Consider the following 57,671-nt stretch of genomic DNA (forward strand, 5'->3'; position numbering starts at 1 on the left):
TCACAACACCGAAAGAGGCAAGACGCTTACCACCCTTGGTATGAACAGAAAGTGCGGTAGCGAAAATATCATCAGTCAGATTGCCAACTACCAGGTTGTGCAAATCCAGTCCCAAACGTTTCAATATATTCTCTACATAAGCCTTCAATTCGTATACCGAACTGTTTTCATCCGGGTGTGCCCATGAGTTGGCAACTTTCTTTCCAGTCACCCACAAACCCAAGTGATAGTCTTCCGAATAGGTAGCCAGTACTTTTTCCGGGTTCTTCTTATCCGCATCGAAGTAATAGCAGTTACCGAATTCGAAGAATTTCAAATCGGCATTCTTGCGGTTTGCATTGTGAGCGATGCTTTCCAGTCCACCGAACAGCAATGTCTGACGCATACAGTTCAGATCGGCACTCAATGGATTCAGCAGCATCACCAGATGGTTGGATGGATAGTTCTCCAGACCGTCGTAGTAAGCGGCACGAGTCAGAGAATTATTCAGTATTTCATTGAAGCCACAGCCAACCAGCTGTTCAGCAACCAGATTCTGCAATTTATTTGATTTATCATGTTCTCCCTTAGTAGTCAGACTGGAGTTCAGCGTAGTCGGGATTTCTACATTATTATATCCGTAGATACGTAGAATATCTTCGATCACATCGCAATCACGCTGTACGTCTACACGATAAGGAGGAACGGCCAATGTCAGTCCGTCAACTGTCTCATTCATGATTTTCATTTCCAGACTGGTAACAATACTCTTGATCGTTTCCACGGGAATTACTTTACCAATCAGCGAATTTACTTTCTCATAAGAAAGTTCTACCATGAAGTCTTGTGGAGCTGCAACGCAAACATCCTTAATTTCGGATGAGATAGTGCCACCGGCCAGTTCTTTCACCATCAGAGCAGCCAGTTTCAGACAATAGATTACTCCGTTCGGATCGATGCCACGTTCGAAACGGAAAGAAGCATCCGTATTCAGACCGTGACGACGGGCAGTCTTACGCACCCATGTAGGATGGAAATAAGCGCTTTCGATAAATACATCTGTCGTAGCTTCCGTAGAACCGGAATCCAGTCCGCCGAATACACCGGCAATACACATCGCTTCTTCTTTGTTGCAGATCATCAGATCGCGTTCGTTCAACTTGCGTTCCACTTCATCCAATGTGACGAACGGAGTGCCTTCCGGCAATGTCTTGACAATTACTTCATTGCCTTTTATCTTTCCGGCATCGAAGCAATGCAATGGCTGACCGAAAGCATGAACGATATAATTAGTGATATCCACTACATTATTAATAGGACGTACACCGATCAGGCGCAATTTATTCTGCAACCATTCGGGGCTTTCCTTCACAGTAACGCCTTTCACCGTAACGCCGGCATAGTGAGGACAAGCTTCGCTGTTCTCAACCACTACTTCAATATCCAAATCATGATTTTCCACCTTAAATCCGTCTACAGAGGGACGTTGCAAAGTAGCCTGCTTGCCATTCTGAATCAGGTAAGCATACAAGTCGCGGGCTACACCATAGTGTGAGCAAGCGTCTGCACGGTTAGGAGTAATATCTACTTCGAGTACGTAGTCACTCTTGATATTATAATAGTCTTTGGCGAGAGTACCCGGAACAGCTTCAGCCGGCAACACGATGATTCCTGCATGATCGGTACCGATACCGATTTCGTCTTCTGCACAAATCATCCCTGTAGATTCTACACCACGGATTTTTGACTTCTTGATAGTAAAGCATTCATCGCCGTCATAAAGTTTGGTACCCAAAGTGGCAACCACTACTTTCTGTCCGGCAGCTACATTCGGAGCACCGCATACAATCTGTACAGGTTCGCCGTCTCCCAGATTGACGGTAGTGATATGCAAATGGTCGGAATTCGGATGTTCTTCGCAAGTCAGCACTTCACCGATTACGAGTCCTTCCAAACCACCCTTTATGGTTTGCACTTCTTCTACACCACCTGTTTCCAAGCCGATTGAGGTCAGCGCAGCAGCCGTTTCATCGGGGGTCAAATCAAAGTTGACATACTCTTTCAGCCAGTTATAAGAGATATTCATATAATTAAATTTTTATTGTTTCTCAAAAAGTTTCGCAAAGTTAATAAGATTTTTCGGTTGACATAGAACGATTTGAGAGAAAATTCATGGCTGGTGACAAAGTGGCAAAAAATAAAGGGGTATTCATACATATAATGGGAAAATAATTAATTCTAATTTAAAATTCCATTTTTATTTCATTAATTATTTATTTTCCTATTATATATTCTCAGATAGAGGTATTTTCTTGTCATTTTTGCCACCAGTTCTCATCAGAGTTCTCCTAAGTTATATTTAATAAAAATAATCGACCGCTCGATTAGAGTAAATCAAGCGGTCGTTTCTATCTATTCAACCGTATCTTTTATCAGAAAGAAGCGGTCGTTTGCATTCAATCAAGCGGTCATTTTCATCTGACCAAGCGGTCATTTCTATTCAACCCAAACGAACGTTTTTTAGAAAGGTAACGGCCCTTCCGTTGCACCGAACGGATTATTTCCCTGCGGAACAAAGTCTGGTTCCGGCGGAGGCGGAGGCATAGCACCGGCATTCAGTTTAGACCCCAGCATGGCACCTGTAGGTTCACCCGGCATCGGTATAACCATATCATCTTCCGGATTTGAGAATCGTGTAAACTCACCTTTGAATCGGAGCAAGACTTCACCTACCGCACCATTACGATGCTTGGCTATCACAATTTCCGCCATACCGCGAAGGTCGTTACCACGATCATCCTGATAAATCTTATAATATTCTGGACGGTGAATAAAACACACCATATCAGCATCCTGCTCGATGGCTCCGGATTCACGAAGGTCACTCAACTGAGGGCGTTTACCGTCAATACCTTCACGACTCTCCACACCACGATTCAACTGCGACAAGGCTATAATGGGAATGTTCAACTCCTTCGCCAATCCTTTCAACGAACGGGATATCGTACTAACCTCTTCCTGACGGCTACCGAATGCCATACCACTCGCATTCATCAACTGAAGGTAGTCAATAATAATGATTCTCACCCCATGTTCACGCACCAGACGACGTGCTTTGGTCCGGAGTTCAAACACAGACAAAGACGGAGTATCATCCACATAAAGCGGAGCATCCAGCAGATCTTTCAGTTTGTAGTCCAACTGTTGCCACTCATAGCTTGCCAATTGTCCACTCTTGATCTTCTCACTCGGAATCTCACAAACATTGGTGATAAGACGGTTGACCAACTGGACGTTACTCATTTCAAGAGAGAACAACGCTACCGGATTCCGATAATCAACGGCAATATTCTTAGCCATGGAAAGTACGAAAGCTGTCTTACCCATGGCAGGACGGGCAGCGATTATAATAAGGTCGGAGTTCTGCCAACCGGAGGTCATCTTGTCCAACTTCGTAAATCCACTTTCAAGACCACTCAGACCGTCCGTTCGTGCAGCCGCTTTCTGAATCAGCTTATACGCTTCGTCAATTACCGGATTAATCTGCGTATAGTCTTTCTTCATATTCTGCTGGGAAATCTCAAACAGCTTGCCTTCCGCCTCCTGCATCAAGTCGTCCACATCCAGTGTCTCATCAAAAGCCTTGCTTTGAATATTACTGGTAAACGTTATCAATTCGCGCGCCAACGATTTTTGTGCAATAATACGGGCGTGATATTCGATATGTGCGGAAGAAGCAACCTTACTGCTCAACTGAGTAATATAGAACGGTCCACCGACCTCTTCCAACTCACCTCTTTTGCTCAACTGCTCTTTGACCGTCAGAATGTCCACCGGCTTCTGATTAACGGCAAGATCAGTAATGGCAGCATAAATCAACTGATGACGATGCTCATAAAATGACTCCGGGCGAAGAATCTCACTCACCAGCGAATAAGCATCCTTCTCAATCATTAAAGCACCCAACACCGCCTCTTCCAGCTCCGGTGCCTGAGGTTGGATACGACCATAATCATTGACCGGTTGTACTTTAGTTGATTTTGTGTTACGGGAATTTCTTCTTTGTTCAGCCATCTGCTTATATACAATTTTATGATTTACAATTTATGATCCCCGGCTTTTATACATAGTAAAAGCCGAAAGGGATGACAAAGATAGAATATAATAATGAAGAAAAGATAAGGAAAAATGAAGATTTTAGTAACTTTGTCACCAATAGCATAAATTCGCAACCCATAATTTAAAATTCAAAAATAATAATTCAGAACGAATATGATCACTTTCCCAAACGCAAAAATAAACCTGGGACTCTCTATTACCGAGAAGCGTCCGGACGGATATCACAACCTCGAAACCGTATTCTACCCCGTCGCTCTCGAAGATGCGCTGGAAATCCGGACCAGCCCCGAAGCGGACAAAAAGTTCTCCCTGCATCAGTACGGAATGGAGATATTCGGTAATCCGGAAGACAATTTAGTGGTGAAAGCATATCTGCTATTAGATAAAGAGTTTCACCTCTCTCCTATCGAGATCCATCTGTACAAACACATTCCTTCCGGTGCCGGACTGGGAGGAGGCTCATCAGACGCGGCTTTCATGCTGAAATTACTCAACGAACACTTTCAGCTGAATTTATCCGAAGATCAGCTGGAAATATATGCCGCAACTTTGGGAGCAGACTGCGCTTTCTTTATCAGAAACGCCCCGACCTTTGCCGAAGGAATCGGTAACATATTCTCCCCCATTCCACTATCCTTAAAAGGATATCAGATTCTGATCATCAAACCGGATGTATTCGTATCAACGCGGGAAGCTTTCGCCAATATTCATCCTCATCATCCCGAATACTCGATCAAAGAAGCGATCAAACGCCCGGTAAATGAATGGAAAGAGATATTAATCAATGATTTTGAAGACAGCGTATTCCCCCAGCATCCGGTGATCGGAGAAATTAAAGCCGAGCTATACAGGCAAGGGGCTGTTTATGCCTCTATGAGCGGTTCCGGTTCTTCCGTATATGGATTGTTCGAGCCGGAAGGGACTTTACCTGAAACCGATTGGGGAACTAACGTATTCTGTTTTAAAGGCAGGCTGTAAAGGAGTAGCAAAAAACGGTACCACGACTCCCGTCGTAGTACCGTCACAACACAAACACAAAATAAAACACGACAAAACTACTATGCAATCATACCTGTCTATGCCGGAGAGGCATAAGTACCATTTACTCATATTCACATACTCACAAACAGATCAAGCTGATTAGCATCTAATAAACAAATCGCATGAACGATTTGTTTAAACTTTTATGTTAATTAAAACAAATATCTTTTTACTGAATGCCTCTTTCACGGAGTTTCAGCTGCCAATTCCATGCAGAGCGTAAAGTATCTTCTAATGTTTCTACCGCTTTCCAACCCAGTTCCTGGTTTGCATAATCGGGATTAGCCCATACCTTTTCAATATCACCTGCGCGACGGCCTACAATCTGATAATTCAATTTAACGCCGGTAGCTTTTTCAAAGCCATTAATCAGTTCCAATACTGAAACACCGCGTCCTGTACCGATATTGAATACTTCTACTTTTTCTTTCTGTTTTTGCTCCAAAATACGGCGGATTGCAATCACATGTGCTTTAGCCAAGTCAACAACGTTGATAAAGTCACGGATACAAGAACCGTCAGGAGTATCATAATCGTCACCGAATACACTTAGTTTTTCACGGATACCCATCGCTGTCTGAGTCAGATAAGGAATCAGGTTTTGAGGAACACCGTTCGGAAGTTCACCCAGCAATGCTGTAGGATGTGCGCCAATCGGATTGAAATAACGCAGCAAAATAGCATTGATCGGGGCACCGGAAGCTATTGTATCACGGATAATTTCTTCATTAATCTGTTTTGTATTTCCATAAGGAGATTCCGCTTTCTTGATCGGAGCCTTTTCCGTTACAGGCAACTCATCCGGTTGACCATATACTGTACAGGAAGAAGAGAACACAATGCCTTCTACTCCATGCTTAGGCATTAACTCCAGAAGGTTGATCAAAGAAACCAGGTTGTTACGGTAATAAAGCAACGGCTTCTCTACCGACTCTCCTACTGCTTTGCTTGCTGCGAAATGAATAATCGCTTTAATTCCTTTATATTTGGCAAATACGGCATCAAGGCCAGCAAAATCAAGACAATCCAGTTTCTCAAAAGCTGGGCGGATACCGGATACTTTCTCTATATTGTCAACAACGTCAGCACTCGAATTTGATAAATTATCGATAATGATTACTTCGTATCCACTGTTTTGTAGTTCTACAACGGTATGAGACCCAATATAGCCCGTTCCTCCCGTTACTAAAATTCTTTCTTTCATATAATTTTAAAATATGGTTAGTTTTTCGGTTTTCAGTTTGTTTGAGGTACAAATGTATGGAAATAAAATGGAAATGCAATAAACTATCGCAATTTTATTCATAGGAAGATACTTACGGGACGATTTGAAGGCGTTTTGGTATGATAAAAAACATATTCGGTATGAAGCAGGTATAAAGAAAAAGGCCGGAAACAAACTGCCTGTATGTTGCCATACGACAGAGTTTCCAGCCTCTTTATCTAATTATCAACTTAGTCTTTTACACGACGCCAGAGAAGCCCATGAATGCCATTGCCAGCAAACCTGCGGTAATCAAAGCAATCGGAGTCCCCTGCATTCCTTTCGGAATCTTCACCAGGGTCATCTGCTCACGCAATCCGGCAAACAATACCAGTGCCAGACCAAAGCCAAGAGCAGTAGAGAATGCGTATACAACACCTGTCAGCAGATCAAAGTCTTTCTGGATTACCAGGATTGCCACACCGAGAATACAGCAGTTCGTTGTAATCAACGGTAGGAACACACCCAGTGCCTGATACAAAGAAGGAGAAACTTTCTTCAAAATAATTTCTACCATCTGCACCAGTCCGGCAATAACCAGAATAAAAGTGATTGTCTGTAAGTACCCCAATCCGAAAGCATCCAACACAAACTTCTGAATCAGGAATGTGACGATGGTAGCGATAGTCAGCACGAAAGCAACTGCCGCACTCATACCCATCGCTGTTTCCACCTTCTTGGAAACACCCAGGAACGGACAGATTCCCAGGAACTGCGACAACACGATGTTGTTTACAAAGATTGCCGAGATAAATATCAATATATATTCCATATTCTTTTCTTATTTAATAGAGTTAGGCTTTCTTCAGACTATTAATAATGGCAATCAGATAACCTAAAGCGATAAAGGCACCCGGAGCCAGAACAAAGATCAGCATTCCGTATTCTTCCGGCAGAATGGTCAGATTAAATATCTTACCTGTTCCGAGGAATTCACGTACGGCACCCAACAGAGTCAGGGCGATGGTAAAACCAAATCCCATACCGATACCATCAAACATAGAAGCCAGCGGATTGTTCTTCGCTGCGAAAGCTTCCGCACGTCCCAGTACGATACAGTTTACTACGATCAGCGGAATGAAAAGACCGAGAGTAGCATACAGATCGGGCACGTATGCTTGCATTATCATCTGCAACAGTGTCACGAATGACGCGATCACCACGATAAATGAAGGGATGCGTACCATATCCGGAATCAGATTCTTAATAGATGAAATTACCACGTTCGAGCAAATCAGGACGAACATAGTGGCCAGTCCCATACCCATACCGTTGATTGCCGATGATGTCGTACCCAGTGTAGGACACATACCGAGCAGGAGCACAAAAATAGGATTCTCTTTGATAATCCCGTTCATCATTACTTTAAAATTATTCATAACTGTCTCCTCCTTTCTTAGTTATTAGTGTCATTAGCAGCTGCTTCACCTTCCGGTGCAACAGCCGGTTCATTTTTCTGGGAAGCTCCGGAATTCGTATCCACCTCACCGCCTTTATATGCCTGATAAGCAGCATTCACCGCATTCAGGAAAGCACGTGAAGTGATAGTAGAAGCCGTGATAGCATCTACCTGTCCATTCATATCTTTGGTCACAGCCAATGGAGTCTCTCCCGGATTCATGCCCAAAATAGACTTTGCACTTTCTTCGTGAGATACCGGTTTTTCGTTCTTTGCAGGATCATAAGCTCCAAACCATTTGTCCGCTTTCGAACCCAGTCCCGGAGTTTCAGCATGCGCCAATAAAGAGTAGTTATAAATCTTGCCTTCAGCATCAAAACCCACCAGCACTTTCAGTTCACCGCCAAATCCCATTGACTTGGCTTCAACGGCAGAACCTACCCACTTTTCGCCATTCTTGGCCGGATAGATAATGAAATCCACGATTTTCTTTCCGTCTTTCTCGCTGAAAACAGTATCGCTTTCGGCTACCGGATTATTGGTATATTCAGGAAGCACCTTTTTCAAGGCCTCGTTCAGCGTCTTTGCATTCGCTTCGGCAATAGGGCCTTTCGTCAGTTCGTTCACATAAGCCAGCAACGCTACGGAAACGGCTGTAACGCCCGTAAGTACCAGCAACATATTCTTTAAAGATGATTGTAACTTTTTCATTTCTTCTTCGCTACCTCCCCAAAGCGTTTAGGTTTACAATAGGTGTTAATCAGCGGAGTGAACGCATTCATAATCAGGATGGCGAATGACATACCTTCGGGATATGCACCGAACAGACGAATAACCACCGTCAGCAGACCGATACAAACACCGTAAATCAGCATACCTTTCTTGCTCATCGGAGAAGTCACATAGTCGGTTGCCATAAAGACAGCTCCCAGCATCAGACCTCCGGAGAGTAGTTGCAATACCGGAGAAACATACTTTTCGGGATCCACCATGTGCATAATGCCTGCAAATACAAATACAGTCACAATGATAGAAACCGGAATATGCCAGGTGATGATCTTTTTCCAGAGCATGTATACCAGTCCGAGCAACAGTGCCAGCGCACTTACTTCACCGATACATCCGCCGTTCTGTCCGATAAACAGAGTCAGCGCATCAGGTATCTGGCTCAAAGCACTTGCATCGCCGTGAATAGCCTGTTTCATCAATGCCAGCGGAGTAGCACCGGTGGTAGCGTCCATATAAGATGTCAGCTGACCTACTACCGGCCATGTTGTCATCTGCACCGGGAAAGAAAGCAACAGGAATACACGTCCCGCCAATGCCGGGTTGAATGGGTTGCAGCCCAGACCACCGAAAGACATCTTGCCTACACCGATTGCGAACAGTGCACCCAGAATGATAATCCAGATAGGCAGATTGGAAGGTAGATTGAATGCCAGCAACACACCTGTAATGACAGCAGAACCGTCACAAATGGTTGTAGCAGGTTTCTTCATTAAGAATTTAACGATCGCCCATTCGAAGAATAAACAGGCTGCTACCGAAGTAGCCGTGACAATCAGAGCCCCCAGGCCGAAGAAATAAAGCGACACCAGAAAAGCCGGAATCAGTGCGATCAGCACGCCATACATATTTTTCTGTACGCTGTCTCCGCCATGCACGTGGGGTGATAGTGATACGATTAATTTATTTTCCATACTTCGTTATTTTTTAGCTTGACGTGCACGAATCATAGCTCCTACTTTACCCTTACCCAAGCGGCAGTAATCAAGCAGCGGACGGTTGGCAGGACAAGTGAACTGACAGGAACCGCACTCGATACAATCCATGATTCTTTCTTTTTCCATTGTTTCAAAATCTCCGTTTTCGGACAAAGCTCCGAGCAAGTACGGCTCCAGTCCCATCGGACAAGCGCTCACACACTTTGCGCAACGGATACAGGTTTGTGCTTCACCACGTTTGGCTTCCTTCTGATTCATAATCAGGATGCCGGAACTGCCTTTTGCGGTAGGAACTTCGATATTCACCAGAGCCTTACCCATCATAGGACCGCCACCGATCACTTTTCCCGTATCCTCCGGCAGACCGCCACAAGCATCAATCAGCTGTTTCATTGGTGTACCGATACGAGCCAGGAAGTTGGAAGGTTTGGCCACAGACTTACCAGTTACGGTAATCACACGTTCAAACAACGGTTTATTTTTCTGAACAGCTTCATAAACAGCAAATGCCGTACCCACATTCTGCACAACTGCCCCAGTAGAGATAGGCAGCGCACCACTTGCCACCTGGCGTTTGGTAATCGCATCAATCAACTGTTTCTCACCACCCTGAGGATATTTCACTTTCAAAGGAACAACTTCGATGCCTGCATAACTGGAAGCAACTTTCGTCATCAGTTCAATAGCATCCGGCTTGTTATTCTCAATTCCGATAAATGCCTTATTTACCTTCACGGCTTTCATCAGAATGGAGACACCTACCATGACTTCTTCCGCGTGTTCCAGCATCAGCTGATGGTCGGCAGTCAGATACGGTTCACATTCCACCGCATTGATAATCACACATTCTGCCTTGAACGAAGGCGGCGGACAAAGTTTCACCTGTGTAGGGAAACAAGCACCACCCAAACCTACGATACCGGCATCGGCAATCTTCTTCACGATTTCTTCGGACGAAAGCTCACATTCTTTGACCAGTGTCTTGCTACGGTCAATGGTTTCTTCCCATTCGTCGCCTTCTACATCAATAAAGATAGCAGGTTTTGCATAACCGCTCGCATCGACTACTGTATCAATCTTCGCCACTTTTCCACTGACAGAAGAGTGAATTGCTGCCGAAACGAAGCCGGCAGGTTCGGCAATCTTCGTGCCTACCTTCACCATATCACCTTTCGCTACTATCGGTTTGGCAGGTGCGCCAATGTGCTGCCCCAACAGAATAACTGCCTTTGCAGGAACTTCCGCTGTGATGATAGGTTGATGTGCCGACAATTTATTTTCGTGTGGATGAACTCCACCAATTGAAAATGTCTTTAACATACAATTCTGTATTTTATTCTGTTATTATTCTGTTACCTTCGGAGCTTCTGCAGCAACTGTTTTCGGTGCTTCTTCCGCCTTCGGTTTACGTGGAGGGAAGTTCAGCTCGATAATTGTGTTCTGCGGACAAACTTCCACGCACTTACGACATGATTTACACTTGTTCGGATCGATGTAAGCCAAGTTGTTCTCCAGCGTAATGGCTTCGAACGGACAAGTCTTGACACACTTACCACAGCCGATACAGCTCACTGTACAAGCCTTACGTGCTACGGCTCCCTTGTCTTTGTTCACACAAGAGATGTACACACGACGTGATTTCTTGCCTTGCGGACGAATCTCGATGATCGCCTTCGGACAAGCCTTCACACAAGCGCCACAAGCTGTACATTTGGCTTCATCCACTTCCGGAAGTCCCGTTTCAGGATTCATGTGGATAGCATCGAACTGGCAGGCAGCCACACAGTCGCCACATCCGAGGCATCCGTAGCTACAACCTGTTTCTCCACCATACAATGAAGCGGCAATAGCACAACTCTTCGCACCATCGTATTGATTAATACGCGGACGATTGGCACAGCTTCCGTTACATCTTACTACTGCTACCATCGGTTCAGCTTCAGTAGCTGCCAGTCCGAGAATATCAGCAATTTGTGCCATGACAGGCTGACCGCCTACAGGGCAGAATTTACCATCCAGCGAACCGGCTTTGACGCAAGCATCGGCAAATCCGCTACAACCAGGATAGCCACATCCACCACAGTTTGCCTGGGGCAACACTTCCCCCACCTGGGCAATCCGCGGGTCTTCATACACGGCAAATTTCTTGGAAGCTACATAAAGAATAGCGGCCAGCACGAGCGCTATAGCTCCCAATGAAATCACTGCAATCAGAATCAAATTCATAATGTTTTAGTTATTTATTGGTTTTATAGTAAATGAAAAATGTTGTTTCATTCGCGTTTTATTGAGCCACAATACGAAATAATAAGGAATAAGAACTGCCAGAGAAAGAAGAGCCGCATACAGTTCATTCCCTATCAACGCCATCCATGCGAACAGGGAAACAATCAGAAGTACAAAAGGAATTATGAATGCAAGGGTTACAGCCATCATGCCCATCGACGTTTCGCCAATCACCATCACCCGCTCTCCTACCTGATAGGAAGCAGCTGTAACATCCGTTATATCTATGATTTTGTCTTTACTATCCGCCGAAGAACAGTGGCCTTTTGCGCTACAAGCCGCACAAGCCGACGTCTGAACGATTCTCACCGACAGATGAGAACCCTGTATGTTTTCCACAATACCTAGATGCTTTATAGTATTATTCGTCATTTTGCAAACTCAACATTACAAATCGCGGCAAATTTAATCATTATTTGTGAACTACGAAGCATTCCATCATTTTTTTCTACATAATAAAATGTTATTTTTTGTGTTTTCGTTATCGCACACGAAAAAGTAACGCCAACTATTTGATATTTTAGCATACAACAAAGCAGGCGGGAAGAACTTTCCCGCCTGCCTGTCTTATCTAACCAATTACTTTATTTACTGAATGCTGCTTACAATGATGCAGCCTGTACTCCCAGTACTCCGGCAATCGCACCGGCTACAGCAATGATTACTTTCAAAACTACACTCCAAGTTTTCTTCATAGATTTTTCCTCCTTTCTTTTTTAAGCTTTTCAGATTATACAGTCGGATCCGGGGCTTCCTCGTCTCCTCCTCCTTCATTTCCACCACCGCCATTTTCACCATCATCCGGATCATTCGGAGTCACAGAGGCGTTCAACTTCTTCAGATATTCATCCAGACTGATCAAATCCAGTTTTTCATCTGCACGGGTAGCCGTCTTCGTGATACGCAGTTCCTTATTCGCCTGAAAGAAGATGCGTACGCTATCCACACTTTTAGCATTGACGTCTTTCGCTGCATCCGCCCCTTTCGAGCAGGCAGTCAGCATAAATACACCCAAGCCTTCGATATTCACAGACTTACCTTCCAGAAGTTGTTCTTTCATTTTCTCCACAAAATTCTGAATCACACTCTTGATATCACCGATGGATAAAGAGGAATAGCCCTGCATTTTCTGCGCAATATATTTCAGATTGACAGACTGACCTAAAGTGATCAGATGCGGATAATATTTCTTGGGAGAATTGGGAACACGCGGGTCAGATGGTCGCGTAACAACCTTGTAAATTACACTCATAATACGTTTTTTCTAAAGATTCAAATTCAAGTTATTTTATTCACGTTTTGTTGATCAACAATGCAAAGGTGAGGCTTTTATTTCAGATAACAAAAAGAAAAGCCCCTTGCGGGGCTCTTTTTCTGAGAAAAGTTATAATTCATAGATATTCAGATATTTATCTTTTTGTATCTTGACCATATCCATAGCCGTAACCATAACGTTTGCCATAGCCGTAATGCTTACCATACTTGCCATAGCCGTAGTAATAACCATATTTTCTCTTCTTCAGGTCTACGCCGTTGATGACGGTACAAAGATTAGGCAGCTTCTTCTCAAAAGACAGTTCATTGATCAATGTATATTCTGCCTTATGAGTGTAGTCAGCACGGCATACGTAAACTGACAAGTCTGCTATACGGCCGATTAACAAGGTATCCGTTACCATGCCGATAGGAGCAGTATCAAGAATGACATAATCGAAGTTCTTCTTCAAGGTTTCAATCGCTTTATCCAGACCGTTACGAGCCAACAGTTCTGTTGGATTAGGAGGAACAGTACCACCCGGAAGAATAAACAGATTCTTATTTACATCAGAAGGCTGAACAAGTTCCATCAAATCCGTTTCAGGATTGGAAAGATACTGAGTAATACCTCTCTCCTTATTAGAGAGCTGGAATACTTTATTCAGTCCTGGCTTACGAATATCGAGCCCGACAATCACCACTTTCTTTCCCAAAAGAGAAAGACTGATTGCCAGGTTCGAGGAAACGAATGATTTACCTTCACCACTGACAGTCGAAGTCACAAGGATCACCTTTTGATCATTATCGAGCATAAACTGAAGATTGGTTCGAATATTACGGAAGGTTTCACTCATCAGATTATTCTTATTCTCAAAGACAGCGATAGAACCATTTTTATCATTCTTCTCATCCGTCAATGGAATATCACCAACAACAGGTACACTTGTCAGTTTCTCTACATCGGCACGGCCTTCGATCTTGAATTTAGTCAGATCAATCAAATAGATGATACCGACAGGAATTCCAATACCAAGTATCAATGCAATCAAATAGATCATAGAGCGTTTGGGGGATACCGGAATATCGTCAGCTATCGCTTCATCAATAATCTTGGCATTATTCGCAGTAGCAGCAAGAGCAATCGCATTCTCTTCACGTTTCTGTAACAGCATCAGATACAATCCAGCCTTGATCTCCTGCTGACGGGCGATGCTTACATAAGCACGTTCCTGACCCGGAGCGTTGCTGATACGACGGGAATAGCGACTTGCTTCACGGTCAAGGCTCTCTTTGGTGATCATCAACCCCTGCAAGGTTCCTTCAAGGGTAGCCTGTACATTGGCTTTCATGGCACGGATACTCGTATCTAGATTCACAATCGTAGGGTTATTCTCTGTTGATGTACGCAACAGGCGTTTACGCTCAATAAGCATTTCGTTATAACGTTCAATGGCTCCAATCAAGGCAGCATCCTGTAAACCGACATTACTCGGTAAGACTTCGTATTCATTGCCTCGCAAGTATTTACGCAAGTCATTCACTAGACTGATTTGAGTACGATTCTCCACACTCTTCTTTTCATACTCAGCATTACCGGCCAAGGCTATCTGAGCTTCACTCGTCAAGTCCGTGATACCGGCATCACGTTTGAAAGACTCCAAATTAGCTTCCGTACTTCCCAATTCTTTTGAGATAATCCCAATACGCTCATCAATAAATTCTGCTGTCTTCTGAGCGATTTCGTTTTTATCATTGTTCGTATTGCGATTATACATTTCAAGCAACTGGTTGATAAAGTCCTGCCCACGCTGCAAACTGGAGTTTTTCAGTGAAATCACGGCAACAGAAGTCGTTTTAGAAGTAGGTTCCACAGATAGACTCTTACAATAGCCTCTGGCCACTTTCATTGGTTTACTTATTGTCGCAGTTATATGACGTACGTCCTTCTCTATCCGAGGAATTCTTGTTCCATCCTGTAAAGTTACCGAATCAACTTCCTGAAAGAAAGCCAATGTACCTTTATCTGTTGGAAAAATGGCAGGTAATTTCTCAAAATGTTTCTGATAGCCCTTTTCACCTACAGTCACATTCACATCCATGCTACCTTTAGGCTGTAAGATCATCTCGACTACCATCGAAGTTTTCAGTTTTTCAGCCTCTTGAGGTGTCAAACTTACTTGTACCGGAGAAGTCTTATATAAACCTTTAGAAGGAAACTTATCCTCATCTTTATAAGTTATATATAACCCCAACTGATTCACAACCTCTTTTACAAGAGTTTTCGAACGTAGAACTTCCAGCTCATTATCAATGTTTTTAGAAGAAGTCATCAGACCACTTAACCCCATATCCTCCAATTCCGAAGAAAGTCCTGCACCTCCACCCTTCTTCTCGTCTTTTATCAGAACTGTAGCGGAAATATTATAAATGGGTGTAGCCCAGTGCAAATAAAACCATGCCCCAACAAAACATAACATCACCGCCCCTACAAACCAAGGCCAGTGAATGATGTATTTAAAAAGCAGTGCCCGGAAATCAATTTGCTCCTCAGTCATTTCAGATCCTTTCCCGTTTTTATTTTCTTCCTTCATAACTCTTTCTTTTTATTTCAAGATGTTAAACAATAAACTGGCAATAGAAACAAGGATCGAAGTAGCAGAGAACCACAAACTTGTACTAGTTCCGATATCCGAATTTCGCGCTTTTGCCTTATTAGGAGTTACGTAAATAATATCATTCTGCTGCAAATAATAATAAGGAGAAAGAATAGTCTCCGCCTTATTCAGATCCAAAGGAATAATTTCCTGCTTACCATTGGCGTTCTCCCGTATCAGCTTAACATCATCACGGAGACCATACACAGTCATATCACCTGCCATAGCCAGAGCTTCCAGGATGTTCACTTTTTCATTGGAAATAGTAAATGTACCGGGACGGGCAACTTCGCCAATCACAGAAATCTTATAATTCACCATACGTACCGTTACAATAGGAGTTTCTGTAATATAAGGTTTCAGTTTTTCCACAATCATTTGTTCGGTAGCCTTCTTAGTCAGGCCACCCACATGAAGTTCACCTAGTACAGGGAAGTTTATATTACCGTCGTTATCAACTAGGTATTGCTGCAGAACAGGTTGAGTAGTCGTATAACTCAAAGCAGCATTACTCTGCGTAGCTACTGTCAGATTAAAAGGCGCTGCCAGTTCAGGACTAGTACATGACACGACAATCGTCAGCAAGTCTTTGGGCATAATCTTCGCATCATACAGTTGTTCGTTCTGGGTACTGTACAGTACTACTTCCGCATCCTGTAAATAAGGTACTTTTTTGTAAGACTGGCAAGCTGTTAACAGAAAAGCAGCCAATACGTAATAACCTAGTTGTTTCATTCTCCTCATATATTTTTATTGTTTTTTATTCTATCTTTATTAAAACTCAATCACTCTTTATCTGTTGTATTTCCAGATTCATTATATGCCCCGTCTTTTGCTTCAAAAATAACAGAAGGCTCTATAACATTTATTGTATGCCACGCCCCTGCAGGTATTTGGATACCGAATTTACCTTCTGCAGGAGATAGTATTTGACGTGAAATTTCTTTAATTTTTCTTTGTCTTGTCACATCACCACAACAGGAAGTTGCTTCATAAATATATTCATTCACTTCTTCATAGATAATTTCTTCCAATTTACCTACAAGACATATCACAGTTTCCGTAGTATCTTCATGTCGATGGATAGGTACTTTTGTACCCGGTAACAATGCGTTGAGCATGCGCTGGCTGGTGTCAGCAGGTGAAGTACGCAGATCGAAATTCTGGCGCAAACGTGGGTTAGTTACAGCCTGCTCGAACAGCTTACCTAAAAAGTCTTTATCAAATTCCATAATTATTATTTTTTCAACGATGTGAGATAGTCTTCATGCAAATGATAGTACTTTTTCATAAACAATATGTAAGCAACAGCCACTACTGCTAATGTACCGATCAAATACAGCCAATGAGCAAATATTGTATTAGGACAGAAATAAATAAATCCAAGAGAAATCACAAACTGCATAACCATATACAGCGACGCCACTTTTACATGTCCGATTTTTAATTCATTAGCCATAATCTGATAAGCATGCTTACGATGTGCCTCTCCCAAGTCCTCGTGTAACATAATACGATGGGCAATGGTCAAACAGCCATCCACACCATATACTAACAAGAATATCAGCCAAGTAATATCTCCTGTCTTGATTATCACATTTCCTAACAAGAACAACATGATAAAGGCAATACTGATAGAACCGACATCTCCGGCAAAACATTTCGCCTTCCCTTTCGGTCGGAAATTGAATATACAGAATACCAATGAAGCGAGAATCGTTAATATAATCAGACTTTGTTCTACAAAGCCCATATCCCTATTCAATAATACCAACGGAATCAATACAGCTAAAGAGTATCCTGCCGTAATGCCATTAATTCCATCCATGAAATTTATTACATTTGTAGCACCAACATATACTATTAGTGCCAACAGTATAATCCACCACATTGACCAATGCAATATGCCAAGTTGATAAAATGCCATTGCAGCGGCAGCAAACTGTACTACCAATCTCACCGAATCCGGCAATGAATGGATGTCATCTATAAAGCTCACACCTGCCACTAATGTCAAGCCAGCTAAGAACCAAGGATATTGGAATCCGAAGAAGAGGCTCCAAATCCATGCGCCGATCAAGAAGATGATTCCGCCACCACGTAATACTATCGTAGAGTGTGATGAGCGTTCGTTGGGTTTATCGATGATGTTGCATTTGTCGGCAATACAGAAATAGAAAAGTTCTGCAATGAGAAGCAGAATGAAAATAGTAATATATGTTATCATATGAATTAATTTTGTCTGAATATATCCGATAAGACCTAAGCTTCGTTTCTACTTCTACTTTAAATTTTATAATTCGTTAGTACATCCAACGGCTCCCACCCAAGTTCTTTACGTGCCTTCTCATTACTAAAAGTGAGACTCTTGGTCATCTTTTCTAATTTATAGCTGTTGATAGGGGCTTTAGAGCCTAAAAAATTACCAATAAAAGCCATATATTTAGCCATCCACATCGGAATACTTATAGGCTTCCTCTTACCCAATTGATTTGCTATCGACTCACTAATCTGGCCAAATGTTGGTTGAAATGTATCACAGACATTATATACACCACCTTTCTTAACTAAAGCAGGTATAATGCGGGCAATGTCTTCCGCCATCAAAATGCTCTTCACAACCTTACCTCCGGCAATATTCATGTAGAACCCTTTCTTCACACCATTTACCATAGCACCCAGATTACCTGGAGCATCTTTACCAGCAAGAAGTGAAGGGCGAAGAATTCCAAGAACAACATTATGCATTTTACACCATTTAGTTAGGTATTCCTCGGCCAAAATTTTACTTTTAGCGTATGGAGTATCGCCTTCCAACGGATGCTCTTCAGTAATCAGTTCACCAAACTCACAACCATATACGGCCACAGTACTGATAAAAACAAGAGCCTTAGGTGCACCCACCTTTTCCAGAGCATTACACAAATGAACTGTACTGGTATAGTTTACATCAAAGAATGCCTGTTTCTCAGCCGCAGTCTTAGGCACCACATGAGCCTTACCACAAGCATGCAATACTACATCATAATGATGTTCCAGCCGAGGAGCTTCCTTTGCCAAATTCGTTTTAATCATATCACTAGAGGTGATACCACAAGTAGTCACCTTATACATCTTGTCCAATATCGGACGGATATTCTTGCCAAGAAACCCCGTACCACCGGTAAACAGTAATTTATCCATTATATAGCTTTCAAAAATTTATCCAGAATTACACGTTCAGAATAATCACTCACAGCCAGAGCTCTTGCTTTTCGGCCCATCTCAGTCAAAGTTGCCCTGTCCCATTTTTCAGGGCACCCACAATAGCCCACGCCTTCCTCACGAATTAGTAAATCTATCTCACTATCTTTAGGACCAAAAAATAAAATAGGACGACCTGATGCCAGAATATTGTAAGTCTTACTTGGAACACCAAGACCGTACATACCCTCCTGAAGAGTTACGAGAGCAATATCACAAGCAGCCAATACCTCATTTTGCTGAGAACGGAAATAAGAACCATGGAAGAAGACATTTTTCCGTTCACGAGCCTTAAGTTTTTCCTCCATTGCTCCTGTACCATAAAAATGTAGTTCTACATCCTCTGGTAACATATCCATTACCTTGTCCAATCCTTGCACACGCCCAATATTACCGGCATATTCAAGAATTATCTTACCCTCAGGAAACGGCTGTGGTTTGATATTGTCAATGTCAGCCCAATTTTCAATAATTGTAATCTTAGGATTTTCCCCTTTACCAACCTTCCGCCCTAATACATCAGCCATATCACGCCCAAGAACAATCAACTGATCGGCCTTCGTATAAGCCTTATCAAAAATACGCTTGAACAAGTTGTACATTGGCAATTTCAAGCCAGCAGGACGAGTATTCTCAGGAAATACATCGTGTACAAGAATATTCAGTTCAAACCCTATCTTCTTCTTAAGTCTCGCCATTAATGGAATCATGGGAGCAGGATTCGTCACCATCAGCACCTTATCTCCGGTACATACATACTTGCGTACCAAAGCTATCATTCTTCGGCTCATTAAGATAAAAGAAAGAGCCTTACCCTTAGTGGTATTCTTATCCAAATCAGCACCTAACGCACGATGTACCTCAATATTCTCATGAAGTTTAAACTTATTGTTTGTGTCAAGCTTCTTTCGCTTGTCATATATCTCAGGACCACAAATTACTCCCACATTATACTTCTGTACCATCGCATTGGCAATCTCGCCAAGAATGTAGCTCGTAGAAGTTTCATCCGGTGGAAAAAGTTCAGTTACGATCCAAAGTCGTTGAGTTATGTTACCCATTATTTATATCTTTTTTATTTTTTTTATTAACAAACAGAAATAAACACTCAATTCCATCCACCCTCCTATAAGTATTCAATTAATGGCATATCCTTTAGTTTGGGAACTTTAAAAAAGTGCCCAAATCGTTTTTTTATTAATTAATACGTGATTTCCAATACCATTAATCATGGTCAATATTAGTTTGCCCAAGCTATAATGCCTGTGTTCTTAAAGGAGTCGCTAAAAAAAAGACAAACTCACCCTTCAATATCACCAACAGTGCATATCGCTAACAATACTCTGAAGATTGAATGTAGAATATTCTATTTAGTCTTACTACCTACAGCTGAGTCTGTTAGCAGAATATATTTCTTCCCTTCAAACTCCACACCATGTCCTGCGAAATAGAACAAGCCAACATTGAATTTTCCAAATTAATTTCGAAAACGCCCAAATTCATTTACAAGACTCACTAAATCAATGTCGTATGATTCCATAACACAGAACCCCAATGTTTTCAATTCTGCTGCAATGAATTGTACACAAAACACATTATTAATCAATATATCTCCTGAATACACTTATTCACTCCGATAATAGACACCAAACCTCTATACTGGGCAGCATCTATTTTCTTTTTCATTTTACACATTCACTTACAACCTCTACCAAAATTCCTTAAGTGCATTGAAATGCTTGTTGTAGTCATCGTATTGTAAACCACCAAATACAGCGTGCTCAATAACCGACTATTTTTCCACAGCACTTCAGAACATCCTCTATACAAGGCGATTACACAAATGTCAAAAAAAATAAAACTCAGATATTTTTAATATTCATTTAGAGATAAAACAGGGTAAAAGTGCCACTTTGTCCATGTAACTGCATGGTTGGGGATGTAAGACGACCGACCAACTCCCTAATATACCATTTGGGAAACAGCTTATTCATGCCGCAACTTTCCATGATGGAAAACATGAAGGCGTAATCAAAAGCCGAGTCTTCATTTCTATATTCAGACAGTTCTTAAGATTCATCTTGATATGTTTCATCATCTGCTCTGCCAGATTATTCAACAGTTCCAGATTGCCATCCTACAATATCCTTTACATAGCAAGCCATTCCGTCTGGATATATTTCAGGGCTTCTCCGGTCAGGGTGCCCAACTCCTTGTATTTGGATTTGGCAAAACGCTCAAACTTGTCCTTGATTCAATCCATGACCAACTTGCTTCTCTTCACCCCTTCTGCACGCACTCGCACAACATCATAACCGGCCTTTTTGCAATTATGCTCTATCGCAAAAAGTTCTCCGATTTCAGCTATAAACCAAATAAAAACAGAGCGTTTTTCTTCCAGTGACTCAACGAACTTCCGGCGTATATGAGTCAGGCAAGCCGAACAGTGATGGTTCGGAGGGAGCTCTTCATTGTTATATACCTTATATACTATACAGCCGTCTTTGATAAAGAAGCCTATGAAGTTATCCAGAAACTGACGGATAGCCTTGAGAGCATGGGTACCGTACTCATATATGAACCATACAAGTTTCCAGACATTAACCTTGATACCCCAGAAATAACGTTTCAGGTATTTACGCATGCCATTCTCCTCTTCTACGCCGACCAGACCGGAGGTTTCACCCTGCATCCAGTTTGTGCTTTCTGGATGGTATTTTCCCAAGCGTCCTTCATTTCCTTGCGCACGGCTGTATATGGCTTGTTCTTCTGATAGTCTGTATGTCGTAAACGTCTGTCTTTTCCATTGCTATGACTTTTTGAATCTCGTAGCAAAGGTAAGTCAAAAGATATCAAGAACTGTGTGAAAAATAGACGGTTACAATTTTGACGTTTAAAATTCTGCAGCAAAAATATAAGCTTCATATTTAAGTCCTAATTTGAGTGCTTACTCTTTTCATTGCGATATCTTTTTGAATTCTTCTATTGAAACAAATTTATGACCTTCTTTTAGTAATCTTTCTTCCGACCATTCCCACCACTTAGACTGTTCAATCACTTCTATCTCTTCTGGCGTGAAACGATACCTAATCACCTTAGCCGGTGCACCTACAGCTATAGCGTATGGAGGAATATCGTGAGTTACTACTGAATGTGCACCTATTACGGCACCATTGCCAATGGACAAACCATCGTTGATAAACACATTTTCACCAATCCACACATCGTGACCTATATTCACATGTTTGTGCATCTCAGGAGTCACATATCCAAAGTTCTTACCAAAAATATTTTTCTCTCCTACAAAGACTGGAGAAGTAGAAACCATATTCAAATTATGGTCTCCACCACCGATGGCGCAATAACTTGCTATTGAACAAAACGAGCCTATAGTTGCATTGGTTACTGAGTTGTTTTTACCCATATAACTGTAACATCCCATCCTTACAGAGATACAGTTCGAACCTGTACAAATCCTTGCTGTCTTGTCTATCTTGCAGTTCCTCAACGCTGGACGGTTTAGCCAACGCAGGAACTTAGATATGAAGAAGCCGAAATTAACCTTCATGTGATTCTCGTTTCTGTTTGATTTCCTGTTCCATTATCTTAGCATCCACAAGGAAGCGAAACCAATATGCCTGCAAGTAAGCATGTACATAACCAGCCTTACCATCGAGGAATCCAAGCTTAATGTAGTAACGATACCAAAAATAAAATTTTGCTCTCAGGAATTTGGGCATTCTATAATAGAAGCCATCACGGAGCTTGCTAGTCTTCTTCGCTTCATGATAAAGAGTGTTGGGATCTGCCTGACCTGCCGAGCGTGTAGAGAAATAATCTGCGACCTCACGAGTAGCATACCAATTATGCTTGTGAATCCAAGCATCCAGACTCTTGGAGTCGTAATGCAGGCAGTCATTCTTCAGATCAAGGCTCTTTCCCTCGCTGAGAATAACATGCTCACCCATAGCTCTGTTCTCATAACGACCTTTGCCAAACTTGAAGATTGTCAGATTGTAAAAAGGATACATTCCTCCATGCTTCAGGAAGGTGCCCATAAACGCAATCAGGAACTTCATCACGAAACCGTTCACATCATCATCATGATGCTTCTTGCAGGCAGCTACTATCTCTGCTCCAAGTTCTGAAGTAACCACCTCGTCAGCATCAATTCGATACACCCATGTGGTCTTCACACCCACATTGTCCAACGCCCAGTTGAACTGAGCAGCATAGTGGTTAAAAGGCTCATGATGGAAAATTTCCACACCAAGGCTTTCAGCGATCTCAACAGTACGGTCTGTACTTCCACTATCTACCACACAGATACGGTCTGCTACTCCATTGAGAGATTTGATACATCTCTCGATATTTACTTCCTCATTCTTCGTGAGGATGATGGCTGTAATATCTGTCATTGTTTATTGTAATTGTTAATTGAAACTTGAAGATAACGAGTATACTCCTTTGCAATGTGCTCGTAAGAGTATCCGTTATCAATAAACTTCTTAGCGTTATTCCTATATGTCTGAAACTCTTTTGCACTCATGTGAGAAACTTCCTTAATTTTCGTACGGAAATCTTCCACACTACCAGCCTTGAAGTTGAAACCATTGTTATAGCTGCATCTGTCAACATTCACATTATTGTCTTCAGAGAGTACTGGCAGCCCACAAGCCTGGGCATCATAGAAACTCATGCTACACTGTTTTGGAAATACTGAAAGGTCTGCCATCTGATAAAACTTGGCAAGCTCTTGATACTTCTGCGTCGGAAACATAATTACTCTATTCTGTGACTCTTTTAGTATCTTTCTGACTTTCTCGCCATATTCATTGTTTGGAGGTGTTCCCACGCAGACAAGTATGACTTCCTTTGAAAACTTCTCCTTGAATGTTTCTGCCAGTAGCATTCCTCCCTTTGCTTCGGTCAATTTACCAGTATATACTACCACGAACACATCTTCCGAGATATTATGCTCCTTGCGGAATGAATTTCTGACTTCTATCGACGGAGAGAAAAGAATAGTGTCAGTACCAAAAGAAATAAATGGGGTTTGAGCTTCAGGAATGCCCAATTTTCCATTCACATATTTATCATCCTGAGTTCTTACTACTATATATCCTTTATCGCGAATCTTACGACCAAAGATAGCAGCATATAACTTTTCATACAACTTGGCGAACTTATTCTGACTTGCCATTGATAGCATGTGAGAGTCGAACATCATAGGATATTTCAGACCCCTCAACATAAATCTCATGGCTGTTATGGTTTCTACACAATGAACGAAGAGTACATCGGGCTTCACCAGTTCTACAACTTTAAAGATTTCATTTGTGTAAACCAAACGACGAAAATAGTAGCCCTTAGCTTTAACACGAATAATTTTTACTCCTGTTGCATCTTCATAAACTTTGTCTTCCTGATCAAGAGTTTCACCAGAATCTCCGAACTCCTTATAGACAGGATAAAGATGCTCCTTATCTACTGTAGCAATATAGACTTCATTACCCTGGTGTTGCTGAAATTTAGCAAGAGGGTTCACCTGATAACCATACGAAGGATGGAATGTCTCATCAATATGTAAAATTTTCATTCTATATTTTTTTCTATGAATTTAATAATTGTTGCTGCTCGCTGATCGATGGTTAGAGCCGAAGCCATTCTAATAGAACCAGCAGCAAGCTGCTCTCTTTTCTTTCTATCATCCCGGAGAGTTATTATTGCCGAAACAATTTCATCCACATCAATAGGATTAACCATAATAGAATTTGATTCGTTCAATACATCCCAATTAAATGGCAAATTACTTGAAATGATGGGTAATCCACACGACATAGCCTCAATTACAGCATTACAACAACCTTCCCTAAGAGTCGGCAATACGAATGCATCTGCTGCATTAAGATACTCAGGAATTTGTTCGTGCATCAGCCTTCCCTTGAACAATACATTCTCTACCTCAGGTTCCTGATCGCCACTTCCTATTAAGAAAGAGTAGACAGATTCTCCTTCACATTTGCGCAAAGCTTCAGCTACTCGCATTATTCCCTTTCGCTCATTAAACCAACCGACAAAAGCAATGATAAAACAATCTAATGGGATGCTCATCTTTTGCCTTATTTTGACTTTATCCATAGGGTAAAACAACTTCGTATTGACTGCATTCGGAAACACTTCGCATTTTGACTCATCTGCCAATCCAAGTTCTATGCTCTCCGTTTTATTCTTTGAAGAAACGCATATCACTCCCTTTACGTAATCAGAGAATCCTTCTGGAATTCTCGGAATCATTGATTTTACTTCGCTCTCACCTGATGCTACTAACAAAGGAATGCTATTCTCTTTAGCATAGGGATAAGCCTCCATTGCCGATTCCCAGAAATGGCAATAAATCGCATCTGGTTTGGTAGACAGATTCTTTAATCCTTTATATACTGCTCGTTTATGAAATAGTTTGGTGAGCTCCAGATTTCCAATTTTTAGTCTACCTGAAACCGAAAGAAAATTGGGTCTCAATACTTTAACTTTGCCTGATGGCTCTTTTGATGGATTCCACAGATAACGTGTCTTCACAAAATTGTTTGGTGCCACTACCGAACACTCATGCCCTTGTCGTGCCCATTCTTCTACCAATTGTTTAACGAAAGGAAAAACGCTTCGCTTCGCATCTGGGTAGTCATAACTTACTATTGCTATTCGCATACAATTTCAATTTATCAACAAATACTTATTTCTTTGCTCGTCATTCCATACTTCTGCAATCCAATAACCGCTCCCCACAAAAGCCACATAGTAGGTTCACCAGTAACGATTGATAGATTATGAGTTAAAGAGTTGATAGTATAGCAAGCAAACATCATTACGAATACAAACTGCTGTACGTTGTATAAAGAAACATTTAACAATGCGATTCTTACAGATAGGAACAATTGCTTAAAAAATAAAATCATCAATGCAAAACCGCCCAAAAAACCACCAAACATAAACGCATTAATAAATATATTGTGTGGATAATGGTTTGATGCAGTATATGCATTTATACCACCTAAAGGATGCGAAAAAATAAACTCAATTGCTTTTTGATTAATGTCACCTCGTTCTTCGGCGAGCGAAAATCCTTTTGCATAACGGCTATCTCCTTGCATAATGGTATCAAATAACTTTGGCACAATAAAAATGACCACAAATAACAATATTGAGAAAACCAAGATTTTTTTGAATACTGAGGACTCTCCTTGAGAATACATGAACTTGTAGAGAGAAAATAGAGACAAAACAACGCAGGCCACAAGCGCGGTTCTCTCCTGTATTATGAACGTTGTATATATAAAGAAGAATACCAATACCAGATTAATGATAGTAATCTTAGCTTTTTTATTGTAAAAACACAACAATGTAATGGCTGAAATGAAATAGCCATTTGGTACAGGCCCAAAAAGACCTGGAATAGTATAGCCCAACATGTTCTCCTGACTACGCGCACTCATCGCGTCATAAATGTCACCCAATGCATTATTACCTAAGAGCAAACTTATTTCATGTGCGTATGGCACCTGATACATCTGGCCTACTGTGACTAATCCATCTGCAATCCCTACAAAGAATAGTATGACCAACAATAAATTAGCATTACCTGTCTTTCGAATAAACAGTTTAGTTGATTGATAAGCCACATATGAAACAAGATAATAGCCGAGCAGCAATCTTATCATTTCAAACATATATCCAGTATAAATCTGCGCAAGAATATATCCGACAATAAACACAAGATAGATACCAAAATATTTATCCAATTTGATAGCATTATTTCTCCCGCATACTACAAGCATAATAACGGTCATTACTTGCCGTGGAGTAACTGGGCCTATAGTAAACGATCCGAACAATAACTGTGCAATTACAAATATCGTGTATAGTACTTTGAAAAACATTGCAATGATATTATTATATTATCACTATTTATTTCTTAATAATTGTACGAAAAGCATTTTGAATAATTCCACCTGGTCCAATGTGAAATAAAAGGTCAAATAATATAAATAATAAAGATGAGACTACTACACATATTACAGTTCCTAAAATAAACATCCAACCTCGATCAAGATTTAGAAATGAGCACAAATAGTATGTTACAATCACATTTATGCAACAGCTAATAAATGACAGATAGAAATGCCCTAATTTCAATTCCGTCTTTGCACGAAGAATGCGTATCAGATATGGGAACACCAGCAAAACAGCTAGTAAAATGGCAAGACCAGCTCCAACCAGCCCCCACATTAATGTAAAAGGATACAGTAAAATGGACATAATAACAATCTTTATTATGTAGAATTTGAACTCATTTTTAGTATATCCATACGAACGTATCAATGGATTAAAAGAGAACAATAATGTCTGCATCAAGTAAGCCATAAAGATAACTTTGAATGGATTAATCATTTCCATCCAAGTATCACCCAATACAATAGTTACAATAGGCTCTGCATAGAGCAAAATAACTACAGCCAAGTATGATAGCACCAGCAGTATAATATCAATTATTCTGTTTACGACAGAGTTCAATCTTAACGTATCTCCATTAATCTTTGAATAGAGAGGAAATGCAACATTATTCACGACTCCATCAACAAAAGTACGGGGATATTGCGATAGTTGTTGAGCACGATTGTAAATGCCAAGCTGTTCTGTACCTAAAACATTACCTACAATAGCAACATCAATATTTCCAGCTAGCCAACTTGTAACATTCTTCAACTGTAGCCATCCTCCAAATGAGTATAAATCTTTGAATTGTTCTTTATCTATATGGAACCACACCTTATGTGGCAATAAGATAAATGAGTAAATTGTACGGATCAAATATTCGGAAAGAAGGGCAATTATCAACGCCCAAAAACTTCGAAAATACAGCACACAAATCACAACAAGAGTGAAACTAATAATCTTCGGAAGCACGAACAGGAAAAAATATTTCTTTAATTTTATCTCCTTTTGCAAAATGATAACTTCTGGATTAATAGCAGCACTCAATATCACACTTAACATTATTACTATTGACGGCCATATTGATTCTGGACTATGATAATAGTAAATGCAAATAGGCGTAGTTATCAACCACAAAACAATCGTTGCGGCAACCGAAACTAATAAATTTGCAGACCACGCAGTATCCAAATAATTGCTAACATCTCCTTTTTTTTGCACAAGTGCAGGTCCTAATCCCATTGAGAAAGCGATTCTACCTAAACCTGAAAAAAACAAGGCTATGGCATAAATACCAAAATCTACAGGAGTAAGAATCCGACTTGTAATCGAAAGTTGGATAATTCCAATAATAGCGAAAATAATATTCTCGCTGAAAGTCCAAAAGGCTCCTGATAAAAATGTTTTTTTTACACTATTCGACATCATTATTTTCTGATTATTCGAAGACATTTAGCAAAGAGACTTACTAGAGCAAGCTTAAACTTTACAAATCGATTTACCACTCTAACAGACCAATGGGTACAAGCGGCATTTAAACCTTTATGTTTAAAAATATATGCAAATAAAGGTCTGTTCCATCTTACATGAGTTGGTCGGAAAAAGGCAGGATTATAATGAACTGCACATTTTTCTGATATAGGAAATAGTTTCATTTGATCTTCTACAAGTTTAATAAGCTGGTCTCCCTTCTCACTATGAGAACTAACTTGAGAACTTCCCCAATGATTGTAATGAGGCATACCCGATCTCGCCAAATGGTAATCACCAATAGTTATATCAGCGGGCATACCATACCAACTATCGTACACTTTAAACCTACATTTTGAGCAAGACGGTCGCTTCAAATTTTGAAAGGCTACTCCATAATCCGTATCTATAAATTTAATATTATAATTTGAATTATCATTAAATACTGCATGAATGTAATATGGTTTCCATGCTTCAAGTTTATGTCTTACTGAAAAATGTGTTATATCCTTCTTACCATTATCTACAAGCAATTGGTCTATGTATTCACTATGTACCTTTAATGACGTAGGTCCATGGCAAATCAAATTGACAGTATATAATTTTTTCTGTACACCAATATAATGATATAATGCAGCAACTTCACATGGCAAACCAAAAAATAGTACCTCGATTCCAGTCTTAAGATCTTTTTTCACCTGCTTATATATATCATATTTTCTTGACTGCACATATTTAGATCCTCGGGTTGGTAATAATTGTTCAATAGTTTCGCATCTTGTATATTCTATGTTCTTAATGTTCTTTTCTGAATAACAAACACCATATACAACACCACCATTCTTTATAAATTGCGATGAAAGTGTATAAGCAAACCCACCAGATGCTGACTGCTTAATAATTGATTCTTCTTTACTATATCCACCCAGACTCTTTCTAATTGAACGTGGCTCTTCAAACGGTTTCTTTAAAGGACAGACTAACTTACAGCGACCGCAATTGATACAATTATCTTCATTCGTAATTACAGGATAATAGAAGCCCTCAGAGTCTTGACTCATTACAATGATGTTCTTTGGGCATACTTGGGCACACGCTTCACAGCCACAGCAGTCCTTTACATCTTTATATAATTCTTTTGTTGTCATTTCTCGAAATTCAGAGCTTTTTTCAGATAGAATAATCCCTCGGTTCTTTTCTCGGCCACTTTTTGACTAACAATATCAAAATCAATTGGAGTTTCAATATAGTTTACCCAGTCAAAATTTTCGTCAACAATCAATCTATTCTGAATACCCCACATTTGAATTATATTATCTATGCGCGAGTTCTTAGTTACAGAAACGCCAGACTTATGACGATAAAAAACATATAACTGCTTTTCATTGATTACCGAAAAAGCTAATCCATGAAATGAATCTGTGAACAAACAATCTGCACCTCGAATCCAATTGATAAAATCTTCAGGACCAGCACCCATGATATTTATGTCGGCAAAATTCATATCAACTGGAGAGACGCTTTCGTTGCTCATAAGGGAGACGATTTTTAATCCTTTATGCTGTGCATATCTTTTTGCACAAAGTTTTTGCTCAACATCATTGCCAATCAAATAGCAAACAACATAAGGTTCTTTTAGCATCTTCTGTGTAGGGATGCAATCTTCCCATTCTTGCTTGCTCAGTAAGTAGGTAGGATCTGCCAATACCTCAACCTTAATATTTTTTCCACAAACGTCTTTAATAAGTGCCTTTCCTTGTTCTTCGCGAGTAGAAAGAAAATCGAAACGCATCCACATATCCTTTGAACTTTTATAGCAGTACTTCGGATACTTAGAAACACCACAACTCGTAGCGTATGAAATTCGTCTGACACCATCAGGTACAAAGCGCATTGATATAAAATTGCCAAATGCCACCCCAGGTTGCCACATTTGATCACTTCCAATCAAAACTGCATTATAAGATTGTCCAGCCTGTACTAACTCATTGTACCCATTACATATTCTTATATTCTTTAGGTATTTCTCTTTGAAAACCTTTGATGCAGCTTTTCTCATCTGATGATTCTTCTCATGTACTTCATCCAAGCCTTTGTATCTATCCTGTACCTTGGATGCCAAAAGACGTTTAATGAACCAAGGAATAAGCCCCCAATAAAATTTTACATTTCTATTTGGCTTATTTGCCTTATATATGATAATCTCAGTATCGCAGCCAAATGACTCTACTGCCTTCTGTGTCGCAAACGATTGCAATTGAGCACCATAATTCGTATGTTCAGGAACAAGGATCAATCCTATTCTTGGTTTATTTGCCATAATTGTTACTTGACAATATTTGAACTGACAGGAAGTATCGAACTTCGAACTTTTGTTCCACTTGTGCTGCCAATTGCTTATTTTACTTAGAAACTGTTTTGAAATTATTCGCTAAATTTGTTAAGCATCATTTTGCAGAAGTCTAATTGTACCATCGTTTCGGCTGTATCAGCATAGAACTCATAGTCAATAGTGAGTTTTCATAAAGCATAGACTTCTCTACCAGTATTACCCTTCGAGAAAATTGAGACGATAATCATTCGAAACCCACCTGAGTTCAACATCACAACCTCACCTTTATTATATTTTGCCATAATGGATTAAATTAGATGTGGTAAATTCCTTCAAGAGGACAGATGTTGCAACAGTCAAGGATGACTTTGCCTTTGAGCTTATCCCAGTTCCGCTTGATATGATCGTGCTTCACAAGGATAACCACCATATCCATATCGCTGAGGAACTCGTCGAAGCTAGAGTACTGGTTCTCTACAATCTTGTGCCCTTCAAGGAATGGGTCGTAGCAGCGGAGAGGACGTGCGAGATGACGTTCTTGTGCTTCAAGTATCTGGAGAGCCGGAGACTCGCGATAGTCATCAACGTTCTCCTTGTAGGTGAGGCCGTAGAGACCCACCTTACGGTTGTCAGTGATGCCGTTCTCCTTCATAATCTCGTAGATGCGGTTAAGAACAAAAGTTGGCTGAGAGTCGTTGGTCTTCATTGACTCGTCGATAACCTTAGCGAGCTGAGGATAATCACCTACTAGGAACCAAGGATCTACTGAGATGCAGTGCCCCCCTACACCAGGACCTGGTTGAAGGATGTTAACGCGAGGGTGCATATTGCAGATGCGGATGATTTCATAAACATCCATATTGTCGTGACGGCAGATGCGTGCGAGCTCGTTGGCGAATGCGATGTTAACAGCACGGAATGTGTTCTCAACAACCTTGGTCATCTCTGCAGTTCGGATGTCGGTAACGACAATGTCGCCCTGACAGAAGGATGCATAATATGACTTCACCTTCTCGCCAATCTCGCGAGAGTCGGCACCTACGGTACGGTTGTTATGAATGAGCTCATAGACCATATTGCCAGGGATGATGCGCTCAGGAGCATGAACAAGGTTGATGTCTTCACCAATCTTAAAGCCGTTCTCCTCAATGACAGGACGTACGAACTTGTCTATAGTGCCAGGGCTAACAGTTGACTCGATGACTACGGTTGCACCCTTAGGGCATACCTTCATAACTTCCTTTACGGCTACTACTACATAGCAAGCATCTACCTTCTTTGAGAACTTGTCATAAGGAGTAGGTACTGAGACGATGTACATGTCTGTCTTCTGATACTCAGTGGTGAACTTTATACCTGCCCTGAGGGCGTTCTGGAAAAGTTCGTCAAGACCATCCTCCTTGAAGGTGGTGTGACCTGCATTGAGGGTGTCAACGAGCTGCTTGTTATAGTCTGTACCAATAATCTCAACTCCGTGAGATGCCATCATGAGGGCTGTTGGAAGCCCAATATAGCCCAAGCCAATTACATTAATCATGTTGTTTACTATTATTTATTTTTGATTCTATTACAATTTAATATTTACTTTTTCTCCATTCAAATTCTTAATGTATGCAGGATTACCAGCTACCATATAATTGTTGGAAACGCTTTTCACCACAACAGATCCTGCTGCAATTATGACATTATCACCTATGGTAATATCGCCAAGGACAATTGCACCTGTAGTTATTCTAACATTATTTCCAATTGTTGGCTTCATAAGAGATTTCTGAAGGTTTTATTTTTCAGCAAAGTGATTATCAAGTTTTTTGCCCCACCTATTTCAGATATTCCTTTTAGGTCGGCATCTATATACTCACTATTCTTGTAATACCCTATCAAGCATAAAGGCCATATGGGTAAGAAAAACAGAAACCGAATGAATAAATCTATATAGTGCATATTAACTATATCTTTCTATCTCTTCACCATTGAGGATACGTGCGATACGCTCACAAGCTTTGCCATCTCCGTATGGATTAACGGCTTGTGACATCTTGCGATATGCCTCTTCATCTTCGAGGAGAGTGCTGACTTCGGTCATGATCTTGTCGTAGTCAGTCCCTACAAGGTGGACGGTGCCAGAAGCAAGAGCTTCAGGACGCTCAGTGGTGTCACGCATCACGAGAACAGGTTTGCCAAGGCCTGGAGCTTCCTCCTGAATTCCTCCTGAATCGGTAAGAACGATGGTGGCCTTCGACATGAGATGGACGAACTCAAGGTACTGGAGGGGCTCGATGAAAAAGAAGTTCGGACGAGTAAGATCTTCACCAAACACTTCATGGATAGGCTTGCGCACATTAGGGTTGAGGTGCATCGGGTAGACAAAATCAACCTCTGGATAGTTCTCAGAGAGGTCCTTCATGGCTGTAACCATACGGATGAAGCCGTCACCGAAGTTTTCTCTTCTATGGCCAGTAATCAGTACCAGCTTCTTACCACCATTGAGACGAGTCACATCATAGCCTGCTGCAGCAAGGACTTTATTCTGCTCCTCTGCAAGAGCTTCGTCTATCTTAAGCTTATCGACCACCATGTGAAGTGCATCGACGACGGTGTTGCCGGTGACGTAAATGCTACCATGAGCTTTCTCTTCAAGGAGGTTCTTCTCGGAGAGTAGAGTTGGCGAAAAGTTATAGGTGGCTATACGACCAGTAATCTGACGGTTCATCTCCTCTGGCCATGGGCTGTAGATGTTATGGGTGCGAAGACCAGCTTCTACGTGACCTACAGGAATCTGTGCGTAGAACGCTGCAAGAGCACTTGCGGTGGATGTGGTAGTATCACCATGTACAAATACCACATCAGGACGGCACTCCTTGAACACATCACGAAGTCCAGTGAGGACACGTGCAGTAACATCGGTGAGGTCCTGGCCTTGCTTCATGATGTTTAGGTCATAATCCGGCTTCACATCGAAGATCTGGAGCACTTGGTCGAGCATTTCACGATGCTGACCTGTGACGCATACAATGGTTTCAAACTCTTCCGATCTCTTCTGGAACTCCTTCACTAATGGGCACATTTTGATTGCCTCAGGACGTGTTCCGAAAACTAACATGACTTTCTTTGCCATAATATATCTCTGTTTTTAGAAAGTTTTACTTCGCAAGATTTGCAATTCCATTGAGCTCATTCTGGATGTATTCAAGAGCAACAATCTTGGCCTTGGTCTCTTCAAGGTTCAGACGACGAGTATTGTCTGAGTTGAACTCCAACAACTCACATCGTTTTGAATTACCTTCAGTAAAGTACTGATCGTAGTTCAAACTACGGTTATCAGCCGGCACGCGATAGAAGTCACCCATATCCTCTGCCTTGGCGCACTCCTCATTAGTAAGGAGAGTCTCATACATCTTCTCGCCGTGGCGGATACCGATAACTTTGATGTCTTCCTTCTTACCTCCGAAAAGCTCACAAACAGCTTCACCCTGGGTCTGGATGGTGCAGGCTGGTGCTTTCTGAACAAGGATATCCCCATTCTGACCATGTTCGAAGGCGAAGAGGACGAGATCAACAGCTTCTTCAAGGCTCATGATGAAACGTGTCATCTTTGGCTCTGTGAGAGTAATAGGATTACCATTGCGAATCTGATCGATCCACAAAGGGATGACTGAACCACGAGAACACATGACATTACCATAACGAGTACAGCAGATCTTGGTGTCACCTGAATAGCGGCTCTTTGCTACTGCAATCTTCTCTTCGATGGCCTTAGTAATACCCATCGCATTGATTGGATACGCAGCCTTATCCGTTGACAGACAGATAACTGCGCCAACTTTTGCCTCAATGGCAGCGGTAAGGACATTATCTGTACCAATTACATTTGTCTTGACGGCTTCCATTGGGAAAAATTCGCAAGAAGGAACCTGCTTGAGGGCAGCTGCATGGAAGATGTAGTCAACACCAGGCATAGCATTCTTGCACGACTGGAGGTTACGCACATCGCCGATGAAGAACTTGATTTTGCTTGCATGTTCAGGATATTTTGCCTGATATTCATGACGCATATCATCCTGTTTCTTCTCGTCGCGGGAGAAGATGCGAATCTCTGCGATATCTGTTTTCAAAAAACGATTAAGAACTGCATTGCCAAAGGAACCAGTACCTCCGGTAATCATAAGGGTTTTACCTGCAAAAATTGACATATTATTATAATGTGTTTCGATTATTACTCTTTATCTACTTTGTCGAAATACGTGTCAGGTCTCTCTGGATTGAATATCTCATTGCAATACATCACTGTCACCAAATCTTGTGTATTAGAAAGGTTGATGATGTTGTGAGTATAGCCAGGAAGCATGATCACGCTCTGGATATGATCACCACTTACTTCGTATTCAAGAATCTCTGCATTAGGGTCATTTTCATTACGAAGCTGAATGAGTCCATGACCTGAAACAACGATGAACTGCTCCCACTTGGTGTGATGCCAATGCTCACCCTTAGTGATTCCCGGTTTGCTGATATTGATCGAAACCTGACCACAATTAAGCGTATGCACGAGTTCTGCAAAAGAACCTCTATTATCGCAATTCATCTTCAAATCAAAGATTGCCTTCTCTTTTGGAAGATAACTGAGATATGTGCTGAACAGACGTTTTGCAAAAGAGTCTGCTGGTATATCTGGAATCATCAAGGTTTTTGGCATCTCGGCAAACTTGTGTAGAAGTTCAACTATCTTTCCAAGCTTTACATGATGGGTTACAGGAGTGGCACAATAACGTCCTTCTGAAGTGAGTACTGTCTCAACACCATCGAACTCGCAATGGTGTTCCTCACCTTTCAATGCGTATATCAACTCCTCTACCAAGTCATCAATATAGAGGAGTTCCATATCAACAGTTGGGTCATTGACTTGTATGGGCAGGTCATTGGCGATGTTGTTGCAAAAGGTTGCTACTACTGAATTGTAGTTTGGCCGACACCACTTGCCATAGATGTTAGGGAAACGATAGACAAGCACCTTAGCGCCTGTCTCTTCTCCATACTGGAACATCAATTCTTCACCAGCCTTCTTGCTCTTGCCATATTCGCTGTTTCCGAAACGGCCTGCAAGGGTGGCTTGGATTGAGCTGCTAATCATCACAGGACAGTTGTTCTTATACTTCTTTAGAGTATTCAGGAGGACTGTAGCGAAGCCGAAGTTGCCTTCCATAAGCTCTTTTGGATCTCGTGGACGATTGACACCTGCAAGGTTGAAAACGAAGTCACAATCCTTACACCACTGGGCAAGTTGCTCGGGTGTGGAATCAAGGTCATACTCGAAAACTTCGTCTATAACCAAGTCACCATAGCACTTTGCCTTGCCAGTCTTGATATTGTTGAGTTGAGCACAAAGGTTCTTACCTACGAATCCTTTGGCACCAGTTACTAGAACTTTCATTGCTTTAGATTTCTTTTCTCCACACCATCTTATTTACAACCCCAACGTATGACTGGATGATTTTGACCACCTTGGTTGATACATTCTCATCAATATAGTTAGGTACAGGTGTACCATAGTCACCACTCTTAACGAGCTCAACAGCAGTATCTACGCTTTGGAGGAGACCTTTCTCGTCGATGCCTGAAAGGATGAAGCCCGCCTTGTCGAGTGATTCCGGACGTTCTGTAGAGGTTCGGATGCAGACTGCTGGGAAAGGATGGCCTACGCTTGTGAAGAAACTACTCTCTTCAGGAAGAGTACCAGAATCAGAAACGACTGCAAAGCTGTTCATCTGAAGGCAGTTGTAGTCGTGGAAACCGAGAGGCTGCTGCACCTGTACGCGAGAATCGAGCTGGAAGCCTGAGGCTGCGAGGCGATTGCGAGAACGGGGGTGGCAGCTGTAGAGGATTGGCATATCGTACTTTTCTGCCATAGCATTAATGGCAGAGAAGAGACTGAAGAAATTTTTCTCGGTGTCGATATTCTCCTCGCGGTGAGCTGAGAGAAGAATGTACTTGCCCTTCTCCAAACCAAGACGGTTGTGCACATCACTTGCCTCAATCTCTGCAAGATTCTGGTGAAGCACCTCTGCCATTGGAGAACCAGTGACGTAGGTGCGCTCACGTGGGAGTCCGCACTCTGCAAGATAGCGACGTGCGTGTTCAGAATATGCAAGATTAACATCAGAGATAATATCTACTATGCGGCGATTAGTCTCTTCAGGAAGACATTCATCTTTACAACGGTTACCAGCTTCCATGTGGAAAATAGGAATATGAAGACGCTTCGCACCTATGACGCTAAGACAAGAGTTTGTATCACCAAGAACGAGGACAGCATCAGGCTTGGTAGCTACCATGAGTTTGTAGCTAGCATTGATGATATTTCCACAAGTTGCTCCAAGGTCATCGCCTACGGCATCCATATAGACTTCAGGATCTTTGATTTTAAGGTCCTTGAAGAACACGCCATTGAGGTTATAGTCATAGTTCTGACCAGTATGGGCAAGGATAACGTCAAAATATTGACGTGTCTTGTTAATGACAGCAGCAAGACGGATAATCTCTGGACGTGTGCCAACAATAATCAGCAGTTTTAGTTTGCCATTATTCTGGAAACTGACGTTTGTATAGTCTGTTCTGAGTTCCATAAATGTATATGATATATTCTATTTCTATTATTTCAAGCGAGCAACCGATTCGATGATTTGTATCGATCCAGTTGACTGCATTTCGCCCTTAATCATTAGTACCATAGTATTTTGCATACCACTCTGCAAACGCTCTCAAACCATCACGTAGTGATGTTGACGGTTTAAATCCAAAATCTTGTTCCAAAGGAGTCGTATCAGCATATGTCACAGGCACATCTCCAGGTTGCATCGGTACTAATTCTTTGTGGGATTCAAAGTCATAGTCATTGGGAAGTACACCTGCATGAATAAGTTCATCCTGAAGGATGGTTACAAAGTCTAAAAGATTTTCCGGAGAGTTATTGCCGATATTATATACTTTATAAGGAGGAATTGGCAATCCATCATCGCCATTTTTCTTCTTAGGAGCATGCTGCATAATACGAACCATGCCTTCTACAATATCGTCTATATAAGTAAAGTCGCGCTTACAATTGCCGTAATTATAAATTTGTATGGTCTCACCCTTTAATAGTTTGTTGGTAAAGCTAAAATAAGCCATATCAGGACGACCGCAGGGACCGTAAACGGTGAAGAATCGCAGACCTGTGCTTGGTATGTTATAGAGCTTGCTATAAGCATGAGCCATTAACTCATTGCTCTTTTTAGTAGCAGCATAGAGTGATACTGGATTGTCCACCTTATCATCGGTACTATAAGGCACTTTCTTATTGCTTCCATATACACTACTGGAAGAAGCATATACTAAGTGCTCCACGCTATGATGACGGCAGGCCTCTAAGATGTTATAAAATCCAATAAGATTACTTTCAATATAAGCATCAGGGTTAGTGATGCTATAGCGTACACCGGCTTGAGCAGCAAGGTTCACTACTACCTGTGGATGATAATCAGTGAAGATAGACCCAACAATTTCCTTTTTAGCAATACTGTCTTTTATGAAAACAAATCTGTCACCATAGGCAGACAATTCTTGTAAGCGTTCATACTTTAAACCTACGTCATAGTATTCGGTAATACTATCAATACCGATAACCTTCACGCTATCAAACTCATTCAGCAAACGTTTCACCAAATTGGCTCCGATAAAACCGGCTGCACCGGTCACCAAAACCACTTTGTTCTCTAAACTAACATTGTATGTTACCATAAAGTTAATCTCTTTGAAAAATGTCACGAGTATATACCTTCTCTTTCACATCGTCCAAACAAGCGTCGTAACGGTTGGCAATTATGGCCTGACTTATTTCCTTAAACTCGACCAGATTATTGATCACTTGACTTCCAAAGAAAGTTTCACCATCTTGCATAGTGGGCTCGAAAATCACAATAGTAGCACCCTTCGCCTTGATACGCTTCATAATCCCTTGAATGGCACTTTGACGGAAGTTATCAGAATTGGACTTCATGGTCAAACGATATACACCAATGGTTATTTTTTGCTCTTTTTGGGCATCCCATGAACAAGAGGCGGTGTAATACCCCGCTTTACGCAGGACTTGATCTGCTATGAAATCTTTCCTTGTACGGTTACTTTCGACAATAGCAGTCATCATGTTTTGAGGTACATCCTGATAGTTAGCCAAGAGTTGTTTCGTGTCTTTAGGCAAACAATAACCACCATAACCAAAGGATGGATTATTATAGTGTGTGCCAATACGAGGATCAAGACCAACACCCTGTATGATTGACTGAGAATCCAGACCTTTCATCTCCGCATAAGTATCCAATTCATTAAAATAACTGACACGCAAAGCAAGATAGGTATTAGCAAACAGTTTAACAGCTTCCGCCTCCTTTATACCCATAAAAAGAGTGGGAATATCTTTCTTGATTGCACCTGCCTGAAGCAATGCGGCAAAAGTACGTGCAGCTTTCTCTAGGGCAGGAATATCCGCAACAGACTTAATAGCTTCGTTTTCCTCGTCAAACTGCTCGCTATCAATCAACTTTGGATAACCAACAATGATACGACTTGGATAAAGGTTATCATAAAGGGCCATGCTCTCACGAAGAAACTCAGGAGAAAAAAGCAAGTTAAGCTTCTTGACTCCCTTGCGGGCATACTTCAAATAAAGTCCACGACAATATCCTACTGGAATAGTAGACTTGATTACCATCACAGCATCAGGATTGACACTTAAAACCAGGTCTATGACATCCTCTATATGATGAGTGTCAAAATAGTTCTTCACCGGATCATAGTTAGTAGGAGCTGCTATAACCACAAAATCAGCATCACTATATGCCTTGGCACCGTCAAGCGTAGCGGTTAGGTTCAATGCTTTTTCAGACAAATATTTCTCTATATACTCATCCTGAATAGGCGATTGTTTACGATTAAGCATATCTACTTTCTCGGGAACCACGTCGACTGCCGTCACCTGATGGTGTTGCGACAAAAGCGTTGCTATGCTAAGACCAACATAGCCGGTACCTGCAACAGCAATCTTCAAATCTTTTGTATCCATTGTTGATTTATGTTAGTGTTATAGATTATTCTGGTTATTTATCCAAAACTTCAAACCTCGGCGAGTTCTTGGATTTAAATTCAGGTACCACTCTCTTCATTAGTTTCACTGTGTCCATGATCTTTACCGTACGGGATAACTTCTCAAACTCTCCATAAGTATCAAGGATGTCAGCATATTCATAGTGACGTACCTTCGCTATCATTATCTTCTTATTCTCAGTAGGAATTGTATTCTCCTTATCACTCAATACTTCTTCATAAAGCTTCTCACCCGGACGCAATCCCGTAAACTCTATCTCAATATCTTCACCCGGACGATAACCTGCCAATTCGATCATACGGGTAGCCAAATCAACAATTTTCACGGCTTTTCCCATCTCAAAGACAAATATCTCATTGCCTTCACCCATAGTGGCAGCCTCCATTACCAGACGACAAGCTTCGGGAATAGTCATAAAGAAACGGATGATATCGGGGTGAGTCACTGTGACAGGACCGCCATTCTCGATCTGTTCCTTAAAGCGGGGAATTACAGAACCGTTACTACCCAAGACGTTACCAAAGCGGGTAGTGATAAATTTGGTATGGCCTTTCACTTTGCCCTCACGGATGGCACAGCCCAGACTCTGTACATAGATTTCGGCCAAGCGTTTCGAGCATCCCATGACATTGGTAGGATTCACCGCCTTATCGGTAGAAACCATGATCATCTTTTCAGCTCCGTATTCCACTGCCATATCAGCAACCTGGCGAGAGCCGACAACGTTGACCAGCACAGCTTCACAGGGATTCTCTTCCATTAACGGAACATGCTTATAAGCAGCGGCATGAAAGATGATCTGAGGCTGATAAGTTTCGAAGACCATACGGAGACGTTCTTTCACGCGGACATCTCCAATGACAGGAACAAAATCAAGACCGGGATAATTCTTCTCAAATTCCAGACGGACATTATGCAAAGGTGACTCGGCGGAATCAAACATGATCAGTTTCTTGATGTTCATCTGAGCCAGCTGCCGACAAAGTTCGCTGCCAATACTACCGGCAGCTCCTGTCACCAACACAACCTTACCACAGAACTCAGTCATCACTTCCTCCATATTGATATGAATTTCTGAGCGACCCAGCAAGTCTTCAATCTTAATAGGGCGTACCCATTGGTGGAAACTTCCGTTTTCGTCAGCCTCACTAATACTCGGAGCAATCAACGTTTTTAACCCGCTTCTTTTACAATATTGAAGCAGGCGGTCTTCCTCTTCACGGGTATTCTCGTAACGGGCAAACAGGATACCGCCGATACATTTCTTATGAATAAGCTTGTTAAAGCACTCTTCATCCTTAAATGAATAAACGGGAAGATCAGCCACGCGTCGGATGGAGTCGCCTGTTCCATAGATGCAGAAACCTACCACTTTATAGTGGGAGCTGTTCATTAGCCGGACTTTCAATGCCACACTCTTATCATCAATGCCATAGATCAGAATATGCATATTCTTCTTATTCAGCATATTCAGCAAGAACTCATAAACCAGAATCAGCTGAATACGGAAGCCTACCATGGCAATAAAAGTCAGCATACCATCAAACAGTACAAAGACTATTTTCTGACTATTATGCAGTCCCGTCTGAGGCAGAAAAAGCCAGATAGCCATTGCGATACAGACAGCTTTTATCAGTGCACTTCCGGCAATTCTCCATAATTCCTTCAACTGGGAAAAACGGATCGTATTACGGTAGGTATGGAATAAAAAGGAACCTAAGACACTGGAAATCACCGAAATCGCCAAAATATGGAAGAGAGAAGTGATTTCTTTAGAAGTCTCCGTTATATAATGAATGCCGATAAATGACACCCAGGTACAAATCAAAGCTATGAACGTATCAATTCCTAATACAATCCAATAACTAAAATAGTTTTTCTGTAAATATTGAACAAAACGGTCAAATGCGTGTTTCATAATTTAAATACCCCAATAAATTATAAAGTCTTTTTCCAAAAAAGTAGATTTACTATGACAATAGTTTATCGTAGATTGTGTGTAACTGAATTTTCAATGGTGAAGGCAATTGGTTTTTCAGAATCATTTGCGAACGCCTCAGAACAGTCTTCTTCTTTGCCTCATCCTCCGAATTGGCATACATAGACACACTATATCCCATCAGAAGAGACAGACACAAAGCAGCTTCCTGCTCAGCAGTCTTACCGTGACAAGGATACAGATCATTGATCTGTTCATGAATTTCGTTGTTCAGTCGTGCAAGATCATCAACATACACACCCGCCATATAATTACTTTTATGGAGCAGAGCATGAACAGTATTTTGAAGTTTATCGATTTTTTCTTGTAAACAGGAAGTCGTCATTACCCACTTAGTTTTTTTCACCTATAGGCTCAACATAGCCAATCGGCATGTCTACGCAGGCGCAACCAAGCATGTTCAGTCGAACAGCAATCTTACTTTTACCATCTACATTGACAAGCTCACCCACAAGCCCCTGCAGAGGTCCTTTAATTACTTGAACTTTCTCACCACGTGCCAAAGGAGAGCTATTCATACAGATTGTTTCATCCGAATAATCAAGCATGAAACGGAAACGTGCCATCTGGTCGTCAGGAATAACAGCAGGACTACTTTCGCCGCGCATCACCATATAGCGGCTCACAGTAGTAAAGTTCAGGACTTCCATACGTTCTTTCGGATCAGCGTGTACAAAAACCATCATCGGAAGAAGAACGGATTCAACTAATTTACGGCGATCACTCCATTGATGGATTTCCTTCTGAACAGGTACAAAATTCTCAATCCCCACCTTGTTCAAATACTCGGAAACCTTCTTTTCATGATGCATACGAACTAATGCAACATACCAGCGTTTTGAGTGTGCTACGCCTTCCCCTGTCCCATAAATAGGCCCAGCATTTAGTGATTTCTCTTTTGTTAAAATCATACTTTTTTACCCCATGTTTTTCCGTTACTTCTTAGGTAACAGAAAAGTACACTTCATAATAAATCGGGAGGAAAAAGTCGAAAAGTATCGACTAATGAGGGTTGAGAGCATCTTGGCTTTAGAGAAAGTAGAGATTCTTAGGAAAATTGGGCATATAAATTCCTAAGCATGAAAATAGGCCTTTTTCATGTTCAGATACATTTTTTTTCAAATTCAGGGTTAAATCGAAAAAAAGTAGGTTTTTATTTGTTTAATACATGTGTTTTTGTCTATCTTTGCGTCAAATTTAAATCCGTTACCTAAGAAGTAACACACTACTATTAGTGCTGATTATCAAATTTTTATCCATTCAAATCCGCCCTAAAGGGCAAGTCTTCACGTAATGCAAATTCTTACGATTTACCTCTGTACGCTCTTTCAACTCAAACCCCTTCAGATAAATTTGTGTCGTCTTTATAGACTTATGCCCTAAAGATTCACTGATCATTTCAATTGGAACTCCACGGAACTTTGCAGTAGTTGCCCAAGAATGGCGAATCGTGTAAGAAGTTACCGGAGAAGTCAGGTGCAAAGCCCTCGCCAAACTTTTCAAATGATTATTAAACCGGCGAAGTGCAGACTGATATTCACGATAAGCACGTTCATCCTTACGTTTCTTATCACCGGAAAGGATACTGAAAAGGTAATCGGGACACCCCGGACGCGATGACTGGGAATTGCGAAGCTGATTCATCATCTCCTTAGCAGTATCCAAAACTTCCACACTCATTGGAGTTCTGGTTTTAATTCGATTATATCGGAGCACATTACAATCTAAAGCCGACTTTTCCAAATGAGCAAGGTCAGCAAAAGACATCCCACAGAATTGAAACATCAAAGCAGCAATCGATTGTGTGCGCCGCAAACAATCCGTCTTGGGATCTTCGTAAAGAAGCCGTCGGAGTTCACTCACCGGAAGAGCCCTTTTCTGACGGATATCCACTCCTGTATACACATCACGGAACAGACCATGTACATAGGGCGCACTACCCAACTCTACCCCACGGTTATAGATACTGCGAAGCATACGCATATACGTTGATACCGTATTCGGTTTTAAGCCCGAATCATACAGATGTTCCCCGTAACGACGCAATCGGTCACGAGTGACTTGCCTGAAAGACACACTGGCATTACCACAAAATTTATTAAAAGAGAAAAGAGCATTTTGATAGACATGTGCCGTAGAAAAACGACCTTCTTTTCGTAAAAGGCCGATGTATAGTTCCCCACATCGGCTAAATCCATTTTTATTCATTATTTGCATCACTAGTTATTTTATATACAATTATAGGGCGAAAATTTGGAATTTCCATCTTAATGCCATTTATTAATTTTATTTAAATCAAAAGAAATGACAACGACAAAAAAATGCCTGAAAAATGCAACTGGCACACAAAAGAAGAGAAGTCTTGAAACTGATTATCAGGATGATGACGAAATTATTGACATCGATGAGGTCAGAAAAAGAAATGGCATCACAGGCGAAAAAAAACACTATTTCATTGCCTGTCTTCGCACTTATTACGAAGATGACGAGTTTAATTCCTACGTAAAATCTTTAACAGGACTAGCCAAGTACATTGCAGACTGGAGAATCTTTTACGTAAACACACATCATGGATATAGATTAATGAAATTCAGGAGTATACTCAGCGAAATTAGCAGTTTAAGCAAAGGAATCGGAATAATTTCGAAGCACGAAAAAGAAGAGAAAGAACAATACAAATCAAAGTATCACAGTAGAAAATAGCAAGAATAATTGGAGCGAAAAAATACAACTTATACTTTTGCCCCCGTTTTTTAGATAAAGAAATGAACGAACTATCCCGCAGAAATTATAGTGTCACTATAACAGCAAGATAGTGTCACTATCCCGGCAGGATAGTGTAACTATCATCGCACGATAGTGTAAGCATCCTACAGATAGTTCCGCCTTTTCTTTAAATATAACTATTTTACTAACAAATTTATAATGTAATGACAAAAGAAAAACGGCTGATAGCCACTAACAAAACAGAAGAAGAAGAAAGAGATCGATTAACAGAAGTATGGAAAAAACGTATCGTATCAGAGAAAGGTTATTCGGAAACGATCGCAGAACGAATAGCCGAAAAAGTGAAATCACTGGCAGACTACATGCAATATGGCCATGCCATCATCGCATATTACAGACAGAACGGTAGTTTTCAGTTAGTTACAGGCACTCTCATTTCTTATTCCAAAGACTTTCACCACTCTTATGACATGAAGCAGGTACACAGTACCTTCATATTCTGGTGCATGGAAGAGAAAGGATGGAGAACCTTTCAGATTGAGAATTTTCTCGATTGGAAACCAATTGTATAAACTTAAAAACAAACAATAAGACTGATATGAGCACAACTTATTTAAGCGTAGACTATTTCCCGCTTACCGTAAACTTTTTCGACAGAGATGCCATTGAACTGGCTGAAGCCAAATATGGCATCAGAGTGGATGGAGCTGTATGCAAACTTCTATGTAAAATATTCAAAGAAGGATATTACATCCCATGGGGTGAGGAACAATCGTTGATTTTTGCCCGCAAACTGGGAGGAGAACTGAAAGGAAAAGAGATAGACGGAATCATTCAAATTTTGCTTGACAAAGGATTCTTTGACAAAGAAAGCTATGAGAAGTTTCAGATATTGACTTCCCTTGAAATTCAGCACATCTGGATAGATGCTACCTGCCGCAGGAAAAGAAAGTTAGAAGATTTGCCCTACCTGTTAGTCAATGACACCCAAAAACAGGAAAAGGAAAATAATACAAAGGATGCAAACAATTCGTCAGTACAAGGTGAATTGAAACTGGAAAATGAGAACATTTCACCCGAAATTGCTGACATTTCCGGACAAAGTAAAGGAGAGAAAAGGAAAGCAGAAGAGGAAGAAGACAATACGGCTTCGCCTTCGCTCGAAATCCCCGGTTATGCCTACAACAAGAGTACGCACAATGTCAAAGGACTTCTGGACAGCCTGGCACAACATGGAGTAACAAACAAGAAAGAAATTACAGCTATTCTCAAGCTATCGGATTATGGAAAGAAGGGGACGCAGATATGGATCACGCTGTCTACCACCAAGTGGGGAAAGATTGATAATCCGGGAAGGTATATCATTTCAACGTTGAGGACATAGAGATAAAATAAGGCACGGATTACACGAATTAACACGGTTTTTAGTTACTCAATTCCTGAAACCGTGAAATCTGTGTAATCCGTGCCTAAAAAAATTTACCACTTATAGTTAATACCGAAGCTCAGCAATTCCTTCAGTTGGAAGAAGCTGCCATTTTCAACGGTTGGTTTTGAACTGTCGTCAAAACGGGCGTGTACGTAAAGTTTAGTAGAAAGATAGCGGTTCAAAACAAAGTTGAATGTATTCTCCCACTCCACACGTACCCATTCGTAATTGGTCAGATAGTTCAGACGGGATTCCAGCGAAACAGCCGAAATGATTTTCCAGTTGAACGTTGACTGCAACTGAGAACCGAAGTCGTTTTTAGAGCATTTGCCTTTCTCCAGACCGAACTTGGTTTCATCTACTTCCGAATTGTCGATATATCGCAAGTTATAAGTCAGCGGACCGATGAAAACAGAAAGATTGAATTTCTGCTTATTCAATTTGTAATCCATACCGATACTGACTGCCAAATCCGCCGGAGACAGGAATGCAGAAACAAGTTCTTCGCTATTGGCTTTGTAACCGTGACAGAACTGAGTCTTAAACTCGGAAGAAATAGTATAGTACCAGTTCTTTAACGCTCTCAATCCTAACTTATTGTACAAACGGAACTGGTCGGTATTAATCAGGTAATCATGGAATTTATCCGACGGTGTGGATGTCATACCCAGTTTAGCCTCCAACTGATTTTCGAAAAGGACTTTCTCATTATCATTGTAATTGGCATAAAGCTGCAAGGTAGCCAGACCGGCAAAGTTACTTTCTCCTCCCTTGTACCAGTTCTCAGAAAGGTGGTTCTGGCTGATTTGCAAAGAACCGTTACCTCCGGTAACCCACCAGTTAGGACGGCTGATTTTCATTTTTGCCTTGCCCACATCGTTGCTCATTTCTTCCGGCTGGAAAAGATGGACAACAGATGCCTTCGGAGAAATCTTCGGTTTCACATCCCTACGAAAGACATCACGGCTCATGATACGGTTTTCCGTGGTGACAACCAGTTCCGGATGATTGAGATAAAGAGCCATCAGTGCTTTATTGACCGATTGATTGGCACGCTCGGACTTCGTATATGCCAAAGTATCATAAGGAAGAAGTTCCGCTGTCAACTTTTTCAAGTTGTCGGGCAAAGAGTCAAACTGTACCGGTTTCCAATCCACCTTTGAATACTGCGCCATCGGAGCATAATAATAGGCTAACGGAGTAAACAGACGAAAATAGTCAGGATCGGACGGAATATAACGTTCCGGTACAGACGGGTCATTCAGATAGTCCAACTGACCGATATACTTATTATATAAGATTGATACAGTGTCCAATTTAGGAGTTTCTCCGGACAGATTCAATTTAAGCATTAAATACTTCTGAAGTTCTGACGAAAGCGTGTCTGCCTTCACAATTTTCGCTTTTGCCACTACGGTAGAAGGTTGAGTGGCGGTCTGTGCTGAAAGCGATAAAGATAAAGTCGAGGTAAAAACTACGAATGATAATAACTCTCTTCTCATAATATTCCTAATTTGGTGCAAATCTACATTATTTTGTTTAGAAAACATAGGAATCTTTCAAAATTGCATTTTTTAATAAAATTGTAGAGGGGAAAGTCTGCATTCTTCCCCTTTTTTTTATAATTTTGCGCTTTTTAAGTTCGTAAGAAACTACTAAGTAAAAATAATTAAAACAGTTATAGCTGTGGGAGAAACAAAGTATATTTTCGTCACCGGTGGTGTTGCCTCTTCTTTAGGAAAAGGGATCATCTCATCCTCCATCGGTAAATTGCTGCAAGCAAGAGGTTACAATGTAACCATCCAGAAGTTTGACCCGTATATCAACATCGACCCGGGAACATTGAATCCTTATGAGCATGGAGAATGCTATGTGACCGTAGACGGCCATGAAGCCGATCTTGACCTGGGACACTACGAACGTTTCCTGGGTATTCAGACTACAAAGGCTAACAACATCACTACGGGACGTATCTACAAAAGTGTTATTGACAAAGAACGTCGCGGAGACTATCTGGGTAAAACGATCCAGGTGATTCCTCATATCACGGATGAAATCAAACGGAACGTAAAATTGCTCGGTAACAAATACAAGTTCGATTTTGTAATTACCGAAATCGGTGGTACGGTAGGTGATATCGAATCACTCCCCTACCTCGAAAGTATCCGCCAGTTGAAATGGGAGTTGGGTAAGAACGCTCTTTGCGTACACCTGACATATGTGCCTTATCTTGCCGCTGCCGGAGAGCTGAAAACCAAACCGACACAGCATTCTGTCAAGGAACTCCAGAGCGTAGGTATTCAGCCGGACGTATTGGTGCTTCGGGCCGAACACCCGCTGAGCGACGGACTCCGCAAAAAAGTAGCTCAATTCTGTAATGTGGATGACAAGGCTGTCGTGCAGTCTATCGACGCAGAAACAATTTATGAAGTACCTCTCCTGATGCAGGCACAGGGACTGGACAGCACAATCCTTGAAAAGATGGGGTTGCCCGTAGGAGAAACTCCGGGACTAGGTCCGTGGCGTAAATTCCTGGAACGCCGCCATGCTGCTGAAACGAAAGCCCCCATCAACATCGCATTGGTAGGTAAATATGACTTGCAGGATGCTTACAAGTCAATCCGTGAAGCATTGTCACAGGCAGGTACTTACAACGACCGCAAAGTGGAGGTTCACTTTGTGAACAGCGAAAAACTGACAGATGAGAACGTAGCCGAAGCCTTGAAAGGCATGGCAGGCGTGATGATCGGTCCGGGATTCGGTCAGCGTGGTATCGACGGTAAGTTCGTTGCCATCAAATATACACGTACACATGATATCCCGACCTTCGGTATCTGTCTGGGTATGCAATGTATCGCTATCGAATTTGCCCGCAATGTATTGGGATATGCCGATGCCGACTCACGCGAAATGGATGAAAAGACTCCGCACAACGTGATCGACATCATGGAGGAACAGAAAGCGATCACCAATATGGGAGGTACAATGCGTCTGGGCGCTTACGAATGTGTGCTTCAGAAAGGATCGAAAGCATACCTTGCTTACGGCGAAGAACATATTCAGGAACGTCACCGCCATCGCTATGAGTTCAACAATGACTATAAGGCTCAATACGAAGCTGCCGGTATGAAATGCGTGGGTATTAACCCCGAATCGGATCTGGTGGAAATCGTTGAGATCCCGGCATTGAAGTGGTTTATCGGTACTCAGTTCCATCCGGAATACAGCAGTACGGTATTGAACCCGCATCCGTTGTTTGTGGCTTTCGTGAAGGCAGCCATCGAGAACGAGAAGAATTGACAATTGACAGTTGGCAATTTATTATTTAAAAATTTATAATTCATAATTAATAGGAATGGATAAAAACACCATTACAGGTCTCGTTTTAATAGGTATATTATTAGTAGGATTCAGTTATCTGAGCCGTCCAAGCGAGGAGCAGATAGCTGCGCAGAAGAAATACTACGATTCTATTGCCGTGGTGCAACAGCAGCAGGAAGCGCTGAAAGCAAAAACAGAAGCCGCACTCGCCAATGAAAACAAAGGTGCAGCGGTGGCAGCAGATTCTTCTGCCCTGTTTTTCAACGCGATGCATGGAACTGATTCCAAAGTAAGCATCCAGAACAGCGTAGCGGAAATCACTTTCACTACGAAAGGCGGACGGGTATATTCGGCTATGCTGAAAGAATACAAAGGACAGGATAAGACAAACCCTGTCGTACTGTTCGACGGTGATGATGCTACCATGAGTTTCAACTTCTACAACAAGCAAGGAGCCATCCAGACAAAAGACTGTTACTTCGAAGCTGTCAATAAGACAGACAGCAGCGTAACTATGCGTCTGGCTGCGGACAACGCCAGCTACATCGATTTTATCTATACGCTGAAACCGAACAGCTACCTGATGAACTTTGAAATCAAAGCAACAGGCATGGAAGGCAAACTGGCCAGTACGGAGTATGTAGACATCGACTGGACACAGCGTGCACGCCAGCTGGAAAAGGGATTCACTTACGAAAACCGCCTCTCAGAGCTGACTTATAAGGTAAAAGGTGACAATGTAGATAATCTGTCGGCTGCCAAGGATGACGAAAAGGATCTGGGCAATACAGCGATAGACTGGGTAGCATTCAAAAACCAGTTCTTCTCTTCTGTATTCATCGCAGACCAGGACTTCAACAAGGTTTCTGTGAAGTCAAGAATGGAACAACAAGGAAGCGGATATATCAAGGATTATTCTGCAGAAATGAGTACCTTCTTCGATCCGAGCGGAAAACAACCGACAGAAATGTACTTCTACTTTGGCCCGAACCACTTCAAGACCTTGAAGGCACTGGACAAAGGACGTACAGAGAAATGGGAACTTAACAGACTGGTATATCTGGGCTGGCCGTTAATCCGCTGGATCAACCAGTTTATCACGATCAACGTATTCGACTGGCTGTCGGGCTGGGGCTTGAGCATGGGTATCGTACTGTTGATTCTGACGATCATGGTGAAGGTGGTAGTTTACCCTGCTACCTGGAAAACATACATGTCTTCTGCCAAGATGCGTGTATTGAAACCGAAAATCGACGAGATCAGCAAGAAGTATCCGAAGCAGGAAGATGCGATGAAGAAACAGCAGGAGGTGATGAGCCTTTACAGCCAGTATGGCGTGAGCCCGATGGGCGGCTGTCTGCCAATGTTATTGCAGTTCCCGATCTTGATGGCATTGTTCATGTTCGTACCGAGCGCTATCGAGTTACGTCAGCAGAGCTTCTTGTGGGCGGACGACTTGTCCACTTACGACGCGTTCATCACATTCCCGTTCCATATCCCGTTCCTGGGCAACCATCTCAGCTTGTTCTGCTTGCTGATGACGGTAACCAACATCCTGAACACAAAGTATACAATGACGATGCAGGATACAGGAGCACAACCGCAAATGGCTGCGATGAAATGGATGATGTATCTGATGCCGATTATGTTCCTGTTCGTACTGAACGACTATCCTTCGGGATTGAACTATTATTATTTCGTGTCAACACTGATTAGTGTAGGAACCATGATTTTGTTGCGTAAAACTACAGACGAAACAAAATTACTGGCTATTCTGGAAGCTAAGAAAAAAGACCCGAAACAAATGAAAAAGACCGGATTTGCTGCACGCCTGGAAGCTATGCAAAAGCAACAGGAACAGTTACAGCAGCAAAAACAGAATAAACGATAAGAAATTATCCGAAGATATATTCTGAGAAAGCCGGGCAACCGAAAGGGGTTTGTCCGGCTTTCTTTCTCTAAAAAACAAACTTAATATGAAGACAAAATATACTTATAAACAAATCTGGACGATCGCCTACCCTATCCTGATCAGCCTGATTATGGAGCAACTGATCGGCATGACGGACACGGCCTTTCTTGGACGTGTCGGGGAAATTGAATTAGGAGCATCCGCCATCGCCGGGGTTTACTACCTGGCTATTTTCATGATGGCATTCGGATTCAGCGTAGGAGCACAGATATTGATCGCCCGTCGCAACGGGGAAGGAAACTACAAGGAAATCGGACCGATTTTCTATCAGGGGATTTATTTCCTGGTAGTGGTTGCTGCGATTCTGTTTACACTTTCCATCGTATTCTCGCCATTTATTTTAAAGAATATCATTTCGTCCCCTCACATTTATGATGCAGCGGAAAGTTATATTCATTGGCGGGTGTACGGGTTCTTTTTCTCATTTGTCGGAGTGATGTTCCGCGCCTTCTTTGTCGGTACGACACAGACCAAGACGCTGACGCTGAACTCCATCGTGATGGTGCTTTCTAACGTGGTATTCAACTATATCCTGATTTTCGGTAAGTTCGGTTTCCCGCAATTGGGCATTGCCGGTGCAGCCATCGGTTCATCCCTCGCTGAGCTGGTATCGGTGATTTTCTTTATCATCTATACCTGGAAGCGGATCGACTGCAAGAAGTATGCACTGAATATCCTGCCGAAATTCCAAAGCCGGACATTGAAGCGGATTCTCAATGTCTCCGTGTGGACAATGATTCAGAACTTCGTTTCTTTATCTACCTGGTTTATGTTCTTCCTGTTCGTGGAACACCTGGGAGAACGGTCATTGGCTATCGCGAACATTATCCGGAATGTGTCGGGCATCCCGTTTATGATCGCCATGGCTTTTGCTGCAACCTGCGGATCTTTGGTCAGCAACCTTATCGGTGCCGGCGAAAAAGATTGTGTACGGGGAACCATCAATCAGCACATCCGTATCGGATATGTGTTCGTACTGCCGATATTGATATTCTTCTGTCTGTTTCCCGACCTGATTCTGCGTATATACACGGATATGCCCGATTTGAGGGCTGCGTCCATCCCTTCTTTATGGGTGTTATGCGCAGCCTACGTAGTGCTGGTACCAGCCAATGTGTATTTCCAGTCGGTATCGGGAACAGGTAACACACGCACGGCACTGGCCATGGAACTTTGTGTACTGACAATTTATGTAGCTTACGCTACTTATTTTATTCTTTACCTTAAAATGGACATTGCGTTTGCCTGGACAACAGAAAGTGTGTATGGAATCTTTATCCTCCTCTTCTGCTACTGGTATATGAAGAAAGGAAACTGGCAGAAAAAGCAGATTTAAATCCTTTTTTCATTATCTTCGCAAGAAAATAAACATTTTTATAAAATATGAGACAAGCAAATCTATTTATGATGTCGGCAGCAATGTTGTTAGCTGCCTGCGGCGGAACAAAAGACGCGGGCAAAACGGATCAGGTGCTTATCGAAAAATCCGATATTAAGATCGAAGGGAAGCGTATGACGCCTGAAGCCCTTTGGGCAATGGGACGTATCGGAGGACTGGCGGTATCGCCCGACGGAAAGAAAATTGCGTATACAGTAGCATACTACAGTGTACCGGAGAACAAGAGTAATCGCGAAGTTTTCGTCATGAACGCGGACGGCAGCGATAATCGGCAAATCACCCGCACTCCTTATCAGGAGAATGAGGTGACCTGGATAAAAGGAGGAACGAAGCTGGCTTTCCTGAGCAACGACAACGGAAGCAGCCAACTATACGAAATGAATCCGGACGGTAGCGGTCGTAAACAACTGACCAACTACGACGGTGACATCGAGGGTTATTCTATCTCACCGGACGGCAAGAAACTGCTGTTCATCTCGCAAGTGAAAACCAAAGAAAGCACTGCCGATAAATATCCGGATCTGCCGAAAGCTACAGGTATTATTGTCACCGACCTGATGTATAAGCACTGGGATGAATGGGTGACAACTGCTCCGCATCCTTTCGTGGCTGACTTTGACGGTAATGGTATTTCCAATATCGTGGATATACTGGAAGGAGAACCATACGAAAGTCCGATGAAACCTTGGGGCGGCATTGAGCAGCTGGCATGGAATACGACTTCGGACAAAGTGGCTTATACCTGTCGCAAGAAAACAGGGCTGGAATATGCTGTTTCTACCAATTCGGATATTTATGTGTATGATCTGAATACAAAGAAAACGGATAATATCACCGAAGAAAACAAGGGGTATGACACCAATCCGCAATACTCTCCGGATGGCAAGTACATTGCATGGCAAAGCATGGAGCGCGATGGATATGAAGCTGATCTGAACCGTTTGTTTATCATGAATCTGGAAACCGGAGAGAAACGTTTTGTCAGCAAAGCATTTGAGTCTAATGTGGATGCGTTTGTCTGGGGCAACGATGCCAAGACCATCTATTTTACAGGTGTATGGCATGGAGAAACTCAGATTTATTCTCTTGACCTGACGAATGATTCTGTAAAGGCGATTACTTCGGGTATGTATGATTATGAAGGGGTAGCACTCTTCGGCGACAAACTGATTGCCAAACGCCACTCAATGAGTATGGGTGATGAGATCTATACGGTAGCATTGGATGGTTCTGCCACTCAACTGACGCAGGAGAACAAGGATATTTATGATCAGCTGGAAATGGGTAAGGTAGAAGGTCGCTGGATGAAAACGACGGATGGCAAGGATATGTTGACATGGGTGATCTATCCTCCCCAATTCGATCCGAACAAGAAATATCCGACATTGCTGTTCTGTGAAGGTGGTCCTCAAAGTCCGGTAAGCCAGTTCTGGTCTTATCGCTGGAACTTCCAGATTATGGCTGCCAACGACTATATCATTGTAGCCCCGAACCGTCGCGGATTACCGGGATTCGGAGTGGAATGGAACGAACAGATCAGTGGTGATTATGGTGGTCAGTGTATGAAAGACTATTTCACTGCTATCGACGAGATGGCAAAAGAATCGTATGTAGATAAAGATCGTCTGGGATGTGTGGGCGCTAGTTTCGGAGGATTCTCCGTATATTGGTTAGCCGGTCATCACGACAAACGTTTCAAGGCATTTATCGCTCATGACGGAATCTTCAATATGGAAATGCAGTATCTGGAAACAGAAGAGAAATGGTTTGCCAACTGGGATATGGGCGGCGCGTACTGGGAAAAACAGAATCCGATAGCACAACGTACTTTCGTCAACTCCCCTCACCTCTTCGTGGAAAAATGGGATACTCCGATTCTCTGTATTCATGGAGAAAAAGATTTCCGTATTTTGGCTAACCAGGCTATGGCCGCATTTGATGCCGCTGTAATGCGTGGTGTACCTGCAGAGTTGCTAATTTATCCGGACGAGAACCACTGGGTACTGAAACCGCAGAATGGTGTCTTGTGGCAACGCACTTTCTTTGAGTGGCTGGATAAGTGGCTGAAGACTCCTGCAAAATAAATCTTTGATATTAGACAAATAATGAAGGCTCTGTTCTCAAATCAAATTGAGTTCAGAGCCTTCTGCATTACATCTAAAATCCGCTAGATTTTACTCATGATATATATTTTCGATTGCTATTATATACTTAGATAAGGTCTATGATTCAATCTAGACCTGTTTCATAATCCTTTTCAAATAGCTCAATCGGAGCCTCCATTAAAACAGTTTTTTCAGCACCTTTTTCGTCTGATAAATCAATTAATCCCATTTTTTGCTCCCTTAATTGTTCTCCAGTCCATCTGCCTTTTAAATGGTATTCTTCCCCTTTATTTACGGCCTTCAGTACCAAATAAAAAGTTAAGGTACATCGATATCCACATTCTTGTTTTGTTAACTCATAAGTTGAATAGGGAGGTATCTCATACTTTACATTTCCAATAGAACGTGATCCATTCTTTACTTTTAATGTTTCTCCAAAAATCAACGGAGTCTTCGCACCCGTTCCGTCTATAAAAAGCTTACCTCCAGCATCAATGAAAGGAACAGGAATCTTCAAATCCGCTAAATTTTCAGCATTAACAGGCAAAGAACCTTCAGTCAATACAAATAAAGAGTTCTCTTCCTCTTCCACATCCCATGCATACATCATTGGAAGAGGTTCATCTTTATCATTTACTTTATGTTGCAAGACTACTACAGGATATTCAACCCGCTCTACTACATCCGTTTCCTCCTGCACAAACTTATAGGAAACAACCTCTAATATCGCCGGAGCATTGGATGGAGAAGAAGACACATCATCCGAATCACTACTACAAGCTGCGAGTGCAGCACAGATACCTGCAAGAAAGAACATTTTTGTTTTCATAACGCTTAGTTTTAGTTGTGTTACAATAGTTTAGTTTAGGGCAAATGTATAATATTTATATCACTTATCAAAGCTTTACCGATAAAAAATAAAAAAAGGGAGAATTAATCTCCCTCCCAAATATTTTCGATTTCTACTATATACATTTTATGAAAACCTCCATGAGCATCATCATACCATTTTTCCAAGGACTCTTTATCCAGGAAACACTCAGGTTTAATGTTATCCGCATACAGTTTTCTTCCTTCCAGACTTAGACGGGCTTGTTCGAAAAGCACATTCCCCTGTTCTGTGAAGATCGGCTTCAATCCGGTTGCTTTCACCTTATCTGTATCACGACCGGACTTTGAGCCACAGACCGCATGAATCTTTTTATTTGCTTCGCCCAAAAAAGAAAGTGTCAGATAATCACTTTTCTCGATAAACTCATACGTATATCGTTCGGGGCGGACAAAAACAAAAGCAACGGGCTTATTCCAAAGCCAGCCAATGCCACCCCAGCTGGCAGTCATTGTATTAAATTTCTCTTTGGTGCCGGCAGTAACCAACATCCATTCTTTGCCAATCGCCTCAAAGAAATTTTCTTTCAGGTCTTTTACTTCTAACTTCTTCATCTCTCAGTTTATTTTATAATTACTTTCTTTTATTTAGTTTTACGATTTCTCCCAAATAAGGGATTTCCACACGAATCTTTCTTTTCTTTGCTTCTGCCGCAAATACTTTAGGCGGATCATGCAAGGGTTCATCAGACAAATCAAATGTACCGTAGTGCATCGGAATAGTTATTCCTGCGTGCATCTCTTCGGAGGCAGTCAGTGATTCATAAGGGGAAATATGATTGGGACGCATGAACCAACGGGGTTTATATGCACCGATACCCAACAAGGCATAGTCCGGAGCTCCGAACAGATCCGGGATTTCCCTAAAATGGGTAGAATACCCTGTGTCTCCGCTATAATAGAGAGAAACACCATTCCCCTGCAGCATGAAAGCTCCCCACAATCGCTGCCCTCCATCACGTACGGAGCGTTTGCTCCAATGCTGTGCCGGCAAGAAAGTTATTTTCAGCCCTTCATCTTCCAGTTGCTGATACCAGCCGGCCTCGATCACTCTCATTTCCGGAAACCAGCTCTTTATCAGTTCTCCGGTTCCCAAACCGCAAAACAATTTCATCTGCGGATTATTATTCAGCAAACGGGTGATACTTTGCTTATCCAAATGATCAAAATGGTCATGACTGATAAGCAGGTAATCAATTTCTGTAAAAATGTCGGGATTGGCAGGAAACTCACTCTGTCTTTTCACAAAAGGGATATTGCCGAAAACCGGATCGAACATGATTCTTTTACCTGCCAGCTGAAGGAAGAAGGAATTATGTCCCAGCCATATTAAAGAATCTCCCACCACAGCATCCAGCGAACGAAGATAACAGACTTTCGGGTCCCACTTCACCGTTTTCTTTTCTTTCCGCTGAGGATTGGGGGACAACCGCCATTTCAACACACTTCCCATACCGGGACGGAAACGGTGCTGCCTGTTAAAAAAACGTCCGCGTACCATCGGATTTCCTCTCCAATAAGGATTGACGGTAGCCAAACGTTCGTTTCTCCTGAAACATATATGTTCACCCATTTTCTTTATCTATTGAATAAGTCCTCACAAACTTAATTAAAAATCTCGATTTACAAAGAAGGACAAACAAAAAATGTACCCCGGACACACTATCGGGGCACATTTCTCAGAAAAAGAATAAATATTATTCTTTTTTAATAGAACGATCTTATATTAAAAGCAATGCAGTCCATACAACGGCAACTGCCATCCGAGAGCTGACAAATTGATAATCACGATGACCAGTCCCAATACCCATAGGATAAACAGAGACCATTTCAAGCCGGTCCCCATCGGTGACCAATGGAACAACTGGCGCATTATGGTGTACAGAAAAGCTCCTAATGGAATGGCAATGAGTGCAATTCCTGAAATGGTGC

52 protein-coding genes (2 of these 52 only partly in view) are annotated in these 57,671 nt (G+C 41.7%); 8 read left to right on the plus strand and 44 right to left on the minus strand.

Translation table 11 applies throughout. The features are described 5' to 3' along the window. On the minus strand, positions 1-2,065 hold the 5' portion of the coding sequence (gene pheT / locus ACHLI0_RS03580) for a phenylalanine--tRNA ligase subunit beta (protein ID WP_055218227.1). The gene continues 398 nt to the left of window position 1, outside the view; 2,065 of the gene's 2,463 nt are visible here — the first part of the coding sequence; it begins with the start codon at positions 2,063-2,065; its stop codon lies off the left edge, out of view. A 434-nt stretch (positions 2,066-2,499) separates the two neighbouring features. Continuing rightward, a complete protein-coding gene (gene dnaB, locus ACHLI0_RS03585; RefSeq protein WP_225694285.1) occupies positions 2,500-4,053 on the minus strand; it encodes a replicative DNA helicase in 1,554 nt (517 codons plus the stop codon). 198 nt (positions 4,054-4,251) lie between these two features. Here dnaB and ispE point away from each other — a divergent pair, with 198 nt between their 5' ends. Continuing rightward, positions 4,252-5,076, plus strand: a complete 825-nt coding sequence (gene ispE, locus ACHLI0_RS03590) for a 4-(cytidine 5'-diphospho)-2-C-methyl-D-erythritol kinase (RefSeq protein WP_113748452.1) — start codon at positions 4,252-4,254, stop codon at positions 5,074-5,076. A gap of 232 nt (positions 5,077-5,308) precedes the next feature. Here the strand turns inward: ispE and galE are convergent, their stop codons facing one another. From galE to ACHLI0_RS03775, 37 genes are all read right to left on the minus strand, one after another. After that, complete coding sequence (gene galE, locus ACHLI0_RS03595; protein WP_011107362.1) at positions 5,309-6,343, minus strand: UDP-glucose 4-epimerase GalE; 1,035 nt, start codon at positions 6,341-6,343, stop codon at positions 5,309-5,311. A 259-nt stretch (positions 6,344-6,602) separates the two neighbouring features. After that, entirely contained in the window at positions 6,603-7,175 is a 573-nt protein-coding gene (gene rsxA / locus ACHLI0_RS03600; RefSeq protein WP_008761247.1) for an electron transport complex subunit RsxA, read from the minus strand. A 22-nt stretch (positions 7,176-7,197) separates the two neighbouring features. Further along, the gene (rsxE, locus tag ACHLI0_RS03605; protein WP_008761246.1) at positions 7,198-7,782 is read right to left on the minus strand and encodes an electron transport complex subunit RsxE; all 585 of its coding nucleotides are present in this window, start codon (positions 7,780-7,782) and stop codon (positions 7,198-7,200) included. A 17-nt stretch (positions 7,783-7,799) separates the two neighbouring features. Continuing rightward, complete coding sequence (locus ACHLI0_RS03610) at positions 7,800-8,513, minus strand: RnfABCDGE type electron transport complex subunit G (protein WP_032813361.1); 714 nt, start codon at positions 8,511-8,513, stop codon at positions 7,800-7,802. Then, positions 8,510-9,502 carry an RnfABCDGE type electron transport complex subunit D gene (locus ACHLI0_RS03615; protein WP_008765127.1) on the minus strand — a complete coding sequence of 331 codons (993 nt, stop codon included), beginning with the start codon at positions 9,500-9,502 and terminating at the stop codon, positions 8,510-8,512. The genes ACHLI0_RS03610 and ACHLI0_RS03615 overlap by 4 nt, the downstream gene beginning before the upstream one ends. A gap of 6 nt (positions 9,503-9,508) precedes the next feature. Then, entirely contained in the window at positions 9,509-10,846 is a 1,338-nt protein-coding gene (gene rsxC / locus ACHLI0_RS03620) for an electron transport complex subunit RsxC (protein ID WP_048694860.1), read from the minus strand. A gap of 24 nt (positions 10,847-10,870) precedes the next feature. Beyond that, positions 10,871-11,752, minus strand: a complete 882-nt coding sequence (locus ACHLI0_RS03625) for a Fe-S cluster domain-containing protein (protein ID WP_008761242.1) — start codon at positions 11,750-11,752, stop codon at positions 10,871-10,873. A 6-nt stretch (positions 11,753-11,758) separates the two neighbouring features. After that, positions 11,759-12,184: a SoxR reducing system RseC family protein gene (locus ACHLI0_RS03630; RefSeq protein ID WP_008765125.1), complete on the minus strand. Its 426-nt coding sequence runs from the start codon at positions 12,182-12,184 to the stop codon at positions 11,759-11,761. Positions 12,185-12,414: 230 nt separating this feature from the next. Continuing rightward, on the minus strand, positions 12,415-12,507 hold the full coding sequence (locus ACHLI0_RS03635) for a smalltalk protein (RefSeq protein ID WP_008765124.1): 93 nt from the start codon (positions 12,505-12,507) through the stop codon (positions 12,415-12,417). Between the two features lie 35 nt (positions 12,508-12,542). Further along, positions 12,543-13,064 carry an HU family DNA-binding protein gene (locus ACHLI0_RS03640; RefSeq protein WP_008761240.1) on the minus strand — a complete coding sequence of 174 codons (522 nt, stop codon included), beginning with the start codon at positions 13,062-13,064 and terminating at the stop codon, positions 12,543-12,545. A 157-nt stretch (positions 13,065-13,221) separates the two neighbouring features. Further along, the gene (locus ACHLI0_RS03645; RefSeq protein ID WP_490748456.1) at positions 13,222-15,660 is read right to left on the minus strand and encodes a GumC family protein; all 2,439 of its coding nucleotides are present in this window, start codon (positions 15,658-15,660) and stop codon (positions 13,222-13,224) included. 12 nt (positions 15,661-15,672) lie between these two features. Beyond that, positions 15,673-16,467 carry a polysaccharide biosynthesis/export family protein gene (locus ACHLI0_RS03650; RefSeq protein WP_130041867.1) on the minus strand — a complete coding sequence of 265 codons (795 nt, stop codon included), beginning with the start codon at positions 16,465-16,467 and terminating at the stop codon, positions 15,673-15,675. A 41-nt stretch (positions 16,468-16,508) separates the two neighbouring features. Beyond that, positions 16,509-16,955: a WbuC family cupin fold metalloprotein gene (locus tag ACHLI0_RS03655; RefSeq protein ID WP_490748458.1), complete on the minus strand. Its 447-nt coding sequence runs from the start codon at positions 16,953-16,955 to the stop codon at positions 16,509-16,511. 5 nt (positions 16,956-16,960) lie between these two features. Further along, positions 16,961-17,950 (minus strand): MraY family glycosyltransferase, encoded by a 990-nt coding sequence (locus tag ACHLI0_RS03660; RefSeq protein ID WP_490748459.1) that lies wholly within the window; start codon positions 17,948-17,950, stop codon positions 16,961-16,963. A 59-nt stretch (positions 17,951-18,009) separates the two neighbouring features. Continuing rightward, complete coding sequence (locus tag ACHLI0_RS03665) at positions 18,010-18,906, minus strand: NAD-dependent epimerase/dehydratase family protein (protein ID WP_130041870.1); 897 nt, start codon at positions 18,904-18,906, stop codon at positions 18,010-18,012. Further along, entirely contained in the window at positions 18,906-20,027 is a 1,122-nt protein-coding gene (locus tag ACHLI0_RS03670; RefSeq protein ID WP_130041871.1) for a glycosyltransferase family 4 protein, read from the minus strand. Before ACHLI0_RS03670 ends, ACHLI0_RS03665 begins: the two co-directional genes overlap by 1 nt. A gap of 1,193 nt (positions 20,028-21,220) precedes the next feature. Next, positions 21,221-21,658 carry an IS66 family transposase gene (locus ACHLI0_RS03675; RefSeq protein ID WP_490748460.1) on the minus strand — a complete coding sequence of 146 codons (438 nt, stop codon included), beginning with the start codon at positions 21,656-21,658 and terminating at the stop codon, positions 21,221-21,223. Positions 21,659-21,922: 264 nt separating this feature from the next. Continuing rightward, positions 21,923-22,390: a CatB-related O-acetyltransferase gene (locus ACHLI0_RS03680; protein WP_165938310.1), complete on the minus strand. Its 468-nt coding sequence runs from the start codon at positions 22,388-22,390 to the stop codon at positions 21,923-21,925. Positions 22,391-22,523: 133 nt separating this feature from the next. After that, complete coding sequence (locus ACHLI0_RS03685) at positions 22,524-23,384, minus strand: glycosyltransferase family 2 protein (protein ID WP_490748461.1); 861 nt, start codon at positions 23,382-23,384, stop codon at positions 22,524-22,526. Further along, positions 23,381-24,565, minus strand: coding sequence for a glycosyltransferase family 4 protein (locus ACHLI0_RS03690; RefSeq protein WP_490748463.1), 1,185 nt, complete (start codon positions 24,563-24,565; stop codon positions 23,381-23,383). Before ACHLI0_RS03690 ends, ACHLI0_RS03685 begins: the two co-directional genes overlap by 4 nt. Then, entirely contained in the window at positions 24,562-25,674 is a 1,113-nt protein-coding gene (locus ACHLI0_RS03695) for a glycosyltransferase family 4 protein (protein WP_132062475.1), read from the minus strand. The genes ACHLI0_RS03690 and ACHLI0_RS03695 overlap by 4 nt, the downstream gene beginning before the upstream one ends. A 14-nt stretch (positions 25,675-25,688) precedes the next feature. Next, on the minus strand, positions 25,689-26,801 hold the full coding sequence (locus tag ACHLI0_RS03700) for a hypothetical protein (RefSeq protein WP_130041877.1): 1,113 nt from the start codon (positions 26,799-26,801) through the stop codon (positions 25,689-25,691). A 130-nt stretch (positions 26,802-26,931) separates the two neighbouring features. Next, positions 26,932-28,386 carry a lipopolysaccharide biosynthesis protein gene (locus ACHLI0_RS03705; protein ID WP_229036456.1) on the minus strand — a complete coding sequence of 485 codons (1,455 nt, stop codon included), beginning with the start codon at positions 28,384-28,386 and terminating at the stop codon, positions 26,932-26,934. Then, entirely contained in the window at positions 28,386-29,576 is a 1,191-nt protein-coding gene (locus ACHLI0_RS03710; RefSeq protein ID WP_490748464.1) for a Coenzyme F420 hydrogenase/dehydrogenase, beta subunit C-terminal domain, read from the minus strand. The genes ACHLI0_RS03705 and ACHLI0_RS03710 overlap by 1 nt, the downstream gene beginning before the upstream one ends. Next, positions 29,573-30,748, minus strand: a complete 1,176-nt coding sequence (locus tag ACHLI0_RS03715) for a polysaccharide pyruvyl transferase family protein (protein ID WP_490748465.1) — start codon at positions 30,746-30,748, stop codon at positions 29,573-29,575. Before ACHLI0_RS03715 ends, ACHLI0_RS03710 begins: the two co-directional genes overlap by 4 nt. 325 nt (positions 30,749-31,073) lie before the next feature. Then, positions 31,074-32,297, minus strand: coding sequence for a nucleotide sugar dehydrogenase (locus ACHLI0_RS03720; RefSeq protein WP_490748466.1), 1,224 nt, complete (start codon positions 32,295-32,297; stop codon positions 31,074-31,076). Positions 32,298-32,327: 30 nt separating this feature from the next. Continuing rightward, the gene (locus tag ACHLI0_RS03725; RefSeq protein WP_490748468.1) at positions 32,328-32,522 is read right to left on the minus strand and encodes a hypothetical protein; all 195 of its coding nucleotides are present in this window, start codon (positions 32,520-32,522) and stop codon (positions 32,328-32,330) included. 183 nt (positions 32,523-32,705) lie between these two features. After that, positions 32,706-33,878: a non-hydrolyzing UDP-N-acetylglucosamine 2-epimerase gene (gene wecB, locus ACHLI0_RS03730; RefSeq protein WP_118201950.1), complete on the minus strand. Its 1,173-nt coding sequence runs from the start codon at positions 33,876-33,878 to the stop codon at positions 32,706-32,708. A 25-nt stretch (positions 33,879-33,903) separates the two neighbouring features. Continuing rightward, complete coding sequence (locus ACHLI0_RS03735) at positions 33,904-34,953, minus strand: polysaccharide biosynthesis protein (RefSeq protein WP_132062477.1); 1,050 nt, start codon at positions 34,951-34,953, stop codon at positions 33,904-33,906. Between the two features lie 23 nt (positions 34,954-34,976). Then, positions 34,977-36,191 carry a polysaccharide biosynthesis C-terminal domain-containing protein gene (locus ACHLI0_RS03740; protein ID WP_221656331.1) on the minus strand — a complete coding sequence of 405 codons (1,215 nt, stop codon included), beginning with the start codon at positions 36,189-36,191 and terminating at the stop codon, positions 34,977-34,979. A gap of 4 nt (positions 36,192-36,195) precedes the next feature. Further along, a complete protein-coding gene (locus ACHLI0_RS03745) occupies positions 36,196-37,383 on the minus strand; it encodes a UDP-N-acetyl glucosamine 2-epimerase (RefSeq protein WP_132062479.1) in 1,188 nt (395 codons plus the stop codon). Between the two features lie 88 nt (positions 37,384-37,471). Continuing rightward, positions 37,472-38,536 carry an NAD-dependent epimerase/dehydratase family protein gene (locus ACHLI0_RS03750; RefSeq protein ID WP_490748472.1) on the minus strand — a complete coding sequence of 355 codons (1,065 nt, stop codon included), beginning with the start codon at positions 38,534-38,536 and terminating at the stop codon, positions 37,472-37,474. A 4-nt stretch (positions 38,537-38,540) separates the two neighbouring features. Then, complete coding sequence (locus ACHLI0_RS03755) at positions 38,541-39,857, minus strand: nucleotide sugar dehydrogenase (protein ID WP_490748474.1); 1,317 nt, start codon at positions 39,855-39,857, stop codon at positions 38,541-38,543. A gap of 34 nt (positions 39,858-39,891) precedes the next feature. Then, positions 39,892-41,817 carry a polysaccharide biosynthesis protein gene (locus ACHLI0_RS03760; protein WP_490748475.1) on the minus strand — a complete coding sequence of 642 codons (1,926 nt, stop codon included), beginning with the start codon at positions 41,815-41,817 and terminating at the stop codon, positions 39,892-39,894. A 52-nt stretch (positions 41,818-41,869) separates the two neighbouring features. After that, entirely contained in the window at positions 41,870-42,223 is a 354-nt protein-coding gene (locus tag ACHLI0_RS03765; RefSeq protein WP_008765101.1) for a UpxZ family transcription anti-terminator antagonist, read from the minus strand. A gap of 7 nt (positions 42,224-42,230) precedes the next feature. Continuing rightward, positions 42,231-42,809, minus strand: coding sequence for a UpxY family transcription antiterminator (locus ACHLI0_RS03770; protein ID WP_008763899.1), 579 nt, complete (start codon positions 42,807-42,809; stop codon positions 42,231-42,233). Positions 42,810-43,158: 349 nt separating this feature from the next. Then, complete coding sequence (locus ACHLI0_RS03775) at positions 43,159-44,115, minus strand: tyrosine-type DNA invertase cluster 3b (RefSeq protein WP_008765099.1); 957 nt, start codon at positions 44,113-44,115, stop codon at positions 43,159-43,161. An 87-nt stretch (positions 44,116-44,202) separates the two neighbouring features. Between ACHLI0_RS03775 and ACHLI0_RS03780 the strand changes: the two genes are divergently transcribed. The 3 genes from ACHLI0_RS03780 (at position 44,203) to ACHLI0_RS03790 (ending at position 46,009) form a co-directional block, all read left to right on the plus strand. Beyond that, entirely contained in the window at positions 44,203-44,601 is a 399-nt protein-coding gene (locus ACHLI0_RS03780) for a DUF4119 family protein (protein WP_011107341.1), read from the plus strand. Between the two features lie 227 nt (positions 44,602-44,828). Further along, complete coding sequence (locus ACHLI0_RS03785) at positions 44,829-45,197, plus strand: SH3 beta-barrel fold-containing protein (RefSeq protein ID WP_490748479.1); 369 nt, start codon at positions 44,829-44,831, stop codon at positions 45,195-45,197. A 26-nt stretch (positions 45,198-45,223) separates the two neighbouring features. Continuing rightward, the gene (locus ACHLI0_RS03790) at positions 45,224-46,009 is read left to right on the plus strand and encodes a DUF4373 domain-containing protein (RefSeq protein WP_008763177.1); all 786 of its coding nucleotides are present in this window, start codon (positions 45,224-45,226) and stop codon (positions 46,007-46,009) included. Between the two features lie 95 nt (positions 46,010-46,104). Here the strand turns inward: ACHLI0_RS03790 and ACHLI0_RS03795 are convergent, their stop codons facing one another. Then, complete coding sequence (locus ACHLI0_RS03795) at positions 46,105-47,556, minus strand: DUF3078 domain-containing protein (RefSeq protein WP_011107340.1); 1,452 nt, start codon at positions 47,554-47,556, stop codon at positions 46,105-46,107. A 184-nt stretch (positions 47,557-47,740) separates the two neighbouring features. Between ACHLI0_RS03795 and pyrG the strand changes: the two genes are divergently transcribed. From pyrG to dpp5, 4 genes are all read left to right on the plus strand, one after another. Beyond that, positions 47,741-49,354, plus strand: a complete 1,614-nt coding sequence (pyrG, locus tag ACHLI0_RS03800) for a CTP synthase (protein ID WP_195583392.1) — start codon at positions 47,741-47,743, stop codon at positions 49,352-49,354. Between the two features lie 55 nt (positions 49,355-49,409). Continuing rightward, complete coding sequence (gene yidC / locus ACHLI0_RS03805; protein ID WP_490748480.1) at positions 49,410-51,266, plus strand: membrane protein insertase YidC; 1,857 nt, start codon at positions 49,410-49,412, stop codon at positions 51,264-51,266. A gap of 85 nt (positions 51,267-51,351) precedes the next feature. Then, positions 51,352-52,683 carry a multidrug efflux MATE transporter BexA gene (gene bexA / locus ACHLI0_RS03810; RefSeq protein ID WP_055218294.1) on the plus strand — a complete coding sequence of 444 codons (1,332 nt, stop codon included), beginning with the start codon at positions 51,352-51,354 and terminating at the stop codon, positions 52,681-52,683. 47 nt (positions 52,684-52,730) lie between these two features. Next, positions 52,731-54,830: a dipeptidyl-peptidase Dpp5 gene (gene dpp5 / locus ACHLI0_RS03815; RefSeq protein WP_490748481.1), complete on the plus strand. Its 2,100-nt coding sequence runs from the start codon at positions 52,731-52,733 to the stop codon at positions 54,828-54,830. A 145-nt stretch (positions 54,831-54,975) separates the two neighbouring features. On the opposite strand, the gene ACHLI0_RS03820 is transcribed toward dpp5, so the two are convergent. The 4 genes from ACHLI0_RS03820 to ACHLI0_RS03835 form a co-directional block, all read right to left on the minus strand. Continuing rightward, a complete protein-coding gene (locus tag ACHLI0_RS03820) occupies positions 54,976-55,680 on the minus strand; it encodes a hypothetical protein (protein ID WP_181981975.1) in 705 nt (234 codons plus the stop codon). Positions 55,681-55,784: 104 nt separating this feature from the next. Next, the gene (locus tag ACHLI0_RS03825; RefSeq protein WP_054960023.1) at positions 55,785-56,294 is read right to left on the minus strand and encodes a flavin reductase; all 510 of its coding nucleotides are present in this window, start codon (positions 56,292-56,294) and stop codon (positions 55,785-55,787) included. Positions 56,295-56,313: 19 nt separating this feature from the next. Beyond that, positions 56,314-57,312 (minus strand): MBL fold metallo-hydrolase, encoded by a 999-nt coding sequence (locus ACHLI0_RS03830; protein WP_055218298.1) that lies wholly within the window; start codon positions 57,310-57,312, stop codon positions 56,314-56,316. Between the two features lie 153 nt (positions 57,313-57,465). Continuing rightward, on the minus strand, positions 57,466-57,671 hold the 3' end of the coding sequence (locus tag ACHLI0_RS03835; RefSeq protein WP_022471437.1) for a PspC domain-containing protein. It continues 889 nt past the right edge of the window; the window shows 206 of its 1,095 coding nt (coding positions 890-1,095); the start codon falls outside the window, past its right edge; the stop codon is at positions 57,466-57,468.

Source organism: Bacteroides sp. RCH18 (assembly GCF_058231005.1).

Bases quoted from the DNA above. Each gene is read 5' to 3' on its own strand.
- dnaB (WP_225694285.1), bottom strand. From the start codon at position 4,053: ATGGCTGAACAAAGAAGAAATTCCCGTAACACAAAATCAACTAAAGTA.
- ispE (WP_113748452.1), top strand. From the start codon at position 4,252: ATGATCACTTTCCCAAACGCAAAAATAAACCTGGGACTCTCTATTACC.
- galE (WP_011107362.1), bottom strand. From the start codon at position 6,343: ATGAAAGAAAGAATTTTAGTAACGGGAGGAACGGGCTATATTGGGTCT.
- rsxA (WP_008761247.1), bottom strand. From the start codon at position 7,175: ATGGAATATATATTGATATTTATCTCGGCAATCTTTGTAAACAACATC.
- rsxE (WP_008761246.1), bottom strand. From the start codon at position 7,782: ATGAATAATTTTAAAGTAATGATGAACGGGATTATCAAAGAGAATCCT.
- ACHLI0_RS03610 (WP_032813361.1), bottom strand. From the start codon at position 8,513: ATGAAAAAGTTACAATCATCTTTAAAGAATATGTTGCTGGTACTTACG.
- ACHLI0_RS03615 (WP_008765127.1), bottom strand. From the start codon at position 9,502: ATGGAAAATAAATTAATCGTATCACTATCACCCCACGTGCATGGCGGA.
- rsxC (WP_048694860.1), bottom strand. From the start codon at position 10,846: ATGTTAAAGACATTTTCAATTGGTGGAGTTCATCCACACGAAAATAAA.
- ACHLI0_RS03625 (WP_008761242.1), bottom strand. From the start codon at position 11,752: ATGAATTTGATTCTGATTGCAGTGATTTCATTGGGAGCTATAGCGCTC.
- ACHLI0_RS03630 (WP_008765125.1), bottom strand. From the start codon at position 12,184: ATGACGAATAATACTATAAAGCATCTAGGTATTGTGGAAAACATACAG.
- ACHLI0_RS03635 (WP_008765124.1), bottom strand. From the start codon at position 12,507: ATGAAGAAAACTTGGAGTGTAGTTTTGAAAGTAATCATTGCTGTAGCC.
- ACHLI0_RS03640 (WP_008761240.1), bottom strand. From the start codon at position 13,064: ATGAGTGTAATTTACAAGGTTGTTACGCGACCATCTGACCCGCGTGTT.
- ACHLI0_RS03645 (WP_490748456.1), bottom strand. From the start codon at position 15,660: ATGAAGGAAGAAAATAAAAACGGGAAAGGATCTGAAATGACTGAGGAG.
- ACHLI0_RS03650 (WP_130041867.1), bottom strand. From the start codon at position 16,467: ATGAGGAGAATGAAACAACTAGGTTATTACGTATTGGCTGCTTTTCTG.
- ACHLI0_RS03655 (WP_490748458.1), bottom strand. From the start codon at position 16,955: ATGGAATTTGATAAAGACTTTTTAGGTAAGCTGTTCGAGCAGGCTGTA.
- ACHLI0_RS03660 (WP_490748459.1), bottom strand. From the start codon at position 17,950: ATGATAACATATATTACTATTTTCATTCTGCTTCTCATTGCAGAACTT.
- ACHLI0_RS03665 (WP_130041870.1), bottom strand. From the start codon at position 18,906: ATGGATAAATTACTGTTTACCGGTGGTACGGGGTTTCTTGGCAAGAAT.
- ACHLI0_RS03670 (WP_130041871.1), bottom strand. From the start codon at position 20,027: ATGGGTAACATAACTCAACGACTTTGGATCGTAACTGAACTTTTTCCA.
- ACHLI0_RS03675 (WP_490748460.1), bottom strand. From the start codon at position 21,658: ATGCAGGGTGAAACCTCCGGTCTGGTCGGCGTAGAAGAGGAGAATGGC.
- ACHLI0_RS03680 (WP_165938310.1), bottom strand. From the start codon at position 22,390: ATGGGTAAAAACAACTCAGTAACCAATGCAACTATAGGCTCGTTTTGT.
- ACHLI0_RS03685 (WP_490748461.1), bottom strand. From the start codon at position 23,384: ATGACAGATATTACAGCCATCATCCTCACGAAGAATGAGGAAGTAAAT.
- ACHLI0_RS03690 (WP_490748463.1), bottom strand. From the start codon at position 24,565: ATGAAAATTTTACATATTGATGAGACATTCCATCCTTCGTATGGTTAT.
- ACHLI0_RS03695 (WP_132062475.1), bottom strand. From the start codon at position 25,674: ATGCGAATAGCAATAGTAAGTTATGACTACCCAGATGCGAAGCGAAGC.
- ACHLI0_RS03700 (WP_130041877.1), bottom strand. From the start codon at position 26,801: ATGCTTGTAGTATGCGGGAGAAATAATGCTATCAAATTGGATAAATAT.
- ACHLI0_RS03705 (WP_229036456.1), bottom strand. From the start codon at position 28,386: ATGATGTCGAATAGTGTAAAAAAAACATTTTTATCAGGAGCCTTTTGG.
- ACHLI0_RS03710 (WP_490748464.1), bottom strand. From the start codon at position 29,576: ATGACAACAAAAGAATTATATAAAGATGTAAAGGACTGCTGTGGCTGT.
- ACHLI0_RS03715 (WP_490748465.1), bottom strand. From the start codon at position 30,748: ATGGCAAATAAACCAAGAATAGGATTGATCCTTGTTCCTGAACATACG.
- ACHLI0_RS03720 (WP_490748466.1), bottom strand. From the start codon at position 32,297: ATGATTAATGTAATTGGCTTGGGCTATATTGGGCTTCCAACAGCCCTC.
- ACHLI0_RS03725 (WP_490748468.1), bottom strand. From the start codon at position 32,522: ATGAAGCCAACAATTGGAAATAATGTTAGAATAACTACAGGTGCAATT.
- wecB (WP_118201950.1), bottom strand. From the start codon at position 33,878: ATGGCAAAGAAAGTCATGTTAGTTTTCGGAACACGTCCTGAGGCAATC.
- ACHLI0_RS03735 (WP_132062477.1), bottom strand. From the start codon at position 34,953: ATGTCAATTTTTGCAGGTAAAACCCTTATGATTACCGGAGGTACTGGT.
- ACHLI0_RS03740 (WP_221656331.1), bottom strand. From the start codon at position 36,191: ATGAAAGTTCTAGTAACTGGTGCCAAAGGATTCGTAGGTAAGAACCTT.
- ACHLI0_RS03745 (WP_132062479.1), bottom strand. From the start codon at position 37,383: ATGGAACTCAGAACAGACTATACAAACGTCAGTTTCCAGAATAATGGC.
- ACHLI0_RS03750 (WP_490748472.1), bottom strand. From the start codon at position 38,536: ATGGTAACATACAATGTTAGTTTAGAGAACAAAGTGGTTTTGGTGACC.
- ACHLI0_RS03755 (WP_490748474.1), bottom strand. From the start codon at position 39,857: ATGGATACAAAAGATTTGAAGATTGCTGTTGCAGGTACCGGCTATGTT.
- ACHLI0_RS03760 (WP_490748475.1), bottom strand. From the start codon at position 41,817: ATGAAACACGCATTTGACCGTTTTGTTCAATATTTACAGAAAAACTAT.
- ACHLI0_RS03765 (WP_008765101.1), bottom strand. From the start codon at position 42,223: ATGACGACTTCCTGTTTACAAGAAAAAATCGATAAACTTCAAAATACT.
- ACHLI0_RS03770 (WP_008763899.1), bottom strand. From the start codon at position 42,809: ATGATTTTAACAAAAGAGAAATCACTAAATGCTGGGCCTATTTATGGG.
- ACHLI0_RS03775 (WP_008765099.1), bottom strand. From the start codon at position 44,115: ATGCAAATAATGAATAAAAATGGATTTAGCCGATGTGGGGAACTATAC.
- ACHLI0_RS03780 (WP_011107341.1), top strand. From the start codon at position 44,203: ATGACAACGACAAAAAAATGCCTGAAAAATGCAACTGGCACACAAAAG.
- ACHLI0_RS03785 (WP_490748479.1), top strand. From the start codon at position 44,829: ATGACAAAAGAAAAACGGCTGATAGCCACTAACAAAACAGAAGAAGAA.
- ACHLI0_RS03790 (WP_008763177.1), top strand. From the start codon at position 45,224: ATGAGCACAACTTATTTAAGCGTAGACTATTTCCCGCTTACCGTAAAC.
- ACHLI0_RS03795 (WP_011107340.1), bottom strand. From the start codon at position 47,556: ATGAGAAGAGAGTTATTATCATTCGTAGTTTTTACCTCGACTTTATCT.
- yidC (WP_490748480.1), top strand. From the start codon at position 49,410: ATGGATAAAAACACCATTACAGGTCTCGTTTTAATAGGTATATTATTA.
- bexA (WP_055218294.1), top strand. From the start codon at position 51,352: ATGAAGACAAAATATACTTATAAACAAATCTGGACGATCGCCTACCCT.
- dpp5 (WP_490748481.1), top strand. From the start codon at position 52,731: ATGAGACAAGCAAATCTATTTATGATGTCGGCAGCAATGTTGTTAGCT.
- ACHLI0_RS03820 (WP_181981975.1), bottom strand. From the start codon at position 55,680: ATGAAAACAAAAATGTTCTTTCTTGCAGGTATCTGTGCTGCACTCGCA.
- ACHLI0_RS03825 (WP_054960023.1), bottom strand. From the start codon at position 56,294: ATGAAGAAGTTAGAAGTAAAAGACCTGAAAGAAAATTTCTTTGAGGCG.
- ACHLI0_RS03830 (WP_055218298.1), bottom strand. From the start codon at position 57,312: ATGGGTGAACATATATGTTTCAGGAGAAACGAACGTTTGGCTACCGTC.